The sequence below is a fragment of the uncultured Kordia sp. genome, assembly GCF_947489565.1.
Lineage (GTDB): Bacteria > Bacteroidota > Bacteroidia > Flavobacteriales > Flavobacteriaceae > Kordia.
On the sequence record NZ_CANLEA010000026.1, the window covers coordinates 1 to 57,671 of the forward strand.

At 33.9% G+C, this 57,671-nt stretch carries 63 protein-coding genes (1 of these 63 running past the window's edge); 24 read left to right on the plus strand and 39 right to left on the minus strand.

What is annotated here, in order from left to right; all coding sequences use genetic code 11:
• Positions 1-888: 888 nt before the first annotated feature.
• The 5 genes from aat to Q0845_RS24475 form a co-directional block, all read right to left on the minus strand.
• Complete coding sequence (gene aat / locus Q0845_RS24455) at positions 889-1,518, minus strand: leucyl/phenylalanyl-tRNA--protein transferase (protein ID WP_298519533.1); 630 nt, start codon at positions 1,516-1,518, stop codon at positions 889-891.
• Between the two features lie 191 nt (positions 1,519-1,709).
• Positions 1,710-3,101 (minus strand): TIGR00366 family protein, encoded by a 1,392-nt coding sequence (locus Q0845_RS24460; protein ID WP_298519536.1) that lies wholly within the window; start codon positions 3,099-3,101, stop codon positions 1,710-1,712.
• Between the two features lie 375 nt (positions 3,102-3,476).
• Positions 3,477-3,974 (minus strand): hypothetical protein, encoded by a 498-nt coding sequence (locus Q0845_RS24465; protein ID WP_298519539.1) that lies wholly within the window; start codon positions 3,972-3,974, stop codon positions 3,477-3,479.
• Positions 3,975-4,326: 352 nt separating this feature from the next.
• Positions 4,327-4,707, minus strand: coding sequence for a DUF3127 domain-containing protein (locus Q0845_RS24470; RefSeq protein ID WP_298519542.1), 381 nt, complete (start codon positions 4,705-4,707; stop codon positions 4,327-4,329).
• A gap of 5 nt (positions 4,708-4,712) precedes the next feature.
• Positions 4,713-5,573, minus strand: coding sequence for a flavin reductase family protein (locus Q0845_RS24475; protein ID WP_298519546.1), 861 nt, complete (start codon positions 5,571-5,573; stop codon positions 4,713-4,715).
• A gap of 194 nt (positions 5,574-5,767) precedes the next feature.
• Between Q0845_RS24475 and Q0845_RS24480 the strand changes: the two genes are divergently transcribed.
• Positions 5,768-6,946: a HAMP domain-containing sensor histidine kinase gene (locus Q0845_RS24480; RefSeq protein WP_298519549.1), complete on the plus strand. Its 1,179-nt coding sequence runs from the start codon at positions 5,768-5,770 to the stop codon at positions 6,944-6,946.
• A 200-nt stretch (positions 6,947-7,146) separates the two neighbouring features.
• On the opposite strand, the gene Q0845_RS24485 is transcribed toward Q0845_RS24480, so the two are convergent.
• Together Q0845_RS24485 and greA are read right to left on the minus strand one after the other, a co-directional pair.
• A complete protein-coding gene (locus Q0845_RS24485; RefSeq protein ID WP_298519552.1) occupies positions 7,147-7,536 on the minus strand; it encodes an HIT family protein in 390 nt (129 codons plus the stop codon).
• 113 nt (positions 7,537-7,649) lie between these two features.
• Entirely contained in the window at positions 7,650-8,126 is a 477-nt protein-coding gene (gene greA, locus Q0845_RS24490) for a transcription elongation factor GreA (protein ID WP_298519555.1), read from the minus strand.
• Positions 8,127-8,324: 198 nt separating this feature from the next.
• On the opposite strand from greA, the gene Q0845_RS24495 reads away from it, so the two are divergent.
• Entirely contained in the window at positions 8,325-8,768 is a 444-nt protein-coding gene (locus tag Q0845_RS24495; RefSeq protein ID WP_298519557.1) for a hypothetical protein, read from the plus strand.
• A gap of 1 nt (position 8,769) precedes the next feature.
• Complete coding sequence (locus Q0845_RS24500; protein ID WP_298519559.1) at positions 8,770-9,267, plus strand: hypothetical protein; 498 nt, start codon at positions 8,770-8,772, stop codon at positions 9,265-9,267.
• 58 nt (positions 9,268-9,325) lie between these two features.
• On the opposite strand, the gene Q0845_RS24505 is transcribed toward Q0845_RS24500, so the two are convergent.
• The 3 genes from Q0845_RS24505 to Q0845_RS24515 all read right to left on the minus strand — a co-directional run bounded on the left by Q0845_RS24505 (position 9,326) and on the right by Q0845_RS24515 (position 12,421).
• Positions 9,326-9,496 (minus strand): hypothetical protein, encoded by a 171-nt coding sequence (locus Q0845_RS24505; RefSeq protein WP_298519562.1) that lies wholly within the window; start codon positions 9,494-9,496, stop codon positions 9,326-9,328.
• 129 nt (positions 9,497-9,625) lie between these two features.
• The gene (locus tag Q0845_RS24510; RefSeq protein ID WP_298519564.1) at positions 9,626-9,856 is read right to left on the minus strand and encodes a hypothetical protein; all 231 of its coding nucleotides are present in this window, start codon (positions 9,854-9,856) and stop codon (positions 9,626-9,628) included.
• A gap of 174 nt (positions 9,857-10,030) precedes the next feature.
• Positions 10,031-12,421 (minus strand): TonB-dependent receptor, encoded by a 2,391-nt coding sequence (locus tag Q0845_RS24515; RefSeq protein WP_298519566.1) that lies wholly within the window; start codon positions 12,419-12,421, stop codon positions 10,031-10,033.
• A 396-nt stretch (positions 12,422-12,817) separates the two neighbouring features.
• Between Q0845_RS24515 and Q0845_RS24520 the strand changes: the two genes are divergently transcribed.
• Together Q0845_RS24520 and Q0845_RS24525 are read left to right on the plus strand one after the other, a co-directional pair.
• Positions 12,818-13,045: a hypothetical protein gene (locus Q0845_RS24520; protein ID WP_298519569.1), complete on the plus strand. Its 228-nt coding sequence runs from the start codon at positions 12,818-12,820 to the stop codon at positions 13,043-13,045.
• Positions 13,046-13,235: 190 nt separating this feature from the next.
• Positions 13,236-13,433, plus strand: coding sequence for a hypothetical protein (locus Q0845_RS24525; RefSeq protein WP_298519572.1), 198 nt, complete (start codon positions 13,236-13,238; stop codon positions 13,431-13,433).
• A gap of 88 nt (positions 13,434-13,521) precedes the next feature.
• Here Q0845_RS24525 and Q0845_RS24530 read toward each other — a convergent pair whose 3' ends face one another.
• From Q0845_RS24530 to Q0845_RS24555, 6 genes are all read right to left on the minus strand, one after another.
• The gene (locus Q0845_RS24530) at positions 13,522-15,069 is read right to left on the minus strand and encodes a DUF4301 family protein (protein ID WP_298519575.1); all 1,548 of its coding nucleotides are present in this window, start codon (positions 15,067-15,069) and stop codon (positions 13,522-13,524) included.
• The gene (locus tag Q0845_RS24535; RefSeq protein ID WP_298519578.1) at positions 15,066-15,623 is read right to left on the minus strand and encodes an ATP-binding protein; all 558 of its coding nucleotides are present in this window, start codon (positions 15,621-15,623) and stop codon (positions 15,066-15,068) included. Before Q0845_RS24535 ends, Q0845_RS24530 begins: the two co-directional genes overlap by 4 nt.
• A complete protein-coding gene (gene pnuC, locus Q0845_RS24540) occupies positions 15,575-16,282 on the minus strand; it encodes a nicotinamide riboside transporter PnuC (RefSeq protein WP_298519581.1) in 708 nt (235 codons plus the stop codon). The genes Q0845_RS24535 and pnuC overlap by 49 nt, the downstream gene beginning before the upstream one ends.
• The gene (locus Q0845_RS24545) at positions 16,266-16,526 is read right to left on the minus strand and encodes a hypothetical protein (RefSeq protein WP_298519583.1); all 261 of its coding nucleotides are present in this window, start codon (positions 16,524-16,526) and stop codon (positions 16,266-16,268) included. The genes pnuC and Q0845_RS24545 overlap by 17 nt, the downstream gene beginning before the upstream one ends.
• Before the next feature lie 135 nt (positions 16,527-16,661).
• Positions 16,662-17,387, minus strand: coding sequence for a geranylgeranylglyceryl/heptaprenylglyceryl phosphate synthase (locus Q0845_RS24550; RefSeq protein WP_298519586.1), 726 nt, complete (start codon positions 17,385-17,387; stop codon positions 16,662-16,664).
• Positions 17,388-17,394: 7 nt separating this feature from the next.
• The gene (locus Q0845_RS24555; RefSeq protein ID WP_298519589.1) at positions 17,395-18,033 is read right to left on the minus strand and encodes a 4'-phosphopantetheinyl transferase superfamily protein; all 639 of its coding nucleotides are present in this window, start codon (positions 18,031-18,033) and stop codon (positions 17,395-17,397) included.
• A 137-nt stretch (positions 18,034-18,170) separates the two neighbouring features.
• On the opposite strand from Q0845_RS24555, the gene ahcY reads away from it, so the two are divergent.
• From ahcY to Q0845_RS24575, 4 genes are all read left to right on the plus strand, one after another.
• Positions 18,171-19,487 carry an adenosylhomocysteinase gene (ahcY, locus tag Q0845_RS24560; protein ID WP_298519592.1) on the plus strand — a complete coding sequence of 439 codons (1,317 nt, stop codon included), beginning with the start codon at positions 18,171-18,173 and terminating at the stop codon, positions 19,485-19,487.
• Between the two features lie 138 nt (positions 19,488-19,625).
• Positions 19,626-21,311: a helix-turn-helix domain-containing protein gene (locus tag Q0845_RS24565; protein WP_298519595.1), complete on the plus strand. Its 1,686-nt coding sequence runs from the start codon at positions 19,626-19,628 to the stop codon at positions 21,309-21,311.
• 75 nt (positions 21,312-21,386) lie between these two features.
• Positions 21,387-21,614, plus strand: coding sequence for a hypothetical protein (locus Q0845_RS24570; protein WP_298519598.1), 228 nt, complete (start codon positions 21,387-21,389; stop codon positions 21,612-21,614).
• A 106-nt stretch (positions 21,615-21,720) separates the two neighbouring features.
• On the plus strand, positions 21,721-21,894 hold the full coding sequence (locus Q0845_RS24575) for a hypothetical protein (RefSeq protein WP_298519601.1): 174 nt from the start codon (positions 21,721-21,723) through the stop codon (positions 21,892-21,894).
• Positions 21,895-21,959: 65 nt separating this feature from the next.
• On the opposite strand, the gene Q0845_RS24580 is transcribed toward Q0845_RS24575, so the two are convergent.
• Positions 21,960-22,715 carry a LytTR family DNA-binding domain-containing protein gene (locus Q0845_RS24580; protein ID WP_298519604.1) on the minus strand — a complete coding sequence of 252 codons (756 nt, stop codon included), beginning with the start codon at positions 22,713-22,715 and terminating at the stop codon, positions 21,960-21,962.
• A gap of 3 nt (positions 22,716-22,718) precedes the next feature.
• Positions 22,719-23,807 (minus strand): sensor histidine kinase, encoded by a 1,089-nt coding sequence (locus Q0845_RS24585; RefSeq protein WP_298519606.1) that lies wholly within the window; start codon positions 23,805-23,807, stop codon positions 22,719-22,721.
• A gap of 248 nt (positions 23,808-24,055) precedes the next feature.
• Between Q0845_RS24585 and Q0845_RS24590 the strand changes: the two genes are divergently transcribed.
• The 4 genes from Q0845_RS24590 to Q0845_RS24605 all read left to right on the plus strand — a co-directional run bounded on the left by Q0845_RS24590 (position 24,056) and on the right by Q0845_RS24605 (position 27,672).
• Positions 24,056-26,437 (plus strand): TonB-dependent receptor, encoded by a 2,382-nt coding sequence (locus tag Q0845_RS24590; RefSeq protein WP_298519609.1) that lies wholly within the window; start codon positions 24,056-24,058, stop codon positions 26,435-26,437.
• 86 nt (positions 26,438-26,523) lie between these two features.
• Entirely contained in the window at positions 26,524-27,066 is a 543-nt protein-coding gene (locus tag Q0845_RS24595; RefSeq protein WP_298519612.1) for a DUF1569 domain-containing protein, read from the plus strand.
• Positions 27,067-27,194: 128 nt separating this feature from the next.
• Positions 27,195-27,371, plus strand: coding sequence for a hypothetical protein (locus Q0845_RS24600; protein WP_298519615.1), 177 nt, complete (start codon positions 27,195-27,197; stop codon positions 27,369-27,371).
• A gap of 115 nt (positions 27,372-27,486) precedes the next feature.
• Positions 27,487-27,672 carry a hypothetical protein gene (locus Q0845_RS24605; RefSeq protein ID WP_298519618.1) on the plus strand — a complete coding sequence of 62 codons (186 nt, stop codon included), beginning with the start codon at positions 27,487-27,489 and terminating at the stop codon, positions 27,670-27,672.
• A gap of 152 nt (positions 27,673-27,824) precedes the next feature.
• Here the strand turns inward: Q0845_RS24605 and Q0845_RS24610 are convergent, their stop codons facing one another.
• Positions 27,825-28,580, minus strand: coding sequence for a hypothetical protein (locus Q0845_RS24610; protein ID WP_298519621.1), 756 nt, complete (start codon positions 28,578-28,580; stop codon positions 27,825-27,827).
• Between the two features lie 122 nt (positions 28,581-28,702).
• Between Q0845_RS24610 and Q0845_RS24615 the strand changes: the two genes are divergently transcribed.
• A complete protein-coding gene (locus Q0845_RS24615) occupies positions 28,703-30,832 on the plus strand; it encodes a M3 family metallopeptidase (RefSeq protein WP_298519624.1) in 2,130 nt (709 codons plus the stop codon).
• An 81-nt stretch (positions 30,833-30,913) separates the two neighbouring features.
• Here Q0845_RS24615 and Q0845_RS24620 read toward each other — a convergent pair whose 3' ends face one another.
• From Q0845_RS24620 to Q0845_RS24635, 4 genes are all read right to left on the minus strand, one after another.
• On the minus strand, positions 30,914-31,120 hold the full coding sequence (locus Q0845_RS24620; protein ID WP_298519627.1) for a hypothetical protein: 207 nt from the start codon (positions 31,118-31,120) through the stop codon (positions 30,914-30,916).
• Positions 31,121-31,299: 179 nt separating this feature from the next.
• Positions 31,300-31,560 carry a 50S ribosomal protein L27 gene (gene rpmA / locus Q0845_RS24625; protein WP_298519629.1) on the minus strand — a complete coding sequence of 87 codons (261 nt, stop codon included), beginning with the start codon at positions 31,558-31,560 and terminating at the stop codon, positions 31,300-31,302.
• Positions 31,561-31,603: 43 nt separating this feature from the next.
• On the minus strand, positions 31,604-32,248 hold the full coding sequence (gene rplU / locus Q0845_RS24630; RefSeq protein WP_298519632.1) for a 50S ribosomal protein L21: 645 nt from the start codon (positions 32,246-32,248) through the stop codon (positions 31,604-31,606).
• 77 nt (positions 32,249-32,325) lie between these two features.
• Positions 32,326-32,775, minus strand: coding sequence for a DUF4199 domain-containing protein (locus Q0845_RS24635; RefSeq protein ID WP_298519635.1), 450 nt, complete (start codon positions 32,773-32,775; stop codon positions 32,326-32,328).
• 167 nt (positions 32,776-32,942) lie between these two features.
• On the opposite strand from Q0845_RS24635, the gene Q0845_RS24640 reads away from it, so the two are divergent.
• Positions 32,943-34,271 carry a pitrilysin family protein gene (locus tag Q0845_RS24640; protein WP_298519638.1) on the plus strand — a complete coding sequence of 443 codons (1,329 nt, stop codon included), beginning with the start codon at positions 32,943-32,945 and terminating at the stop codon, positions 34,269-34,271.
• 7 nt (positions 34,272-34,278) lie between these two features.
• The gene (locus tag Q0845_RS24645) at positions 34,279-36,369 is read left to right on the plus strand and encodes a pitrilysin family protein (protein WP_298519640.1); all 2,091 of its coding nucleotides are present in this window, start codon (positions 34,279-34,281) and stop codon (positions 36,367-36,369) included.
• Positions 36,370-36,434: 65 nt separating this feature from the next.
• Here the strand turns inward: Q0845_RS24645 and Q0845_RS24650 are convergent, their stop codons facing one another.
• Positions 36,435-37,322, minus strand: a complete 888-nt coding sequence (locus Q0845_RS24650) for a DMT family transporter (RefSeq protein WP_298519644.1) — start codon at positions 37,320-37,322, stop codon at positions 36,435-36,437.
• A 134-nt stretch (positions 37,323-37,456) separates the two neighbouring features.
• On the opposite strand from Q0845_RS24650, the gene Q0845_RS24655 reads away from it, so the two are divergent.
• The 3 genes from Q0845_RS24655 to Q0845_RS24665 all read left to right on the plus strand — a co-directional run bounded on the left by Q0845_RS24655 (position 37,457) and on the right by Q0845_RS24665 (position 39,813).
• A complete protein-coding gene (locus Q0845_RS24655) occupies positions 37,457-38,002 on the plus strand; it encodes a heavy metal-associated domain-containing protein (RefSeq protein WP_298519647.1) in 546 nt (181 codons plus the stop codon).
• Between the two features lie 110 nt (positions 38,003-38,112).
• On the plus strand, positions 38,113-38,487 hold the full coding sequence (locus tag Q0845_RS24660; RefSeq protein ID WP_298519650.1) for a hypothetical protein: 375 nt from the start codon (positions 38,113-38,115) through the stop codon (positions 38,485-38,487).
• 303 nt (positions 38,488-38,790) lie between these two features.
• The gene (locus Q0845_RS24665) at positions 38,791-39,813 is read left to right on the plus strand and encodes a transporter (protein WP_298519652.1); all 1,023 of its coding nucleotides are present in this window, start codon (positions 38,791-38,793) and stop codon (positions 39,811-39,813) included.
• Positions 39,814-40,156: 343 nt separating this feature from the next.
• On the opposite strand, the gene gldD is transcribed toward Q0845_RS24665, so the two are convergent.
• Genes gldD through mutY form a run of 4 tightly spaced genes read right to left on the minus strand, consistent with a single transcriptional unit; the run spans position 40,157 to position 43,616 of the window.
• Entirely contained in the window at positions 40,157-40,720 is a 564-nt protein-coding gene (gene gldD / locus Q0845_RS24670; RefSeq protein ID WP_298519655.1) for a gliding motility lipoprotein GldD, read from the minus strand.
• Complete coding sequence (locus tag Q0845_RS24675; protein ID WP_298519658.1) at positions 40,717-42,021, minus strand: gliding motility-associated protein GldE; 1,305 nt, start codon at positions 42,019-42,021, stop codon at positions 40,717-40,719. Before Q0845_RS24675 ends, gldD begins: the two co-directional genes overlap by 4 nt.
• A gap of 27 nt (positions 42,022-42,048) precedes the next feature.
• Positions 42,049-42,537: a single-stranded DNA-binding protein gene (locus tag Q0845_RS24680; RefSeq protein WP_298519661.1), complete on the minus strand. Its 489-nt coding sequence runs from the start codon at positions 42,535-42,537 to the stop codon at positions 42,049-42,051.
• Positions 42,538-42,578: 41 nt separating this feature from the next.
• Positions 42,579-43,616, minus strand: coding sequence for an A/G-specific adenine glycosylase (gene mutY / locus Q0845_RS24685; RefSeq protein ID WP_298519664.1), 1,038 nt, complete (start codon positions 43,614-43,616; stop codon positions 42,579-42,581).
• Between the two features lie 131 nt (positions 43,617-43,747).
• Between mutY and Q0845_RS24690 the strand changes: the two genes are divergently transcribed.
• Positions 43,748-44,038 (plus strand): HU family DNA-binding protein, encoded by a 291-nt coding sequence (locus tag Q0845_RS24690; protein ID WP_108115657.1) that lies wholly within the window; start codon positions 43,748-43,750, stop codon positions 44,036-44,038.
• 318 nt (positions 44,039-44,356) lie between these two features.
• Positions 44,357-45,901, plus strand: a complete 1,545-nt coding sequence (locus tag Q0845_RS24695; RefSeq protein WP_298519668.1) for a ribonuclease E/G — start codon at positions 44,357-44,359, stop codon at positions 45,899-45,901.
• Positions 45,902-46,000: 99 nt separating this feature from the next.
• Here the strand turns inward: Q0845_RS24695 and bioA are convergent, their stop codons facing one another.
• The 11 genes from bioA to atpD all read right to left on the minus strand — a co-directional run bounded on the left by bioA (position 46,001) and on the right by atpD (position 55,243).
• Positions 46,001-47,266 (minus strand): adenosylmethionine--8-amino-7-oxononanoate transaminase, encoded by a 1,266-nt coding sequence (bioA, locus tag Q0845_RS24700; RefSeq protein WP_298519669.1) that lies wholly within the window; start codon positions 47,264-47,266, stop codon positions 46,001-46,003.
• Entirely contained in the window at positions 47,266-47,877 is a 612-nt protein-coding gene (gene bioD / locus Q0845_RS24705; protein WP_298519671.1) for a dethiobiotin synthase, read from the minus strand. The genes bioA and bioD overlap by 1 nt, the downstream gene beginning before the upstream one ends.
• Positions 47,877-48,266 carry a DUF2007 domain-containing protein gene (locus Q0845_RS24710; protein WP_298519673.1) on the minus strand — a complete coding sequence of 130 codons (390 nt, stop codon included), beginning with the start codon at positions 48,264-48,266 and terminating at the stop codon, positions 47,877-47,879. The genes bioD and Q0845_RS24710 overlap by 1 nt, the downstream gene beginning before the upstream one ends.
• Positions 48,263-49,399, minus strand: a complete 1,137-nt coding sequence (locus Q0845_RS24715; protein ID WP_298519675.1) for a pyridoxal phosphate-dependent aminotransferase family protein — start codon at positions 49,397-49,399, stop codon at positions 48,263-48,265. The genes Q0845_RS24710 and Q0845_RS24715 overlap by 4 nt, the downstream gene beginning before the upstream one ends.
• Positions 49,396-49,899 carry a hypothetical protein gene (locus Q0845_RS24720; RefSeq protein ID WP_298519678.1) on the minus strand — a complete coding sequence of 168 codons (504 nt, stop codon included), beginning with the start codon at positions 49,897-49,899 and terminating at the stop codon, positions 49,396-49,398. Before Q0845_RS24720 ends, Q0845_RS24715 begins: the two co-directional genes overlap by 4 nt.
• Before the next feature lie 37 nt (positions 49,900-49,936).
• A complete protein-coding gene (locus tag Q0845_RS24725) occupies positions 49,937-50,569 on the minus strand; it encodes an ElyC/SanA/YdcF family protein (RefSeq protein ID WP_298519681.1) in 633 nt (210 codons plus the stop codon).
• Positions 50,570-50,653: 84 nt separating this feature from the next.
• Positions 50,654-51,433 (minus strand): hypothetical protein, encoded by a 780-nt coding sequence (locus Q0845_RS24730; RefSeq protein WP_298519685.1) that lies wholly within the window; start codon positions 51,431-51,433, stop codon positions 50,654-50,656.
• A gap of 172 nt (positions 51,434-51,605) precedes the next feature.
• A complete protein-coding gene (locus Q0845_RS24735; RefSeq protein WP_298519687.1) occupies positions 51,606-52,352 on the minus strand; it encodes a hypothetical protein in 747 nt (248 codons plus the stop codon).
• Between the two features lie 107 nt (positions 52,353-52,459).
• Positions 52,460-53,182: a hypothetical protein gene (locus tag Q0845_RS24740; RefSeq protein WP_298519690.1), complete on the minus strand. Its 723-nt coding sequence runs from the start codon at positions 53,180-53,182 to the stop codon at positions 52,460-52,462.
• A 191-nt stretch (positions 53,183-53,373) separates the two neighbouring features.
• Positions 53,374-53,649 carry a F0F1 ATP synthase subunit epsilon gene (locus Q0845_RS24745; protein ID WP_298519693.1) on the minus strand — a complete coding sequence of 92 codons (276 nt, stop codon included), beginning with the start codon at positions 53,647-53,649 and terminating at the stop codon, positions 53,374-53,376.
• 85 nt (positions 53,650-53,734) lie between these two features.
• A complete protein-coding gene (gene atpD, locus Q0845_RS24750) occupies positions 53,735-55,243 on the minus strand; it encodes a F0F1 ATP synthase subunit beta (protein WP_298519696.1) in 1,509 nt (502 codons plus the stop codon).
• Between the two features lie 385 nt (positions 55,244-55,628).
• Between atpD and Q0845_RS24755 the strand changes: the two genes are divergently transcribed.
• The 3 genes in view from Q0845_RS24755 to Q0845_RS24765 are tightly spaced (at most 2 nt apart) and all read left to right on the plus strand, a layout consistent with a single transcriptional unit that may run on beyond the window.
• The gene (locus Q0845_RS24755; RefSeq protein ID WP_298519699.1) at positions 55,629-56,195 is read left to right on the plus strand and encodes a sigma-70 family RNA polymerase sigma factor; all 567 of its coding nucleotides are present in this window, start codon (positions 55,629-55,631) and stop codon (positions 56,193-56,195) included.
• Positions 56,192-56,989, plus strand: a complete 798-nt coding sequence (locus Q0845_RS24760; RefSeq protein ID WP_298519702.1) for a hypothetical protein — start codon at positions 56,192-56,194, stop codon at positions 56,987-56,989. The genes Q0845_RS24755 and Q0845_RS24760 overlap by 4 nt, the downstream gene beginning before the upstream one ends.
• Before the next feature lie 2 nt (positions 56,990-56,991).
• Positions 56,992-57,671 carry the 5' portion of a CHAT domain-containing protein gene (locus Q0845_RS24765; RefSeq protein WP_298519704.1) on the plus strand. 2,419 nt of this gene lie beyond the right edge of the window, so 680 of the gene's 3,099 nt are visible here — the first part of the coding sequence; it begins with the start codon at positions 56,992-56,994; its stop codon lies off the right edge, out of view.

A 57,671-nucleotide genomic window follows, 5' to 3' on the forward strand; every position in this document is an offset into this window, starting at 1 on the left:
TGTATCGAGAAGTACTTCTAAATTAGTAGTTGCGTTGGTGATATCAGAGTAGATCTCGATACAGAATTCTTCCAGAACTCCACTCGATCTGACGCGATATGCTTCTAATTAATTTTAATTCTGATTCAGAAGACTTCAATCAAGATCTCCAGAAATTTTATTCATTCTTACTTCTGTGATATTGCAGTTGTAGTTTGTAACTTTTCTTTATTTAATCACACATATATAGTATGAAAAAAATTTATTTTCTTATTTGACTCATTATTTTTGTTGTACTAATACGTGTTTACAGAAGTACAAGCATTGAGATTGTTGTATATCTTCAAAAATTCGAAATTATACATATGAGTTATGACCGTATGTATTCTTTAGCTACTTTAATTAGTGTACTGTTATCGTTATTAACTTCACTATTCGTTTATTATCTTATTACTTCTTTTATCAAAATATTTAGCAATGAAGAAGCTGAATTTTAAACGATTCTAAGTGTATTCATTTTAAACGTCACTTCGAGTCTTTTTTTGATATTGAAACTCTAGTTTGTAACTTTTTATCATTACACAATACAGATATTATATGACACATTTCTTTCCGCTTATTTGACTAATTATTTTTTTAATTCTTGTAATTATATACACGCGTACAAGTAGCAAAACTATTGTTTATAGAGAATTCCATTTAAGAATTGACATTCATATGATGAAATGGTTCCTTATTATTCTTAGTATTTTTTTGGTTATCGTGATAATACTATTGATTGAATATTGTATCGAAAAGTTTACTACTAAAGAATCTTAATTGTCATTCCTGCGAAGGCGGGAATCCATCTAGTTTCAAATTGGATTCCGCAATAAATGCGGAATGACAATGTAATACTAAACATGAAGTTTACAAATACGACAAAAACACTTCTCTAGGGACTTCATACGCACCTAAACTTGCCAAATGGTTGGTATGCATCTGACAATCGATGATTTGACAACCATTGTCTTTTAATCGTTGCACCAAATGAATAAAACCAAATTTGCTCGCATTACTTTCAAAAGCAAACATACTTTCACCACAAAAAACATGTCCTAAATTCACGCCGTATACACCGCCAACCAACATATGATCGCGCCACACTTCTACGGAAGTGATATGTCCCATTTTATACAATTCAATATACGCTTCCTCCATTTCGGTTGTAATCCAAGTATCCTCTTGTCCAGGACGATGAATGAGTGCACAAGCACGAATTACCTGTTCAAAAGCAGTATTATACGTTACAGAGAACGTTTCTCGTCGCAACAATTGCTTCATGCTTTTAGAGATTTTTAAATCCTCTGGAAACAATACCATTCGTGGATCGGGCGACCACCAAACAATAGGTTCGTCTTCGCTGTACCAAGGGAAAATTCCGCTTTGATATGCCAATAATAATCGCGCTGGTTTCAAATCGCCACCAATGGCCAAAATACCTTCTGGTAAGGTTTCTGAAACTGGAGGAAACACGATATCTTCTGTTAAAAAGTACATTTAATTGTTGTTTTCTGAGGATTCATGCGAGAAAAGAAATAGTAATTCTTTGATTTTTAGTATTTTTTCGCCAAATTTGTATTTAGTCTAAATACGTCTAAACGTTTATTTTTCATCATTGCTTTTTGAATTAGTGTATGAAGACTAAAGCCTAAAACCACAATATTAAGTCCCGTTTTTCGGGACTTTTTTTATAGCAATAGCAAGCCTAAAACATATACTAAGATACCAACCAACATTAAAATGATGGTATACGGTAGTATTTCTTTTGCTTTTAATCGTGTAATACCTAATAATGGCAATGCCCAAAATGGCTGCAACATATTTGTGATTTGATCTCCATAGGATAAAGCCATCACTGCTTTTTGCAACGGAACACCTAATTCTATAGCAGATTGGACGACGATTGGACCTTGCATTGCCCATTGTCCACCACCACTTGGCACAAATATATTGACCAATCCTGCACTAAAAAATGTGTAAATTGGCAAGGTAGTTTCATTGGCAACTGCAACAAAACTATCTGAGATCATTCCGACCATTCCTGAACTTTTCATGATTCCCATGATTCCGAAATACAATGGAAATTGAATTAATATTCCCGAAGTTCCTTTAATGGCTTCTTCTACTGCATTGAGGAAGCTTTTGAAATTTCCATGCAATACAATTGCCAAACCTAACATGAAAAAATTAAGCATGTTTGGCGAAATTTTTATTGCGGATAGTGAACTTAAGTTTTTTGCATATTGAATAAAAAATACGATCAAAAGTAATATTCCAAAAGCAATGGCAAATACTGAAGAATGATCTAATTTATCAGCTCCTTCTATATCCTGTTTTTCTTTTTTGTTGAATTGATATTTTGGCAGATTCAATTTTGTAGGTACTGCTTTTTTAGAAAGTAGCGTTAATGTCAAAGGAATCAGCACGAGTAAAATTCCAAATAAAAGTAAATTCCACCAACTAAAAATAGTACTGCTTGACGTGATGACTTCTGGAATTTCACCAAACTGATCTACTGATAATACACCATTCATCATTTCATGCAAATGTCCTTGTTCTGCCACTTTTGAAGGTGCCGAACCACTAATTCCGCCATGCCAAATCATGAGTCCAACATATCCTGCTGCACCCACCAATGGATAATTGATCGGAATTCCATTTTCCTGTGCATGTTCGCCCACTTTTCTAGCTAGAATGGCACCAAATATCAAACCCAATCCCCAATTAAAAAATGCTACAATCATCGTAGTCACACTCACTAGCACAACCGCATTTGTTGTATTCGTGACCGATTTTGTCAGCATAACAATCAGCGAATTCATAGGTTTACTCAGCACCAATACGTGTCCGAGTACGAGAATCAGCATCATTTGATAGGCGAATACTAGCAAGCCTGAATTCCAAATTCCATCTTCCCAAAACGACAATACCTGTACTAGATGATCAAAAGTACTAGCACTTTCAGGTCTTGTAAAAAATGTTGCCAAAACAATGGTAAGTAGTGTCAATAATACCGCAATCGTAAACGGCGACGGTAAATACTTCTTAAAAATAGTTTCGATGGCTTTGGTAATGCGCATGGTTGATTTTTGTGTGAATTTACGAAAAATTTAGACCGCTTCGCTGTTAGACTTGTTCCTGCGGAGGCAGGAATCGCTTAGACGCGCTTCCACTTTTAGATTGTTAGACTTCTTTGATTCGTCATTGCGAGGAAGTATGACGAAGTAATCTGTTTGTAGTTATACTCAAATTCTTTTTTGAAACGAACAGATTGGCACAAGTTTTTTTAAAACTTTCGCGAGGACGTTTCTAAAGTTTAAAAAAGAAATTTACTATATCTTATCCAAAACATTTTTATATTCAAAAAATCATTTTCCTGAGTGGAGTTAATCGTTTTTCATCATCAACAGGATTTACACATAATCCAATTTTATAAAATGGAATTATAATTCTCGTTAAACCTTCCAATAGTTAAATGCAATGAAAGTAATTCCTAAAATGAAAGAAATAATAAATAGTAAAGGTATTACTATAGCTATATATTGATTAACATTACCTATGTTCCTTCTTTTACCTTCTAATTCTTTTTTGATAATCGGAAATACATGATTATCTCCTAGCTTATATAAAATTTTTAAGTTTATCATTAGCTTAGTATATACCCTGTAAATTGTAATACTTATTAATATTGTTATTACTAATCCTAAAATTAAAATGATTAATTTATTTTCTTTTCCTTCTATAGTTGCGAAAGCTGTAATAAATAAAGAGTAAATTACAATTAGAAAATTAAATCTATTAGCAAGTAAAGTTTCGATAAACTCTCTTTCTGTATAAAATGTCCAATCTGTATTTTTAAATTGAAATTCGTACGCATTTTTAATTTTTTCATTTGATAAATTATCTAAATCGTGTTTTGATTTTTTATCGGCATTAAGATTATTGTTTTCCATTATATTAAGATAGATATTTGTTTAAAAATGTAGTAAAAAATAACAAATTAACACTATTACATTCTTAGCGATATTTGCCAAACAATTACTAATTTACTTAAATTCATGCTACTCTTTTCTTCTAATTGATTCAAATCAATTAAAGCATACTCTTCTGTAGTTTTTAAAACCCTGTTGTTGAAATTTGGGTAGTTTCTACTGTCTTTCTTTCATGTTCATTATTAAGAGTTTTTTTGTAATAATAATCAATAACCATAAGTTATTATTACGGTAAACCGTAACCTAAATTTATTGAAACAAAAAAACCTCATAACATTCAGCTATGAGGTTTTTTATAATTATTTCTAATTCCTTAAAAAGGCAAATCGTCGTGATCTTCTTCTTTGAAATCGTTTACGGGTTCAAATGCGTCTGCTGGTGGCACTGGTGGCATTCCTGCTGGCGCTTGTCCTTGTGGTTGTTCACTTTCAATTCTCCATCCTTGGATTGAGTTGAAATATTTTGTTTCTCCTTGCGGATTTACCCATTCTCTACCACGTAAGTTGATACTGATTTTTACAGGTTGTCCTACTTGGAAATTATTTAATAAGTCCACTTTATCTTGTACAAATTCCACCATAATGTGTTGTGGATATTGCTCTTCTGTTGTTACGACAATTTCACGCTTTCTAAATCCGTTGTTTCCAAACGTTTGCGTTTGCCCGATCATTTTTACTTTTCCCTGTACTTCCATGTTATTTATTTTGCTAATAAGATTTTCCAAGCAGTTTGCACATCTCCTTTGGCAAGAAACGCTTGTGCTGCTTTGTGATTTGTTTCTAATATATCTGAAATCGTAATTTCAGTGGTTTGTTTAAATTCTTGTATTTCTGCTTCGGTTGGTAGTTTTTCTACATTTCCTAAGATTCCCAAATCATTTCCTGTCAAAACGGTACTTGTACGAATGTCTTCCGGGATTTGATCTACGCCAATACCCAACGTACTAATTGGTTTTGGAATTTCAAAGAAGCCATCGCGCGCTCTGCTGTAAAAGCTTCCTCCTGCTCTGGCAACCAAATCAATTTTGTAATGATCAATCGTTCCGCGATCATTCAACACGTCTTCATTGATATGTAATTTGACTACTTCACAAATGATTAAGTTTCCTGCGCCACCTTCATTTCCTAAAGAAACAACTTCCTTCACTTTACATTCAAATTGCGCAGGCGATTCTGCCACACGAAATGGTTTTACTTTTTCAGAAGGCAACATTGTCAATCCTGCTTTTTCAAACTCATTCACGCCAGCAGCATATTCTGTACTACTTAACGACATTTGTTGTACAATGGCATGATTTACTACATTAATCACCACTTCTTTTGTGGCTAATGCATTTTCAAGTGTGTGCTTTGTAGTGTTGTTTCGAACTCTTCGCGCAGGCGAAAAAATCATGATTGGCGGATTGGCACTAAATACATTAAAAAAGCTATATGGCGATAAGTTAGGATTTCCCTCAGCATCTATTGTACTTGCAAAAGCTATTGGTCTTGGTGCTACAGCACCTAACAAATATCCGTGAAGTTTAGCCGTTGGAATTTCTTTTGGATCTATTGATAGCATTCGAATGTTTTTAGTCTGGCAAAATTAATGCAAAAAAGCGGAGCATACAATAATAGTTATCAACGCAAAAGCCGTGTTTTTAACATCTAAATTTCTATTTGGTGAGTTTTCTATTTTGTTGAGCTTCAAAAGTTCAACACAATCACAATAAAACTCCTGCTTTTCGTTTATATTAGTGGATTCAAAGTATTTGTATGATTATAAAAAATAGACCTGTTCTTATTCGTTGGATATTGATTCTGACTTCTTTTGCCATTGTTTCAGGAATTTTATGGAATACCTATATTTTCTTTCAAGAATTTAAAAAGGATGAACGTGCTAAAATGGAGATTTGGGCTGCAGCACAGTCAGAAATAAATTTAAATATTGATTTGAACGAAGATATTGGGAATTTACCTTTAGATATTATCACTAAAGCGCAAGAGTATACAAATCCTATGATCAAGAAAACTATCAAGGATGAAATTGAAGTTTTAAATATTGAAGAATCTAAAATTCAAGATACCTTATATATAAACAGGAAAATTAGACAATTTTCCAGAGAGAATAATCCAATAGACATTACTTATTTCGATACTATTTCAAAGAAGCAAGAGAGAGTTGCTACGCTATATTATGGGAATTCAGAAGCTTTAAACAAACTCAAATATTATCCGCTTGCCCTTTTATTAATTATTGTGTTGTTTGCAGGTGTTGCTTATTTCTTTTTTAGTGCTTCTAAAGCATCCGAACAGAATAAATTATGGGCAGGAATGGCCAAAGAAACTGCGCATCAAATTGGAACGCCACTTTCGTCTTTGGTTGGTTGGACCGAAATTTTAAAGACCGAAGCTGTCGATCCTGACTACATTAAAGAGATAGAAAAAGATATTGATCGTTTACAAACCATTACAGAACGTTTTTCTAAGATTGGTTCTATTCCAAAATTAGAACGTTTAGATATTGTAAAAGAAACTAAAGATTCTTACGATTATTTGCTTTCGCGAACTTCTAAACTGGTTAACTTTACTTTTGAAGCACCCGAAACGCCTATTTTTAGTGACATTAATGCGCAATTGTATAGCTGGACGATTGAGAATATGGTAAAAAATGCTATTGATGCTATGAAGGGAAAAGGCGATTTGAAACTCGAAATTATTGCTGCAGATGCTTTTGTAAAAGTGCTCATTACCGATAACGGAAAGGGAATTCCAAAACGAAATTTTAAGAAGGTTTTCCAACCTGGATTTACAAGTAAAAAACGTGGTTGGGGATTAGGATTATCGCTTGCTAAACGTATTGTTGAGAATTATCATAGCGGAAAAATCAAAGTATTAAAATCTGAACTTGGCAAAGGAACTACGATGCAGATTTCTTTGAAAACGGTTGGGTAGATTTGTTAGACTCGTTATTACTCTTAGACTTGCGTTGCTTTTTAGATTTTTAGATGCGCGTTGCTTTTAGACTTCTTTGACTCGTCATTACGAGGAAGCATGACGAAGTAATCTGTTTATAATCATATTCAAAATAATTTTTGAAACAAACAGGTTTTTTATAAAACTTCCACAAAGACGTTTTTGAATAAAAATAATAGTTACAATTCCGCTTGAATTTTAGCTGCAACCGCTTTAAAATCTTCTGGTGTTAGTTGTTGACTGTTTCTGAAATTCATACTATCCATTCCATGCAACGGAATTAAATGTACATGTGTATGTGGCACTTCCAATCCGATCACAGTAATTCCTACACGCAAACAAGGAATTGCTTTTTCAATGGCCATTCCAACTTTTCTGGAGAATTGCATTAATCCCATATAGGTTTCTTCAGGAAGATCGAAAATTTTATCAACCTCAAGTTTTGGAATACACAATGTGTGACCAACTGCATTTGGGTTGATATCTAAAAAAGCATAGTAGTTTTCATCTTCTGCTATTTTATAAGAAGGAATTTCTCCATTCACTATTTTGGTAAAAATCGAAGCCATGTAAAGAAGTTTGTATGGTTGGTAAGATAAAAAAGTTCTTGCGTATTTATATAGAAAAATCCTTTTTTAACAAGTAAGAAAGGATTTTAATGTATCATTATTTTCTTGAAATATTAGCTACGTGTAATTTCTAAGACTTCAAATTTCATAATTCCGTTTGGTACTTGCACATCTGCAATTTCACCAACAGATTTTCCAAGCAATCCTTTTCCAATAGGAGAAGTTACTGAAATTTTCCCTGCTGCTAAATCTGCTTCACTTTCCGCTACCAATGTATAGGTCATTTCCATACCATTGACAGTATTTTTGATACGTACTGTAGATAACACTAACACTTTAGAAGTATCTAATTGACTTTCATCAATAATTCTTGCTGTAGATAAAACTGTTTCCATTTTTGAGATACGCATTTCTAACAATCCTTGTGCTTCTTTCGCTGCATCATACTCTGCATTCTCACTCAAATCTCCTTTATCTCTAGCTTCTGCAATTGCTTGAGATGCTTTTGGTCGTTCTATATTTTTTAAGTGCTCTAATTCGTCTCTTAACTTTTTTAGTCCTTCTGCTGTATAATAAGATACTTTACTCATAATTTCTTCGTTTTCTATATGTTCATAGATTTTGTTTTGCTTAACACACACAGATAACATGTATTAGTATAACGCAAAAAAATCCCATCAGAACGGGATTTGTTATACAAATATAAGAAAATATTTAAAGTGCTTGTCTATGTTCGTTTTTAAAAAAATGATTTGCGTAAATTGCAGAACTTATTAAATTTTAAATAAATGAAACGTTTTTTGATCGTATGTTGTGCTGTTGCATGTTTGTTATCATGTAAATCAGATGATGATGGAATAAATAATAATCCTTTTATACCAAATGCTTTGGTGCAATTTCAGATAAATCTGAATTTACCACAATTTGACAATTTGCGTTTTGCTGGCGGATCTACTTATATTTCGAATGGCGGTGGCGTTCGTGGATTTTTTGTGTTCAATTTATCTGGTGATCAATTTTTTGCTTGGGAAGCAAGTTGTCCAAATCATGCGCCAAGCAATTGCTCTACAATGGACATTCAAGGTGTATTGGCAACCTGTTCATGCGAAGATTATGAATATAGTTTAGCGAATGGACAATTGTTAAATCCTGTAGAAGGAATGGACAGTTATCCGATGGTTAATTACCGTGCAACAAAATCTGGTGATGTAATTACAGTTTCTAATAACTAAGATGAAACGTTATTTCCTGCTTTTTTTAATTCTTCCAATGCTGGTGTTTTCACAAAGAAAGTACGACGTTATTGATAGTATTCACTCCAAAAGAATATGTATTGATTACCCTGGATTGGCTGAAATACCTTCCATTATTGAAGAATTTCAAAAATCAAAGTATGTATTTACAGGAAAAGTAATTGAAATTATCCGCAAAGAATCTATAAAAAAAATAGACTTTCAACCTGTACAAAATTATTGGTATGTAATAGAAGTTACAGAACAATTTAAAGGAAAACCTCAAAAAAAGATTGAAGTCTATTCTAGGATGTTTAGCGGTGTTTCCCCTTTTCTTATGATAGGTAAAGAGTATTTAATTTATGCCAGATACATGCGAAAACAAACCCAAAAATTTTTTAAAAAACCTCAATACTTATTTTTTTACTGTGATGCCATTTCCAAGCACGTTAAAGATGCTTCAGAAGATATTAAGCTCTTGCGAAAGCTAAAAAAGTGACCCTCTTACAGTCACTTTTTTAATTTGTATCTACATTATAGTTCTGCATATTTTCATTTTATCCATCACAATCATCGTCCATATTATTACAACTGTCATTTGGTGTTCTCCCCGCACGTCCTGCATTACGAGCTGTTCTGTAGGTATCAGAAGCTCCGCCATTGATAAAATTCATTCTACTTACGGTCATTTTTAGGAGTGCAAACTTGCTTAAATTTGATTTTTTCATAATGATATTGTTTTGTTAATATGAAAACGAAATACGGCATTTTAGAGAAGTGAAAAAAGAGAAGTTAGTGCGTTTTTATAAAACATCAGACCTAAAAAAAGCGACTCTTTCAAGTCGCTTTCTTTTTACTTATCTTTTACAGGCAACATTCCAAGACTCACAATCTCTTGTATGGTCACAAGTATCTGTAGGGCAATCGCAAGTTCCATATACCGCAGAACAAAATAATTTACTAGCTAAAGCTATTGTACCAATTACGCATCCTGCCATCGTGTCTCCTCCTTTTACATATTCTGGATTTTGAATTTTAGAAATTTTCTTTTTATTGAGTTCCAGATTTTTAAGCGTCTTCTTTTTCATAATAATCTATGTTTTTTATGTTTAATTACTCAAAAATCAAATAAATATCACACACCTACAATGCACATTTCAAATTCGTTAGACCTCATTTCATAAGTGTATATATGAAACCAACAATACTAAAAAAAGCGACTCTCTCAAGTCGCTTTTTAATATGGTAATGGTTGATGTTTCCTAGAATTTCAAAGTCATTCCAACTAAGAAGTTTCTAGTGGCTTGCGGATAGAATCCTGCGCCTTCAATGGTTGTGGTTGTTCCAGGGTTTGTCCATGTATCATCAAACGTAAAGAAATATCCGTTTGAGACGTATTCTACCCCAAAAATATTATTCACTAATCCTGTAAAAGTGATTGATTCAAAGATTGAATTTACTTTGATTTCATAGTTCAAGTTCAAATCATTGATAAAGTAGCTATCTAATTTTGAAACTTCCGAATCAATATTCCCCATATACTGCTCTCCTACGTATTTAGACAATAAGGATACTTGAAAACTACGAGATGGTGCATAACTCATGATATTTCCTGCAATGAAATTTGGAGAAAAAGAGATGTTCGTATTTCCTAAATCTACCAAGTTTCCATCTCTTGAAGTGATGAAATCTACATTTTTGTTAGCACTAATTGCCACATTTGGACGTATTGTAAATTGATCACTTAATTTTAAAGTTGCATCAATTTCCAATCCTAAACGGTAACTTTTTCCACTGTTTGTACGCAATGGCGTTCCTGTATCATCTATTGCTCCTGTTAATACCAATTGATCGTTGTATAACATATAATACGCATTTGTATTTACAGTGAAGTTTTCTCCGTTCCAACGCCAACCTAATTCGAAATCATCTAATTGTTCTGCCTTTACATTGTTGTTGTTTTCAAAATCACTTCTATTTGGTTCTCTATTCGCTCTTGCATAAGAGAAGTATAGACTGTTGTTATCATTCACTCTATAGTTAATACCTGCTTTTGGATTAAAGAATGTGAAATCTTCATCAATATTAAAAGGTACTAAATCTGAGTTGATTCCATTCGTTTTATAGTTTACTGTACGTAATTGTAAATCTCCAAAAAGACTTACTTTATCATTTACGCGAATGGTCGCTTTGGTAAAGAAACTTAATTCATTTTTCTTTCCTGTCCCATCATAATAACGATCTCTAATTTCGCTATCACTTGCAAAACGTGCCCAAATTACTTCTCCAAAATGATCTCCTTCGTAGATTCCTAAAAAGGCACCAAAGTCCATATCTAAATTGTTCTTTCTGTAGTTTGCATTTGCATTGATCACATAAAAATCATTGTCTAACCAACGTCTGCGGATTAAATCTGTTTCATTGATGGTGGTTCCATCAATCACAATTTCTTGAAAACCATATTCAGCAAAAGGTTCGTCTTCTTTGTATTGTTCAAAAAATCCTCGTCCTTGTGTGTAGTTTAAGCCAAGATTTGTACTCCAGTTTTCTGAAATCTTTTCATTCCAGTGAAATTGATAGTGATCTTGTCGGTAGTTGTCTACTTCATTATCATGAAAACGAACATTTCCGTTTTCATCTGTAAATTGTCCTGAAGGATTGAAGGTACGATTGGTTTCTAGTGTTTGTCTGTCAATTCCGTTCCAAGCTTGATAGGTAATTTCATGTCCACCAAACGCCAAGGCTTTTATTAAAGTAGTTTCTGTTACATACGAACCTTGTAAAAAGTAGGCACTTAAGTCAGAACTCGCGCGATCAATATATCCATCTGATTTTATTTTTGACAAACGACCTGCCAATTCAAAGTTATTTGCCAATTTTCCTGTACTGAATTTTACAGTATGTTTTCTGGTGTTGAAGCTTCCAAATGAATTTGAAATTTCTCCGTTTGCTTCTTCCGAAACTGCATCTGTTAGTAAACTTAAACTTGCTCCAAAAGCTCCAGAACCATTTGTAGAAGTTCCAACTCCACGTTGCAACTGAATACTTTCTGTAGAAGAAGCTAAATCAGGCATGTTTACCCAAAAAGTTCCTTGACTTTCTGAATCATTGTATGGAATTCCATTAATCGTTACGTTTACACGTGTTGCATCGCTACCACGCACACGAATTCCTGTGTATCCAACACCAGCACCAGCGTCAGAAGTTGTTACTACAGAAGGCATGAAGTTCATTAAAATAGGTACATCTTGTCCTAAGTTACGTTCTGCAATTTCTTCTTTTTCTAAGTTTGAATGCGTAATTGGTGAATCAGCATTTACACGAACCGCTGAAATTAATACTGCATCTAAAGCTTCTTGCGAACTCGATAAAGTAAAGTTGAGCGTTGTGTTTCCGGTAATTGCCACATTTTTAGTGACCGATTTCATTCCTACAAAAGAACAAACAATTTCAACATCTCCTTGAGAAACGCTCAAAGCATATTTCCCTTCGGAATCGGTTGTTGTTCCAATAGAAGCTCCTTTTAATACTACGGTAGCTCCTAATAATGGTGTTCCTTTTTCATCAGAAACAGTTCCTGATAGTTTGAAATTTTGCGCCTGCATACTGACTGATAGTACGAAAAGGCATAAAAAAGCGAATAAATTCTTCATATTCGTAATACGTTTTGTTACGAATAAAAGGGGTAATTATTCTAGTTAAAAAATTAAATATATGATGTTGACAGACTATGACTGCCGGCATACCAAATCTTATATTTATAAGAATTTGGTCCTCCCTTGGCAGCATTACCTGCCCAGGTTCATTGGGTATAATCTCAGCGTTTTGAACATGATTCAAATTGCACCCCTTTGAGATGCGGCAAAAATACACTAGTTTTTTTAAATTCCATAAGGTTTTTTAAACAATTAGCATCTCGCTTTCACACAAAGTACTCTCTTACTTTTACAAAAGAAGTTAAACAGTTTTAGTACGAAAATTTAACATTTTTAATGTGAAAATAAACTGAAAATCAGTAACTTTAGTATCTAACCAAAAACTTTATAATCATGAAAAAACAAAATTTTAAAAAGAAGCTAAGCTTAAAAACTACGCGAATCTCAAGTTTATCAAATAGTAATACTGTTTACGGAGGAAATATTCCGGTGAGATTTACCGATAATCCTTGTATTATCTCTGATGTTGACAATTGCACAACAAAACAAACACAAGCGATTCGTTGTGGTCATACTATCGGAAATGGGCAAAACCCAGACGGAACTCCATGTACATTTTAATATATAGAGTCGTTTTTTAAAAGTATTTTTTAGTTGCATTGATAAAAGTTTTAAACCACTTATTATCAATGCAATTTCTTTTTTGAAAGGTATTGAATTCTTCCTTTAATTATCGAATCATGGCTTACTTCCTTTTTATAAGCAGTTGAAATGTAGTTGTTTTACAGTCATAACACAAAACTTGTTTATTATGAAAAAACAGAATTTAAACAGAAAATTGTCACTTAAGACTGCAAAGGTTTCAAAATTAGGAAACACTTCGGAAATTATTGGTGGAGCAACTACTTTATGTTCATCAGTATTTTTATGTGAAATTACTCAGTATCACCGTTGTGGACATACAATTGGAAACGGGCAAGATGAAAACGGAAATCCTTGTACGTACTAATTTTTAGGGCTTAGGGGAAAGTACTGCTGGGAATAATCGACTCATGACAACGATTGTTCTCGGCATGCTTTCATGTTTAAAAATCAATTTAAGTTACCTGATGTGTCGGTTTTAATAAGTCGTTTATGGTTTTTACAGGATTGAATGTTACCAAAGGAACCTCTACAAAAATGGTATTCCAAAATGCCATTCCTCCATTCCACAATCCTGGTAACTCTAAGGCTTTTATTTTTTTACCACTTTTTGATTTGGAAGCTATAAAGTATGATTTACGATCTACAAATCGCGTGAGATCGTACTTGTTTCCATGATAATCTTTGACACCACAAACAATATCTACAGGATTAAAATGCGTGGCTAGCTTTTGAATGCTTTGATGGTATTCATTCTTTTTATCTATTTGAGCAGATTCTACAATTTGCAAAGAAATAGAACCATTTTCATGCTTTACCCAAAATGGACCGCCACCAGGTTCACCTTCATTTTTTACCATGCCGCATACACGAATAGGTCTGTTTAATTTGTCAATGAGGTATTCTATTTGATATTTTTGCGAATATTTTTCAAACTCTTCACTGATTTGAATATTGAGTTCTGTGAATAGAAAGTTTAAAATGGTATTTAATTCTTCATCAGAAACGCCATTGTGCAACATTTCCATGAATTTGAATGCTTTTTGCTGCACGGAAATGAGTTTTCCTGCAAGAATTTTTTTGTAACGCGATATTTCTTCCGAATAGGTATTTACGACCACATTGTCTATGTTTTTGATGAAAATTAAATCTGCATCCATTGCATTTAAATTCTCAATCAAAGCGCCATGTCCGCCGGGTCTGAAGACCAAGTTCCCTTCGGCATCTAAAATTGGTCTGTTTTTTGGATCAACAGCCACGGTATCGGTTTCTTCTAATTGATAGGAATAGGATATTTCAAAATCGCAGCCTGTTTTCTCTTTTATGTTTGGAAGAATGTTACGTTCTGTCTCTTTAAATTTATCGTAATGATGTTTGGAAATTGTAAAGTGCAACTTTGCTTTTCCGTTTCTACATGCATAGTTTGCCGCTTCAAATAAATGTTCTTGAAATGGCGTAGAAAGGTGATTTTTATATTTGTGAAAAGGCAATAGTCCTTTTGGATAATTTCCATAATTCAATCCGGTTTCTGCTAATAAGGTATGTACAAAATCGCGGTTAAACTCGTCCGGTCTTTTAATTCGATCTAACGCTGTTTTATTCATGAGTTTTAAAACATCTTCATAGAAAGGAAATTTTTCCAATCCGATAAAGAATAACCGAACTTCTGGTTCTTTTTCTTTATTTATGTAGGAGTTGATTGAATCTTTTTGGGGATTGTAATTCTCCAAAAATTTGTACAAGAATTTAAACATTCGTGTTGCTGCTCCAGAAGCTGGCGTAAACTTGATAATTTCAAACCTTTGGTATTCGTCTTTATATGCTTTAATGTATGCTTCTTCTGTTGCTGCTGTTAGTTTTAAAATCCCTCGTTGTATACTGGCATGTTCTGTAATGTCTGTATACGGTATTTTTTTTTCAAATTTATCGAGTTGTTCTTCTACTTGAAGCAAAGTCAGTCCTTTTGCTTCTATTTGCTCTGTATGTTTTTTTGAGAAATTCAATGTATTCTTAGCAGTTTTTCTATTGTTGCAATGGCGGTTTGAAAACGTGTTTCCATATCTCCTTTTAGCAACAGGTAGGGTTGGTTATAGGTTTCTAAGGTCTGTTGAAATTCTAAAAAAGCCACTTCTCTTTTGTGAGGCAAATCGCGAATTCCATCAGCTTTCCAAGGCGTATCAATATAAGTTAAAAAATAGAAATTAGCCGTACTTTTTTCTACATATTTTTCTAGTGTTTTGCTTTTGAAGTCAGGATAATAGATTCGTGCATAGGTAAGCGTTTCTAAAATATCTGTATCGCAAATTAGCAGCGAAATTTTTTCAGATCTACACTCTAAACGCAATTGACCTTTAGCAATAGGAATTACATCTTCGGACGTTAGCGTTTCACCTTTTTGTTGCTTTTCTTCTGCATAGATACGCGCATATTCGGGCACATACGTTGCCTTATAGTGTGCCGCTAATTGTTTTGCAAGTGTCGTTTTTCCTGTAGATTCAGGACCAAACACTACGATTTTAAATCGGCTTCCGCTTTGTTCTTCAATATTTTTCTCCATGCGATATATCCAAAGATGGCTAAAATTAAGAAAACTGCAAATTGTATTGCTGTAAAACCATATCCTTTTACAAAATACAACGGAACAGATACGATATTTCCAAAAATCCAAAACATCCAATTCTCTATCTTTTTATTCGCCATCAGCCACATTCCTGAAAAGAAAATTCCTGTGGTAAATATGTCTAAGTATGGTGTAATTGTTCTTATTTCTTCGATAGATCCAAAGCTAGAAAATACCAAATCAATGGTTTCTGGAACATTTAAATGAATTTTTATATCGCCCGTTTGTATGTATACTACATAAGTAAACGCTGCCGTGAATAAAAAGATTCCTACTGTGATTAGTTTTTCTGTGAAATTAGTTCGTGAAATTTCGAGCTTTACCTCATCTCGAATTCGCGTCCACATATACCAACCATAAATACTCATGATAGAGTAATATATATTGATGGCAGTGTCACCATATAAACCTCCGTTGTAACATAAATAAATATAGATTATGGTACTTACGATTCCTGTAGGATAGACCCAAATTTTTTCTTGTTTGGCAAACCAAACACTGGCAATTCCAAAACATGCAGCGATGAATTCGAGCATAATCATAAACCATGAAACGTTTGCGTACGGTTCTGTTAAAAAATCAAAAAACTGGCTCATAGTTACTTCGGTCTGATTTTACAATTTTCATGGTTAGTAGAATGTTTTTTTCCTTTTCAAATGCTGTTTTCACTTCAGTGGTCAGTAGTTTCATGATTCCGTCATAATCACCATAAATTTGTGTGCTTAGCGGATTTTCTAAAACTGTATATTCAGAAGCTCTTAGTTTTTTGATGAAGTTGATAATGGGCGTTTCAAAATCATCTTGTAAAGGTGTTAAGGTGAGTTCTACTGATATGTTCATTTTTTAGGTGTTTGGTGTTTGGTGCTTCAAAGTACTTCTCGATACAATTTTCTATCGAAAATCATTCGAAGTGACGTTTACGGTTCTATTTTCAGGTTTTTCTTTGATTGTAATTTAAAATTCAACATTTATAATTTAACATTTCAATTCCAATAAAAATGCTTCATTTTCTTCAAAAGCAGTTCCGATAACAACCAAATCTGCACCAGCGTTATATGCTGCGTTGAGTTGACTTTTAGATCGGATTCCGCCACCAACAATCAATGGAATTTGCAGTTTGCTAGAAACTTTTTGTATGATTTCGGGTTTAACCGCTTTTTTCGCGCCACTTCCCGCTTCTAAATAAACTAATTGCTTTCCAGAAAATTGTCCTGCCAAGGCTGTATATAAAATTTCTTCGCTTTTATCTTGCGATATAGGTTTCGTTTCACTGACACGTTGTACAGCTGTTTCTACGCCACCATCAATTAAAATATATCCTGTAGGAATGATTTCTAAACTTGTATCCATCAATTTTTCTACAGATTGTACTTGTTGTTCTATTAAATACTTTGGATTTCGTCCAGAAAGCAAGGATAAAAATAAAATTCCGTCCGCAGCTTCTGTAATTTGCTCATGACTTCCGGGGAAAATCAACACGGGCAAATGTGTATGTTGTTTGATGGTTTGCACCACTATTTCCATCTTTTTTTCGGCATCTGTACTTCCTCCCACAAACACATGTGTGATGATCGCTGCATGTACTTTTTTGAAAAAATCGGGAATATGATCAATTTCAATCTTATCAGGATCAATCAATACTGCCAATAGTTTTTGATTGTCTTTTTTAGCTTGGATGATATGTTTGTACATCGTTTGCATGCTCTTCTTAACGATTTTCTTCTAGTGCATATACACAGGTAAAACCTTCAAATTCTAAAAAATCTAATGCATACGTTGCCGTATTTTTTCCGTAAAAAACGGTTCCTTTTGTATGAGAAGTTTCCATAGAAAAATCGTCAATATCAATATGTTTTAAAAAGCTGAGTCCTTTTTCGGCATACACTTTATAGATAGATTCTTTTCCGCCCCAAACAATCGTTAATTTACGCACCAATGCTTCATGATTGGCAATCGTTTTATACTCTTCTAAAGGCGTAAATTTATGTGCAATACGCAATATTTTATCACGCTGTTTTTCGATATCAATTCCTACTGGAATAGTATCGCTTACAATGATTGCTGAAAATTGAAAGGAATGTGTAATTGAAATGTGTTTTCCATCTTTTAAATGTGGCTTTCCTACTTCATCATAATACAAGTCAAAATCAGTATATCCAAACTCTGCTAAGAGATGACGTACACTTAAAAAACCACGTTGATGAATTTCAGAACGCATGCCATCTAATCGTTGTTGACAATGATTTGTGAGTTTTACAGTACTATTTAATGTTTCAAAAGACTCTTCTATCTTCCAAATCAGCACTTTAGTATGATTATTTACTGTTATAGTTTTGTAAAGAGCCATTATATTAAAAAGTTATTTAGTACCTTTGCACTCGCAAACTTTTGACATGCAAATAGTATGGTAAAGTTGTGCAGCGAATTTAAACATATTTTAGGTCACAAACCATAATTTATTCAAACTATAAAAAAAGAAAAAGTATGAGTACAAAATCAGTTCCTTACGTAGCACATAAAGTTAAAGATATTTCTTTAGCAGCATGGGGAAGAAAAGAGATCGAGTTAGCTGAAGCTGAAATGCCAGGACTTATGAGTCTTCGTGAAGAATATAAAGAAGAGCAACCATTAAAAGGTGCTAGAATTGCAGGTTGTTTACACATGACAATTCAAACTGCTGTTTTAATTGAGACTTTAAAAGCATTAGGAGCAGAAGTTACTTGGAGTTCATGTAACATCTTCTCTACACAAGATCAAGCTGCTGCCGCGATTGCTGAAGCTGGAATTCCAGTATACGCTTGGAAAGGAATGAACGAGGAAGAGTTTGACTGGTGTATTGAGCAAACATTATTCTTTGGAGAAGATCGTAAGCCTTTGAACATGATTTTAGATGATGGTGGAGATTTAACAAATATGGTTTTAGATCGTTACCCTGAATTAGTAGAAGGAATTAACGGATTGTCTGAAGAAACTACTACTGGAGTTCACAGATTATATGAAAGAGTAAAGAATGGTACTTTACCAATGCCAGCTATCAACATTAATGATTCTGTAACAAAGTCTAAATTTGACAACAAGTACGGATGTAGAGAAAGCGCAGTAGATGCTATTCGTAGAGCTACTGACGTAATGTTAGCTGGAAAAAGAGTTGTTGTTTGTGGATACGGAGATGTTGGAAAAGGAACTGCTGCTTCTTTTAAAGGTGCTGGAAGTATTGTAACAGTTACTGAAATTGATCCTATTTGTGCTTTACAAGCTGCAATGGACGGTTTTGAAGTGAAGAAATTAGAAACTGTTGTTGGAAATGCAGATGTTGTTATTACAACTACTGGAAACAAAGATATCGTTACTGGAAAGCATTTTGAAGCTATGAAAGACAAAACGATTGTTTGTAATATTGGACACTTTGACAACGAAATCGCAGTTGCTTGGTTAAATGACAACCACGGAAACACGAAAGTAGAAATTAAGCCACAAGTTGATAAGTATACGGTAAACGGAAAAGATATCATCTTATTAGCTGAAGGTCGTTTGGTAAACTTAGGATGTGCAACAGGTCACCCAAGTTTTGTAATGAGTAACTCATTTACAAACCAAACATTAGCACAAATCGAGCTTTGGAACAATATTGACAAGTACGAAAATGATGTATACATGTTACCAAAACACTTAGATGAGAAAGTAGCACGTTTACACTTAGCTAAAATTGGAGTAGAGTTAGAAGAACTTTCTACAGATCAAGCTGATTATATTGGTGTAAAGGTTGAAGGACCTTTTAAGCCAGAATACTACAGATACTAAGAATTAGTTCTAACACAATATATAAAAGCCTTTTATCGTTTGATAAAAGGCTTTCTTTTTTTCTTATCTTGAGAAACCAATAGTACAAGTTGACATTTAAGCAGCATAAGTTTTCCATCTTATTTAATCCATTACTCTATGAATTTTGGTTCCCGATTTGTTTTTATCTTTCTTTTCTGTTGCATAAAGAGTCTTACAGCTCAACAAATAGACTCCTTACGAACATTATCATATCAAGAATTAAAAAATCAACACAGAAATTTAGAATATACCAATCCTTCTGTAGCGCAAAAATATGCACAAGCACTTTTATTGAAAGCAAAACAAGAAGGAAACGATCTTGAAAAAAATATAGCATACTTACTCAATGCTTCTTCCGAGAATTATTTTGGAAACATGGAAGCTTCAATGCAGTATATTGATTCCTGTATTTCGTATGCCAAAACACAGAAAAATTCTCCCTTATACATTCGTGCCTTAAGTCAAAAAGGAAAAACGTATTACCGATTTGGAAAATATACAGAAGCCACTAAAAATTATTTAAAGTTTGATTCTATAGCAACAGCAACCGAAAATGTACGCTATTTAATTTATGCAAATCAAGGAATTGGTTCTGTTAAAAATATTATGGGCGATCATAAAGGTGCTGTAGAATTATTCCTGAAGAATAAAGAAATCATCGCTCCGATTGTAGAAGAGAAAAAATACCACACACAATATTTAAATACCTTGATAGCGCTTTCTTCTGCATATACTTATTTTGATGTAGATGCTGCCGCCAGTTATTTACCTGAACTCAAAAAGATAAGTACTGATGAAAATGATATGGACGCGTTAAGTTATTATTTTTCACTACAAGGAATTGTAAATTACAAAAGAAAGGAATATGACAAAGCATTGACGGTTTTTCAAAAAGCAGATAGCTTAGTCTCTCTATTAGGAACAAAAAGAAGTTTATATCCTATTTATCGCTTTCGCGGGAAAACATATTACGAACAACAAAAGTTTCCAGAAGCGATTGTCACTTTTGAAGCGATTAAAACTCTACAACAAGAAATTGAATTTGACGATTTTAAATACCGAGAAGTCCTTTCACTATTAGCCAATAGTTACGAACAAATTGATAGCACTAAAAAAGCATTGGAAAATTATCGTTTGGCGCATAATCTGTCTTATACAGATACCATTCAAGAAAGCATACGATATACCATTTTAAAGGAGTATGACAAAAAAACCTTGGAAGGAAAAATAGCATCTTTAGAAATTAAATCAACTCAAAAAGAACAGCAAAATACCTCCTTATGGTTTGTATCTGTCGGACTACTTTTAGCTTTGTTAATACTACTTTGGATTTACAAAAAACAACAGCACGACAATAAGAAGAAATTTGACGAGTTAGTCCAAAAATTAGCTGCAGAACCTGTTAAAACAGAAGCCACAGAATCATCTCAAAAATTTCAAATTTCGGACGAAAAGATTACCAAAATTTTAAACGGACTTCAAAAGTTCGAAAAATCGGAAGCGTTTTTACATCAAAACACAAGTTTGGTTACAGTCGCTAAAAAATTAAACACAAATACTACTTATTTGTCGCAAATCGTAAACGAACAAAAAGGAGTTACGTTTAAAAATTATATTACTGAATTACGTATTAATTATGTCCTACATAAATTGAAAAACGACAAGGTTTTAAGATCGTACAGTGTCAAAGCAATTGCCAAAGAATTAGGTTTTAAAAGTGAAGGTGCTTTTTCAAGAGCTTTCAAAAAACAAACAGGTATTTATCCTTCATTTTTTATCAAAAATCTAACATCTATTTCATAAAATGAATGCTTCTTTTTTTCGTTTGAGTCAAGCTATTATATATATTCGAAGAAAAACATTAACATTTATAACATTATGAAAAAACAAAAATTGACATTCGTTTCCCTTCAATTAAAAAAAGTAAATATTGCCAATTTAAATACGATTAAAGGAAGCGCAGACCACACAACATTGGAGCCAACTGAAAACTCAATTTGTTGTACAGATCCGTTAACTTGTCATCCAACCTTAACCACTAGACCTGATAGTTTTTTTGATTTTACAGATGGTCCAAGATGTAAAGAAACTAATCAAGCTGGATAAACTATTTGTTATACCTCTATTTTATAAAATGAATTTTACACGAGTTGTTTTCGCTAGAAATCCATTCTAATTTCATGATATTAATTAATTTTTCAAACATACTATTATGAAAAAACAAAATGTGAAAAACTTAACCTTGAGCAAGAACACAATTTCAAAATTAATGACTCTTCAACTAACAGGAGGAGCAAATCATGTATCTGGAGTTATGTGTTCTCAATCGTGTGACCTTATTGACAAGAATACTGTTTTAATTTGTGTAACAGAAGCACGAAAATAAAAAGGATAACAGTAAAAATCATTGCCAAAATGCAATCATTTTGGTAATGATTTTACACAGAAAATTTACATATCCAACCACTTTTTAAAATTGGTCGTACGTTCGCGAGAAACAATAATTTGTTCTTCTTTTGGTGAAGGATGTAATTTTAATAACAATCGACTGTTGAAGTAACTGTGAATTTCTTTGACCGCATTTACAGACACCATATATTTTCGGTTGATGCGAAAGAAATGAATCGGATCTAAAATTTCTTCCAATTGATCAATAGTATATTCAATTGGACATTTTTGTCCGTTTTTTGTATGAAGAAAAATAACACCTTCATCTGCCATAAAATAGGCAATATCTTCTACTTTATAGGTTTTAAATTGATTGCCTACTTTCACCATAAAACGACGTTTGTATTCTTTTTTGAATAAATGACGAAGCGTATCAATATCTGCTGTGTTTTGCTGTCGACTATCTACTGTTTCTGTATACTTATTGAGTGCTTTTTTAAGTTCCGCTTTATCAATAGGTTTTAGCAAATAATCCAATCCGTTGTACTTAAAACCACGAATGGCATATTCGTTATACGCGGTAGTAAATATAATTGGCGGATGTTTTTCAAGTCGATCTATAATATCAAATCCATAGCCATCATTCAATTGAATGTCTAAAAAAATTAAATCGGGCAAGTCATTTCCTTGAAACCATTTATGTCCGCTTTCTACGGAAGAAAGTTGCGCCAAAATCTCACAATCAGGCGCCAACTCTTCAATGAGATTTCGCAATCTTCTGGAAGCTATATCTTCGTCTTCTATAATTAAAGCTTTCATAAATTAGGGAGTTTCTGCTGGTACAACTTCTTTTTGTTCATTTATCAAATCGCTTGAAAGTAATGGCATGCTTACTTTAAATTGTTCTCCTGTATCTTCAATACGCACTTCTTTTTTGGTATAAAAAGTATATCTTTTTTTAATATTTGCCAGTCCTAATTGTGTAGATGCTTGCGAATCGGAACGTTTTCTGATATTATTCTGAACAATGAGCGAATCTTCTTTTGTAAAAATATCTATTGTAATTGGTTGTTCTTTTGAATAATAATTATGTTTCAACGCATTCTCTACCAACATCTGAATCGACAAGGTTGGAATAACGTGTTTATGTGGTTTAGAATCGATGTTTGTATGAATCGCAATCGCGCCATCATGACGGACTTTCATCATAAAGATAAAAGAATCTAAAAACTGTAGTTCCTTTTCTAGACTTACCAAATCACTTTCGCGATTGTCCAAAATATAGCGATAACAACTCGCCAAACGCGACACAAAATCAGAAGCCAAATCGCGATCTTCATACATAAGTGAAGTCAGAGTATTTAAGCTATTAAACAGAAAGTGCGGACTTATCTGATTTTTCAAAGAATTGTACTTCGAAGTCATCATTTCTTTCTTCAATAACTGCAACGATGTTTCTATTTCTTTCTTTTCCTGTGTGGTTCTATAAAACTGATTAAATATGGTCAAGGAAGTAGTTAGCAAAGCTGCTCGCAAAAAATCTATTCGGAAACGCAGCCACGATTTTTCAAAGTTTAAATCGCAAACGCCGTCTATATGAAAAATTCCAACATAATAAATAATAGCAGCCACAGGTAATACTATTGACAAGGTTACCAACAAAACTTTGATACTACTTGAAACCGTTACACTGGCAATAACAGTCGATTTTTTTTCACGACGTACCAACCAATCATTGATTTCCCAAGTAAGCATAAATAAAGTAAACGCAGAGAAATAATAAAAAATGGCCGTTTTGTTTATCACTGACCTCATTTCGTCATGATCAATGGTTAGTTTTACCAATAGAAATACCACCGTGATCACCACAAAACGTATGAGTAACTTCTTTAAATATGCCTTTTTTATCATTCGTTGTATCAACTTGTAATTTCAAATATAAGAAGATCTTGATCGGCACAACGGACTTCTTTGTTTGAACTGTCGAATAAAACCATGAACTGTCAAATTCAAACCTTCAATTGAAACTTCTCTTTTTTGAGTCAAAATTTACAATCAAACATTCTCAAAAACAGTTCAATAGAAAATACCACAACTCAAGATTTCTTGATTTTAAGTATGATGAAATTCTGTCAAATTTGATCAAAAACTAAGAAATCATGAATAAACTAACCATGCTATTTGTACTCTGCTGCACATTCAGTTTTGCACAAACGGGAATTATTAAAGGTCGAATTTTAGACAAACAATCCGAAACAGCATTGCCAGGCGCAACTATTGAATTACTAAATACAGAAAATCCTGTTGGCGTTACTACTGACATGAATGGATATTATACTATTGAAAATGTTCCTGTGGGACGACAAAGCGTTCGAGTAAGTTATGTTGGTTTTGAATCCATTACCATTCCAAATATCGTAGTCACTACAGGGAAAGATGCCATTGTGAATGTAAGTTTGGAAGAAGCTTTTGATCAGTTGGATGCCGTTGTATTAGATTCGCCCACAAATAAAGACCGAACCATTAATAAATTAGCTACGGTTTCTGCTCGTCAATTTAGTCTAGAAGAAGTGAACCGTTTTTCGGGAGGACGAAGCGATGTAGGTCGTTTAGCGGCTAATTTTGCCGGCGTTTCTGCTCCCGATGATAGTAGAAATGATATTGTTATTCGCGGAAATTCGCCCACAGGTTTATTATGGCGCTTGGAAGGAATTCCCATTCCGAGTCCAAACCACTACTCTACTTTAGGAACTACGGGCGGACCAGTTTCTGCACTGAATACAAACATGTTGAAAAATTCAGATTTCTTAACTTCTGCCTTTCCTGCAGAATATGGAAATGCACTTGGTGGCGTGTTCGATTTAGGTTTCCGAAAAGGAAATATTGACAATTATGAATTTACGGCGCAAGTTGGTGCTTTTACAGGTGTTGAAGCGATGGCAGAAGGTCCATTGGGCAAAAAACAAGGTTCATTCTTAGTCGCAGCACGGTATTCACTTGTCGGATTGTTAGGTGTTGGCGCAGGTGGAACTTCCGCTACACCAAATTACAGTGATATTTCTTTTAATATAGATTTTGGTACCGGGAAATTTGGAAACCTAAGCTTATTCGGAATTCTTGGAAACTCGGATATTGAATTTTTAGGTGATGATATTGATGAAGATGATTTGTTTTCTGCGGAAGATGAAAATTCCTTTGTGGAATCTGGTTTTGGTGTCGTTGGATTGAATCACCGAGTAAATATTGGCAGTAAGAGTTATTTGAAAACCATTGCTTCACTTTCTACCTCAACCAATACGTTTGAATCAGATCGTTTTATTGATAAAGATACGCCGCAAGAACGCACAATTCGCTATACGGAAGCAGACGATACACAAAGCAGATTTACCTTTTCTACACTTTTCAATAGTAAATTGAGCAATAAAATTACGCTGAGAACAGGTGTTTTATATGAAAATTTCAACATAGAATCTACTTTACGAGATCGTGAAGAACAACCAGACAACAACAATGATGGCGATCCAGATTTGTTTACTTTCCGAAATACCGATGAACGTTTTGGTTTGTGGCAACCTTATATTCAAGGACAGTTTCGATTGACTAAAAAGTTAACGTTAAATGCAGGTTTGCATGCACAATACACCAATTTAAACGATCAATTTGTTATAGAACCCAGAACAGCTTTGCGTTATAAAATTGCGCCAAAACACAGTTTAAATTTTGGTTTCGGAATTCACCATCAGCAAGCGCCTTTGCCATTATTATTCTTAAATGAAGAAATTAATGGCGAATTAGTGCAGTCTAATATTAATTTAGATTTTACACGAAGTGCACATTATGTTGTAGGTTATGACGTGAAAATTGCCAAAGGTTGGCGTGGAAAATTAGAAGTGTATTATCAAGATATTGACAATGCTGCGGTAGAACCTTTTCCATCTAGTTATTCTTCTTTAACGGAAGGAACTGATTTTGTATTTGACAACAATCGTGTTTCGTTGACCAATGATGGAACTGGATACAATCAAGGATTAGAGTTAACGCTTGAAAAATTCTTTAGTGATGGTTATTATGGATTATTGACCACTTCCCTTTTTGAAAGTAAATACAAAGGCAGCGATGGCATTGAACGCAACACACCTTTTAATAACGGATATGTATTTAATGTACTTGCTGGGCGCGAATTTGCTATTGGGCGCGAAAAGCAAAACGTATTGTTCTTTGATACGCGTGTTACGTTTGCTGGCGGACGTTATTTTACACCTGTAGATTTGCAAGCATCGCAGCAAGCAGGTTTTGAAATCTTACAAGAAGACATTGCTTTTAGTCAGCAATACAATGATTATTTCAGATGGGATGTAAAGTTCGGAATCAAAATCAATAGTAAGAAAAAGAAATTATCACATCAATTTTATGTGGATTTACAAAACGTGACCAATCAGGAAAATGTATTTGTTCGTCGTTACAATCGTTTGACCAATAATGTCGATCAAGTCAATCAGATTGGTTTCTTTCCAGATGTTGGATACAGATTACAGTTTTAATAGTTCGTTTATTGAATTCAATTCTTGGAAACGCCTTGTTCACTGTAAAGCAGGACGTTTTCTTAACCATTTTAAAAACTAACATTATGAAAAGACGCATTCTTTTAGTCCCACTGGCAATCATCATTTTTTTATTCATCCTTATAAAAGTCCAAATGAACGCATCCAATCCTGAAGTATTACTTCCTCAATTATCAGAAATAGAACGTAACATAGAATATAGAGATGTCAAAAATTCAACGGTTTCCAAAGCAGATGTGGCTTGGCATTTGGATCATATATTGAAAACCATCAACAGACTCACAGAAACACTTGAAAGTTCTGATCCGGAAGTCTATGAGAGTTCTTTCAATGTCCCACGAATTATGTCGTTAACTGCAGGATTCATTCCACGTGGAAAAGCAGAATCGCCACAAAGTGTACGTCCGCCAGAAATCATTGTCACAGATGATATCTTAAAACAATTGTTAGAAGCTCGAAAAAGCATAGACAAATTACAAAGCTTCGATGCGAATGTAAATTTTGATCATCCAGTTTTTGGGATGTTAGACAAAGCACAAACCATTCGATTTTTGGAAGTACACACCAATCATCACTTAAAAATCGTAGCAGACATCCTGGAAGAATAAAACTGTATAAAAACACACTATTTTCTATAAAAATTAGCCGCTATTTTATAAAATGAACGCAGTTCTTGTTCTATCGAAACTAAGCATTTACATATCTTACCGAAGAAAATTATTAAAAACTATCTATTATGAAAAAACAGAAAGTAACTTCACATGCTCTTACATTTAAAAAAGTATGTATCTCAAATTTGAATCGTATATGTGGTGGCACTAAAGATGAAGAGAAGGAAAAAGACACTTACGAAGATACTTGTCATACAGTAACCACAAGGCCTGACAGCCTCATAAATGATCCTGGAGAGTAATTGATTTTACTACAAAAACACTACCGCTATTTTATAAAATGAATTTTAGAATCATTGTGTTTAGATGATATGAATGCTAATTTCAGATTCCCTAATTAATTTAAAACCTAGAATCATGAAAAAAGCAAACATCAAGCTTAGTCTAAACAAAAAGAAAATTTCTAATTTAGAAGCACACACTATCGACGGAGGTGCAGCAACGAATCCTTATGCCAATGTTACGTGTTTTAGGTGTGACTACACAAAACCTAGAATGGGTTCTTGTTATTATAAGTGTAACCCTGCAAATCCTAGTGAATAAAAAACTAGCTAAGTACAACCAAAAAATTGACCGTTACTAAAATGATAGATTTTGGTAACGGTTTTTTTGTTGATTTTGAATGCGCTCTGTTACTTATAATTTGAAAGAAAAACTTCCACATAAAACGCTTCAATGCATGTATTAAGGTGTTTTTAATATCCTGTCACCAACAAACCTCTAGCGCCACGCATTCCGCATTTTTGATACTTGTGATAAGCTTTGGCAGCACGTTCACGAATGGCAGCATCTGATTCGTTTAAAATCCAGCCATCAATTGCCCATTTTAAGGTATATGCTTCGGGCGACATCAATCCGGTAGACCAAACTAAAGGATTGGCGCCTGTTTGTTGTAAATAAGGCTTAAAATAGTCTTTACTAATGCATGCTAAAATAATAGCGTCGCGTTTCTTGGTGTTTTTTGGACTGAACTTGTTAGATAAACTAAACTCCATCAAACCATCATGACCAACATATGCTACCAAATCTGAATTTCCTCCGAAGCTTAGCTTTTGATCGTTGACCGTAATTTCTGTGGGATTATCACCGCTACTCGCTTCCAAAAAGTCAATCGTAGTCTGTTTGATATATTTTCCATCATACGCATCGGCGAGCAAATACGTGTTTGACGTTTTGTGTTTGAACACGATACGTTCTAGTATTTTGGGATTATTCGATGGAATCGTCTTTACAAACTTCCAGTCTTTACTGCGTTTAAAATGTGTTTTCACACCATACAATGCGCCCCAATACAAATTTGTTCGTGGACTTTGCCCGTTTCCTAAAGCTTTCGGCACAGGGACAATTCCTTGATTTACATTATCGCACAAAGCCACAAAAACGTGAATTTTCTTTTGTCCAAAAACAGTAAAACTGATACAAAAAATCAGAATCGTAATTAGTTGTTTCATAAAGTTTGGTTTTAGTGTGAATGTACTTAATATAACGAAGAAAAGCACAAACTGGTATAGAACGTTAAAATCATTTATAAAATTCAAAAAAACAGTATCTTGTTAGTCAAATTATTTTACAAATGAAACGTATCTCAATAGCCATTACCTGTAGCATACTGTTCTTTGCTTCGTGCAAAGATGCTACACCCGAAAAAAAACCAGCATCTAAAATGACAGACAATCCTTTGTTGACCGAATGGAATACGCCACACGGAGTGCCTCCATTCGATAAAATAAAAAGTAGCGATTATCTACCTGCTTTTAAAATTGCACTGAAAGAAAATCAGGATGAAATTACCGCAATTAGCGAAAGTACGGAAGCTCCAACTTTTAAAAACACCATTGAAGCTTTAGAGTTTAGCGGAAAGTATTTGAACAGATTGCAACGTATTTTTTATGCCGTAAACGGAGCAAATACAGATGATACTTTAAAAGCTGCCGCAAAGGAAATTACACCTGCAATGGCTGCTCATGGGGATTTTGTCAACTTAAACGCTAAATTATACGAACGTGTAAAAGCAGTGTACGATCAAAAAGACAAACTCAACTTATCACCAGAAGAAACACGTTTATTGGAAGAAACTCACAAACGTTTTGTCCGTGCAGGAATCAGTTTAAAAGGAAAAGCACAAGATCGCTTGCGCGAAATCAACAAGCGATTGGCGAAATTAAGTGGTGATTTTAGTGAAAACTTACTCGATGAGACCAACGCTTTCGAATATCATACAAAAGACAAAAAAGAACTTGGAAATCTTCCTGCTAGTTTAATTTCTTTAGCAACTAACGAAGCTAAGGAAAGAGAACATAAAGATGGATATTCGTTTACATTGCAACGCCCAAGCATTAATCCGTTTTTACAATCGTCTCCAAACAGAGATGCTCGTAAAAAATTATTTGACGGATATGCAATGCGCGCCAATAATGATAATGACAGTGACAACAAAGCTATTTTAAGTGAAATGGCAACTTTGCGTTTGGAAAAAGCAAACCTATTAGGTTACGAATCGCATGCAGCGTATATTCTTTCTGATAATATGGCAGAAACGCCAGAAGCGGTATATGGTTTTATGGATAAATTATGGCCTTCTGCATTAGCGATGGCAAAATCGGAACGTGAAGCGTTGGCTAAAAAGATGAAAAGTGAAGGTGTTTCAGGAACTTTTGCAGGAAGCGACTGGAGACATTATGTAGAAAAAGTTCGTAAAGAACGTTACAATTTTGACGAAGAAGAAACACGTCCGTATTTTGAAGTGAATGCCGTAAGAGATGGTGTTTTTGCTTTGGCGAAAGAACTTTTCGGATTAACTTTTAAAGAACGTAAAGATATTCCGAAATGGCATGAAGACCAGCAAGTATTTGAAGTATTAGAAGCTGATGGAAAGCACTTAGGAATTATTTATATGGATTTCTTTGCACGTCCAAGTAAACGTGGTGGTGCATGGATGAATGCCTTACGTAGTCAGATGAATGTGGACGGAATGGTTACGCCAATTGTAACCAATAACTTTAATTATCCTGCTCCATCAGGAGATTCTCCATCATTATTATCGTTTACAGAAGCAGAAACTTTATTCCATGAATTTGGACATGCATTGCACGGATTATTCTCAAATGTAAAATACGAATCCTTATCAGGAACCAATGTGCCGAGAGATTTTGTTGAATTCCCATCGCAAGTAATGGAAAACTGGATGAGCGAACCACAAGTATTACGCATGTTTGCAAAGCATTACAAAACAGGCGAAGTTATCCCTGACGCAATGATTAAAAAGATGAAAGACGCCAATTCATTCAATGGTGGTTTTGCGACAGTTGAATATATGGCCGCAGCATATTTGGACATGGCTTGGCATTCTAAAACAAAGGATATTCCAACGGATGTTAATACTTTTGAAAAGGAAGCAATGGACAAATTAGGCTTAATTGATGAAATTATTCCGCGATACAGAAGTACTTATTTTGGACATATATTTTCAAACCCTGTAGGATATTCTTCTGGATATTACAGTTACTTATGGTCGGAAGTATTGGATGCAGATGCTTTCCAAGCGTTCAAAGAAACTGGAAATCTATTTGATCCTGCAACAGCAAAACGTTACCGTAAAATGTTAAGTATGGGCGGTTCGCAGTTGGGAATGGACTTATATAAAGGATTCCGAGGTGCGGAACCAGAAATTGAACCTTTATTAAAGAAAAAAGGATTTAAATAATACATCTTTTTTTACAATATAGTATTACATAAAAATCTCTTAGAAATAAAACTCTAAGAGATTTTTTCATATCAGATTTTCCTATCCGTCAAATACTCCTTTACAAGTTTCACCTCCACAAAGAGATCTATCACTATTACAATACTCATTACGAGTTCCTGTATTACAACAGCCAGTTCCGCCTTGGCAGGGCGCTTCACAACTAACTCCTCCAACTAAAGAATTAGAATGCAAATTACTAATCATGCAATGCTTTAATGCTAACTTTTTAAATGTTCTTTTTTTCATAATAATAGTATTTTTCATAAAATTATTGATACGATATTAAAACTTGCAGCATTTATGATTGCTTCTTGTACGTTTGTATACATTAGGACATATTCACATCTTTTTTAAGGTGAAATATTTCCATAAAAAAAGCCTGAACATAATGTTCAGGCTTTTTTAATTTCTCTTCAGAGTCTTACTTACGCTTCGAAAGGTTCGATTGATACATAAGATCTGTTATTTGCTTTCTTTGTGAATTTCACAATACCATCTACTTTAGCATGTAATGTATGGTCTTTCCCCATATATACATTCTCTCCTGGATTGTGAGTAGTTCCTCTTTGTCTAACTAGTATGTTACCAGCAATTGCTGCTTGTCCACCAAAAATCTTAACTCCTAATCGTTTCGATTCTGATTCTCTACCGTTTTTCGAACTACCAACTCCTTTTTTGTGAGCCATTTTCGTAAGGTTTTAAATTGTTATACTTAAGTGATTTTTGCAATTATGCTTTACCACCATCTAATTCATCTTGCCATTTCTTTAACTCATCCCACTTTCCATCAGCAGCTAATTGAGCTTGTGCTGGCCAAGTATCAGTAACGTGGTTTCCACGAACACCTGAAATGATTTCAGAAATTTTTGCTGGTTCAGTTTTCGCTAACTCAGCGAATGTTGAAATTCCAGCTTCTACTAAAGTAGATGCAATCTTAGGACCAATTCCTTCAATTTTCTTTAAATCATCTGCTTTAGTTGTTGCTTTTTTAGCGGCAGGTTTTGCAGCTGGTTTAGCAACTTCTTTTTTAGCTTCTTTCTTTGGTGCTGCTTTTTTAGCTCCAGAAGCTACGATGTTTTCAATTACAATTTCTGTTAAAGATTGACGGTGACCATTCTTTACACGGTAACCTTTACGTCTTTTCTTCTTGAAAACAATCACTTTATCACCTTTAAGGTGCTTTAAAACTTTAGCCTCTACTGCGGCTCCGTTTATAGCTGGGGCGCCAATTGTAACTTGTCCGTTATCATCTAACAAAAGAACATTGTCGAAAGTCACTTGCTTTCCTTCTTCTGTAGCCAAACGATGAACAAATACTTTTTGGTCTTTCGCAACTTTAAATTGCTGCCCTGCTATCTCTACAATTGCATACATAGCGTATCGTTTAATTAATTAATTTTATCCAAAAATGGACGCAAATATACATCTAATTAATTAATCTACAAATACTTCTATGGCAGTTTATTGCTAATATTCCAACTTGGCTTGAATTTTTGCATAAATAGCAGACTCAAAATAACTGTAGAAGCAAATCCTTCTATCAAAATAATGAAGAGTAAAAGTCCTGGTTCTGTAGCAACACTACCCAAACTCATTGCCATAATTTTTTCTCCAAATGCTACATCAATATGAAAGATATAAATCGCCATAAAAAAGGTAAAAACTAAGGTGGCAATAAATCCGGAGAAAATGCCAGCTTTAAATCCTTCAAAATAATTAAAACTAACGCCACTATCTTTCTTAGTATTTTTAATCACAGTGTAAATTCCATAAGCAACAATAACACCATTAAATAAACGCAGCCAAGGGTTTTCATGAAGACCGAACATTCGTACAATTAAGAAGTATAGAATGAGTCCTAAAGCTATAAATCCACCGTATTTTACTATTTTCTTTTCCATAATTTTAAGGTTTTTTCGGTTAGTAAACATCTGATTTCCTTTAATATACGAAAAAATGAGCACCTTTTAAAATAAACATAAATTTAATAGTTTACTTGTGAGATGTAACAATTTTATAGAACTTGCGTCTGATCTAAAATAACTAAAAGTCAAAAAAGTTAAATGCAATGAAAAAAAGACTATTTTCAATAGCTTCTTTAATGCTTATTGGTTTTATTGCCCAAGCACAAGAAGTTAAGTTTGAAGAATACGATTTAGACAACGGTCTACATGTAATTCTTCACCAAGACAATTCAGCTCCAGTTGTTACCACATCAGTTATGTATCATGTTGGTGCTAAAGATGAAAATCCTGAGCGTACAGGATTTGCCCATTTCTTCGAACATCTTCTATTTGAAGGAACAAAAAATATTGGGCGTGGACAATGGTTCAAAATTGTATCTTCTAATGGTGGAAGTAATAACGCAAACACAACAGACGACAGAACATATTATTATGAAGTATTCCCTTCTAACAATTTAGAATTAGGATTGTGGATGGAATCAGAACGTATGTTGCATCCTGTAATCAACCAAATTGGTGTGGACACACAAAATGAGGTTGTAAAAGAAGAAAAAAGATTGCGTGTAGACAATCAGCCTTATGGACGTATTCTTGAAGAAGTAAAGAAACACATGTTTAAAAAGCATCCATACAAAGGAACTACGATTGGAAAAATGGCACATTTAGATGCTGCTACTTTAGATGAGTTCTTAGCTTTTAACAAAAAATTCTACGTTCCTAACAATGCTACATTGGTTGTTGCTGGTGATTTTGATACTGCCAAAACTAAAAAAATGATCAAGGATTATTTTGGTGCTGTTCCAAGAGGAAAAGACATCGTTAGAAACTTCCCTAAAGAAGATCCTATCACAGAAGAATTCAGTGCAAAAGCATACGATCAAAACATTCAAATTCCTGCAATTATTGCAGCTTACAGAACTTCTTCTTTCAAAACAAGAGAAGCTAGAGTTTTAGATATGATTTCTACATATTTAAGTGGTGGAAAAAGCTCAAAATTATACAAAAGATTAGTAGAAGATAAGAAAATGGCATTGGCTGTACAAGCAGTGAATTTAAGCCAAGAAGACTACGGGACTTACGCTTTATTTGCGCTTCCATTAGGAAAAACTACGTTAGAAGACTTAGTAAAAGAAATGGACGACGAAATTAAAAAGCTTCAAACAGAATTAATTTCAGAGAGAGATTACCAAAAACTTCAGAACAAATTCGAAAACAACTTTGTAAACTCTAACTCTAGTGTAGAAGGAATCGCAAATTCATTGGCTAGATATAATGTAATGTATGGCGATACAAACTTGATTAATACAGAGATTGATATTTACAGATCTATTACTAGAGAAGAAATTAGAGAGATAGCGAATAAGTATTTAAAAACAAACCAACGTTTACTTTTAGAATATTTACCTGCTGAGAAAACACAAGAAAAAAAATAAAAAAATCATGAAAACAAAAATAGTTTCACTCCTTGTATTGTTCCTAGCTTCGCTAACAATGCAGGCCCAAATTGACCGATCAAAGCAACCAAAAGCAGGTCCAGCTCCAAAAGTTAATATTGGAAAACCTAATACGTTTACGTTAAAGAACGGATTGACAGTAATGGTGGTTGAGAATAACAAATTACCACGTGTTTCTGCAAATTTAACAATTGATAACCCATTAATTTTAGAAGGAGAAAAAGCAGGATTGACAAGCTTTGTAAGTTCTATGTTAGGAAATGGTTCTACTTCAATCTCTAAAGACGATTTTAACGAAGAAGTTGATTATTTAGGAGCTTCTTTAAATTTTGGTTCGCAGAGTGCTTTTGCAAACTCTTTATCAAAATACTTCCCAAGAATCATCGAATTAATGGCAGATGCTGGTTTAAACCCTAACTTCACACAAGAAGATTTAGACAGTGAACGTGCTAAGATTTTAGAAGGTATCAAATCTGATAAGAAGAATGTAACTGCTATTGCAGGTAGAGTACGATCAGTATTAGCGTATGGAGCAAATCATCCTTATGGAGAATATATTACAGAAGAATCTGTAAACAAAGTAACTCTTGATGATGTAAAAGCTTTCCACAAAAAATACTTCAAACCTAATAATGCATATTTAATTATTATTGGTGATGTAAAAACGAAAGACGTAAAGAAATTAGTTAAGAAATACTTTAAAAAGTGGGAAAAAGGAGCAATTACTCCTGATACGTATGACACAGCATCAAACCCAACAGCTACAGAAGTAAACTTTATCAATGCAGACAATGCTGTACAATCTGAATTAAGTATTCAGAACACGGTAAAGTTAACAATGAAAGACGAAGACTACTTCCCTGTTTTAATTGCCAACAATATCTTAGGTGGCGGTGGAGAAGCGCGTTTATTTAACAACTTACGTGAAGACAAAAAATTCACATACGGTTCATACTCAAGTATCGGAAATGATAGAAGAACTATTTCTACATTTAGAGCGACTGCTAGTGTACGTAATGCTGTAACGGATAGCGCTGTAGTTGAAATTTTAAAAGAAGTTAAAAAGATTTCTACAGAATTAGTTTCTGATGAAGAATTGAAAAATGTAAAAGCAAAATACGTTGGACGATTTGTAACTGGAATTGAGCGTCCATCAACTATTGCTAGATATGCATTAAACATTATTACAGAAGATCTTCCAAAAAATTTCTACGAAACATATCTTGAAAAAATTGAAGCAGTTACAAAAGAAGATGTATTAAGAGCTGCTAAGAAATACTTCTTAAATAACAAATTACGTATCGTAGTCACTGGAAAAGGAAGTGAAGTGGTTAGTGCTTTAGAAAACATGACGTTTGATGGGAAAAAAGTTCCTGTAAAATATTACGATCAATTTGGTGCACCAACTAAAAAGCCTGAATTCAAAAAGCCAATTCCTGCTGGTGTAACGGCACAATCTGTAGTTGATAACTATATCAAAGCTATTGGTGGGAAAGAAAAATTAATGAGCGTTACGACAATTGTACAGGAAATGGGAACTTCTTTCCAAGGAATGGACATGTCTATGATGATGAAGCAAAAAAGTCCAAACATGCTTGCAGTTGATATGAGTATTGCAGGAATGGGATCTGTATTTAAGCAAGCTTTTGATAGCGAATCTGGATACATGGAGCAACAAGGTCAAAGAATGGATATGCCGAAAGATATGTTAGATGGTTTGAAAGCTAAAAAAGGATTATTCCCTGAATTACACTATAGCGACAGCAAACTTAGATTGGTAGGTATTGAATCTGTTGAAGGAAAAGATGCGTATGTAGTGGAAGTTGAAAGTGCTGATGGAGACAAAGTAAAGAACTACTATGATGTAGCTTCTGGTCTTAAAGTGAAAAAAGCTGAAACAGCTAAAGGTCCTGGAGGACAAGAAAGCGTACAAGAAACTGGTTACGGTGATTATAAAGATGTAGACGGTGTTAAATTCCCTTATAAAATGGTCTTACCTATGATGGGACAAAAGGTAGAATTTACTACTGTAAATGCTAAAATAAACGCACCATTAACAAAGAAAGATTTTCAATAAATCTGAATAAAATACTTTACAAAAAGCCGAAAATCGCAATTGATTTTCGGCTTTTTTTATGATAATTACTTTTCTTTTTGTTTCGCTTTCTTATTCACCAAATACACACCAAGCAGAATAATAACTCCGCCTAATACTTGGTAAGGACTCAGTTTTTCTCCGTCCAAAACACCCCAAAATATAGCCACAACTGGCATTGTATATGTTACTGAAGAAGCAAATACTGGACTGGAAATTTGCACCAATCTGCTATAAATAACTTTGGCAATGGCGGTTCCAAAGAAAGATAAAATGACCACATACCCTAAAGCTTTTTGCATGGCTTCATTATGCCAAATATCATTGAAAAATCCTGTGAAAATTAAAATCAATAATGCTGGAATTACGATAATGACGAAGTTTCCAGTTACAATGGCGAGCGCATTTACATCATTCAAATACTTTTTGATCATATTTACATTCAAACCATAACCAAGAGTTGCCATTAATACAAAAATACTATACCAATAGTTTTGACTTTCGTGAAAATTGGCACCTGCAATAATTAATACCAAAGCTCCAACCAAACCAATCAACACACCAAAAATTTGTCTTTTAGAAACTGCAACTCCAAACAACAACACTCCAAAAACTACAGTATGTAACGGCGTTAATGAATTTAGCATACTAGTAACGCCACTATCTAACTGTTCTTGCGCTAAGGCGAATAAAAATACTGGAAATAACGATCCTGCCATAGCAGTCCAAAAAATCCATTTCCATTGCGATCGTTTGATGAGTTTTACTTTGTTCAATCCAACAGAAAAGAGAAAAATAGCTGTAACTGTAATACGCAACGCGCCTACTTGAACAAAATCCAATCCTTTAATAGCTTGCTCAATCAAGATAAAAGAACTTCCCCAAATTAGGGACAATAAGGCAAGGTAGATCCACTTTAATTTTGCGTTATCCATAACTGTATTTCGTAAGATCACACAAAAGTCCGACAATTATTTCTAATATTTCATTCATATTTGTGTAATTTTGCAATGACTTAATAGGTAAAAATTATATTGACTGTGTACGCAGTTATCAAATACAAATGATGATGAAAAAAATACTATTCGTATGCGCAATGGCATTGGCTATTGTAAGTTGTAAAGACAATTCGACACCAAAAACAGTCTCAGTTGATACACAAACTAAAACTGTAACGAAAGAATCTAGCAAGCAAGATCTTGCAGCCAACTATAACAAAGCAGAATTGAAAATTGAAGGCATGAGTTGTGCAATGAGTTGCGCAAAGCGTATCGAAGGGAAATTAGCTGCTATGGAAGGCGTAAAATCTGCCAAAGTAGATTTTGATCAGAAATTAGCAATGGTTGAATACAACGAAGCAAAAGTTGATTTTGACGCATTGACAAGCACCGTAACCAAAGTTGCTGGCGGTTATAAAGTAGCCGACATAAAAAATGTAGCAGCGTTTTCTAAAAAATGTGGAACCGATTGCAAGAAAGAATGTTGTGCAAAGAAAGGCGAAACTAAAAAAGCTTGTGATGCAGACTGCAAGAAAGCATGTTGTGCAAAAAAAGAAACTGAAAAAGTAGCTTGTGCGGAAGATTGCAAAAAAGAATGCTGTACTAAAAAAGCATAAATTTTACACAAAATAACAAACGTTAAAGTCGCCCATAATTGGCGACTTTTTTTATGGTTTTATTTGATTCTAAAATTTCCTAAACTACCTTTGCAGCGATTCTTCTGCACGTGAAAACTATTTGGGCACATATCTTTATTTTACTATACATAACAGCCATGTTACGTCCTGTAATGCCTTTAGCAAACTATCTGATCAATCAAGATTATATTGCTGAATTTTTATGTATTAATAAAGACAAACCTGAGCTGGAATGTAACGGAAAATGTTACTTGGCAGAACAACTAAAAAAAGCTTCTGAGGAAAAGGAAAAAAATCTACCTGCCATTGCCATGGAAGAATATCCTATCGGGATTATACTCCTGACTTCTTTTCAAACTATAGAAACTACTGAAACACCTCAAAAAGCAAACTTTCACTATACGAACAGCTATACATTTTCGTATCTGAATTCGGTTTTTCATCCGCCAAGCTTTACTTCATAACATTTATAGTACATTAGAAACCTTTGCGTCACTTCGAGTGAAATCTTATAAAGATTTTGTGTCGAGAAGTACTTTACACCTAACATTCTAGGATTTTAAAAGCTTTTCTAAATCTGTTGAATCATCTCTTTGTTTGACCAAATTTCAAATGCATTATACATGTTAACTCCTAACTAATTTTCGCTTTTAGATGGCTTCCAAAACCATCCGAAAGCATTTACTATGAAGTAAAATCAAAACAATTTTATTGCACATTGTCATACAACAATCTCGTGTGCAATACCATATCTAATAAATACACAGATGAAAAATATATTAACTGCCATCTTATGGATCGCAGCAACATTCGCATACGCACAAGAAACAGAAGATACAACTACAAAATGGACAGGAAGCAGGCCTGATGGACATGCGCCAATTTCCGTAATGGGCGATCACACGCATGGAAAAGGCGAAATTATGTTTAGTTACCGTTATATGTATATGAACATGGAAGATTTGAATCGCGGAAGTGAAAATACTTCGTTTGCAGACGCATTATCTAACTATATGGTGACTCCGACAAAAATGCCAATGCAAATGCACATGTTGGGTGCAATGTACGCTCCTAGCGACGATATAACCTTAATGGTGATGGCAAATTATTTGACAAGCGAAATGGATCATATAACTCGCATGGGCGGAACGTTTACGACAGAAGCTTCAGGTTTTGGAGATACAAAAGTAGCTGCGTTGTACAGAATCTTTAATAAAGACAAACAACAGTTACATGCACAAATTGGAGTTTCATTACCAACTGGAAGCATTGATGCACAAGATGTAACGCCAGCTTCTGCTCCTAACGAAATTATTTTACCATATCCAATGCAGATTGGAAGCGGAACATTTGATGGAGAATTGGCGTTGACTTATTTAAAACAATGGAATAAATTTTCATTTGGAACGCAAGCACGAACTACACTGCGTTTTGGAAAAAACGACAATGACTATCGTTTAGGAAATCGTTACAGTGTGAACAATTGGGCAGCATTTACAGCTACAGAATGGTTGAGCTTTTCGGGAAGAGTTGAACTTGGCGCTATTGACAAAATTGAAGGTGCGAATCCAATACTAAATCCTATGATGGTAATTACAGCAGATACACAAAATTCAGGAATGACGTATGCAAATGCGGGACTTGGTTTCAACATATATGCGTTTAAAGGTTCGCTGAAAAATGTACGTTTCGGATTTGAAGCTTCCTTGCCAATCTTCCAAAATATGAACGGAATTCAATTGCGCAACAAAGAAACCCTTACGTTTGGATTGCAATATGCATTCAAATAGTATTCTCTAAGTTTCTATTTAAAAATCCTCAATTAGTTATGATTGGGGATTTTTTCTTAAGACACAGATTACTTCCTTGTAATGACGAATCGAAGTACTTCTCGATACACAAAATCATAGATTTTGCACTCGAAGTGACGTTTGGAAATTTTAAATTATGAATGTTGAATTTTAAATGTAAAAGTATATTGAGAAACAACCTAATAGCGAAGCGTCTAAAAATCTAAGAGGCAAAGCCAAGTCTAACAATCTAATAGCGAAGCGATCTTGATTCTAACAGCGAAAGCGGTCTAAGAGATTCTCGCCTACGCGGGAACAAGTCTAATAGCAAAGCGCGTCTAACTCAATTCTTCCATTCCAAAGATTCTATCAACTTACGAATGTCTTTTTTAATATAATTCACTGCTGGAAAAATAGAATCGTAATTTGGTTTTGCATTAAAGTATAACGAACCTGTTAAGAAATGTTTGGTACTATCAGTTACATAAAATTGTGCTTGTGATGCGGCGTTTCCAGAAACCTCATACACCATTCCATACACATTTTGTTCCTTATTGTCATACACAGTCGGATCAATAGCATCGGCTTTTACAGCATGCTCATAAGTAAGTTTTTGTACGTCTTCTAACAATTGATCTAAATTTCCATTGACTGGTACATACGATAAATGTAGCGTTCCGTTTAGCGCTGGATACTCTAGATTGATCCAACAATTGTTCTGCGGATCAATAAGTGCAAGTTCGTTTTTATCAAAAGCATATGGACAATCCGATTGCACTTTGCCATATTTTGGCGCTGGATATTCCAAACTTAAAAAACCCTTTGGTTTCGGCAATACTTCGCCTTCACAGGAAACAAAAAGAATGCTCAATAATAAAAAGATGCTTATGTATGGTGTTATTTTCATTCTTTCAGGGTTACTTTTACTTGTTTCAATCGTTTGTTGTCAATTACTTCCACAGTAAACGTATAATTACTAAAGTTTATTTTATCTCTCACTTTTGGAAAGCCTCTAAAAATCTCTAACACAAAACCTGCAATCGTTTCCGATTCACCTTTATGCGATTCAAACTCCGAATTATCTTCCAATCCAATAATTTTGTAGAAATCTTTTAAATTCGTTTTCCCTTCAAAGACATAGTTTTTATCATCGATTTTGGAGTAATTGACATCTTCATCATCAAATTCATCACTAATATCTCCCACAATTTCTTCAATCACATCTTCCAAAGAAACCAAACCAGATGTTCCTCCATATTCATCAACCACAATAGCCAAGTGAATTTTCTTTTCTTGGAATTCACGTAATAAATCGTCTAACTTTTTATTTTCTGGAACAAAATACGCATCACGTAATAACTTTTCCCATTGAAAGTTTTTCGTATCAATATGTGGAATCAAATCTTTTACATATAAAATTCCCGAAATATCATCCAAACTCTCTTTATATACGGGAATACGCGAATATCCTTTTTTGGTAATTTCACTCAAAACCGCATCAAAGTCCATACCTTCTTTCAATGCAAAAACATCCATCCGTGGTTGCATTACTTGCTTGGTATCTGTATTTCCAAACGAGACTATTCCTTGTAAAATTTTCTGTTCTTCTTTGGTTGTTTCGTCTTCCGAAGTCAATTCTAACGCTTGCGATAATTGATCTACCGAAAGGTTGGATCGGCGTTTTCCAAGTTTATTCTGAATTAATCCAGACACATAACTCATCGGCATACTAATAGGCGCAAAAATTTTATCCAAAATATTCAATGGATACGCCATCATTGCTGAAAACTTATGTTTATTTCGACTTGCATATACTTTTGGAAGAATTTCACCAAAAAGTAAAATTAAAAACGTAACAACACCAATTTTAATCACCAAACGAAACCATTCTGGAGTAATTCCATCAAAAAACTTATCACTAATAGAAGCAAACAATAATACCGTTGCAATATTGATAAAGTTATTGGCAACTAAAATAGTTCCTAATAATTTTCGAGGTTTCCGAAGTAATTTTGCAGCGAGTCGTAACCGTGCAGATTTAGATTCCTCAGCTTCGTTAATTTCCGTTTGAGATAATGAAAACAGCGCTACTTCTGCGCCAGAAATTAAGGCAGAGCAAAATAATAAGATACCAAAAAACACCATCTTAAAAATATCGAGTCCTTCAAGAGACGCTATAAAGATTAGTAAACTGGGTTCTGGATCCAAAATCAAACTTGATTAATTAAACTTCGATTAAAATGGTAGATCATCGTCTTCTTCCACATGCGTTGCTTGCGGCGCTTGCTGTTGTGGTTGTTGTACTGGCTGTGCTGGTTGCACAGCTTGATGATTCGTAGTTGTATGTGCAGTAGTGTTTCCGGCCGCTGCATTGGATTGCGATTCTTGTTTGGTAGACAAAAATGTAAAGTCAGTCACTTGAATTTCCGTCGTATAACGCATTTGTCCATCTTCACCTTGCCATTGTCTATTTTTCAAACGACCTTCTACATATATTTTATCTCCCTTACTTAGATATTTTTCACAAATTTCGGCAGCTTTATTTCGTACTACAATATTGTGCCAATCTGTATTTACGACACGCTCGCCAGTTTGTTTATTTGTATATGAATCGTTGGTTGCTATCGGAAAACGACCAATACAACCGCCACCTTCAAAGTAGTGCATTTTTACCTCATCGCCCAAGTGTCCTATCAACATTACTTTATTTAGTGTTCCGCTCATGTTTTAAATTTATGTGTATTATCAAATGTACTAAAAAACCATTAAAAATTGAATTCTTCAATGAAGTTTCCAATTAGAATTGGCACTGGATATTTTCGAATTTCCTGCAAAAGTATTCCATTTTTTAAATTATCGGCTGTTTCTACAATCCAAAATGTAGTATGCAAGTGCTGATGTGATAGTTTATGGATTTTTTCTTTGAGATTAAATTGTGTGATTGAGAAGTTTTTTATTTGCACTAATTCTTCTATTTGCGATTGAAATGACGTAATATCTTCAACGGCTTTTTCTGTTTCTAGTAATGGAAATTGAAACAATCCTTGCCAAATTCCTTTTCCTTTTCGTTCTTCTAGAAGTGTCTCTGTTTGATTTGAAACGACTACAAGATAATTGAACCAACGATGTTTTACCTTTGTCTTCTTCAACTTTACAGGCAACATCGTTACACGCTGTTGTTTTAAACCTTCACAACTTTCATTTACAGGGCAAATAATACAATACGGACTTTGCGGTTTGCATTGCACAGCGCCAAACTCCATAATTGCTTGATTAAAATTGGCAGGATCATTTGCATCAATCACTTCAAAAGCCAGTTCTTTAAACTTTTTAATGCCTTCTGTACTATTAATTGGTGTATCAATATTAAAGTAACGTGCTAAAACTCGGTATACATTTCCATCTACTACGGGCGCAACTTCATTAAAACAGATGGAAGCAATAGCACTTGCCGTATAATCACCAACACCTTTTAGCTTTAAAAGTTCTTTATAAGTACCTGGAAACTGTCCATTATAATTATTTACAATATCTTTTGCAGTGTAATGTAAATTTCGCGCACGTGAATAGTAGCCCAATCCTTGCCATAACTTTAAGACGTATGATTCTTCGGCTTTCGCCAGATCGTACACAGTGGGAAATGCTTCCGTAAACTTCTCATAATAAGGCAATCCCTGTGCTACACGCGTTTGTTGCAGCATAATTTCTGACAGCCAAATTCGGTATGGATCTTTCGTTTTTCGCCATGGTAAATCGCGTTTATTTTGCCAATACCACTGTATAATTTCTTTAGAAAAGTTCATCAAATCAAAATAATACGCAAAAATAAATGTTTATATCGTTAAATTTTAATCAATTAGAACATAAATATTATCTAATTAATTATATATTTGCATCCCTTAATTTTATAACGAAAAACAAAATATATATTAAAATGACGAAAGCGGACATCGTAGCAAAGATTTCAGAAAAACTAGGAATGGAAAAGAGTGAAGTACAGGCAACTGTAGAAACTTTCATGGAAGAAGTGAAGAACTCATTAGAAGGAGGAGACAATGTTTACTTAAGAGGTTTTGGTAGCTTTATCATCAAAACAAGAGCTGAAAAAACAGGAAGAAACATCTCTAAGAACACAACTATTAAAATTCCAGCACACAACATTCCTGCATTCAAGCCTGCAAAAATCTTTGTAGAAGGAGTGAAAGACAACGTTAAGGTAAAGTAATTAAACGAATACAATTTATTAATTAAAACATAGAGCATTATGCCAAGTGGTAAGAAAAGAAAAAGACACAAGGTGGCTACGCACAAGCGTAAAAAAAGAAGAAGAGCCAACCGTCACAAGAAGAAGTAGTTTGCAATAAACTACTTCTTTGTTTTATAATTAAAACAACAACGTTCTTTGAAAAAAATTACATATTGAGGTAAGCACTTCTGTCTTGTGCTTACAATCTCAGTATGTACATTTATTAGGTAAAAACAATACCTGTGAAAATTGTTTAATCCATCTGTACATTTATGTATGGATAAAAATTAAATCAGAGTGAATAAAGAATTAATAATTAGATCCAATTCCTCTGAAGTTGATTTTGCCTTGCTAAAGGATGGAAAACTTATTGAATTACATAAGGAAGCAGACAATAATGATTTTGCAGTTGGAGACGTATTTCTTGCTAAAATAAGAAAACCCGTTTCAGGACTCAATGCAGCTTTTGTAAATGTTGGCTATGAAAAAGATGCCTTTTTACATTATCATGACTTAGGTCCACAACTTCTTTCCTTATTAAAATTTATAAAACGTGTAAGCACAGGTAAATTAAAAGATTATACATTAAAAAACTTTCCGTTTGAATCTAATATTGACAAAAATGGTAGCATCATGGATGCCGTAAAAGCCAATCAATCAATATTAGTACAAATTGTGAAAGAGCCAATTTCGACCAAAGGTCCCAGAATTAGTTCTGAGCTTTCTATAGCAGGACGATATATTGTACTTGTTCCCTTTTCGGAACGCGTTTCTATATCGCAAAAAATAGAAAGTAAAGACGAGAAAGACCGATTAAAACGTTTGGTACTCAGTATCAAACCTAAAGGTTTTGGCATTATTGTACGTACAGTAGCTGAAGGCAAAAAAGTAGCTGAATTGGACAAAGACTTACAAAATTTGTTGACAAAATGGTCGACAATGTGTAAAAAATTGTATAAAGCAGAGCATCCGTCGAAAGTACTAAGTGAAATGAACAAAGCCTCTTCTATTTTGAGAGACATTTTTAATGAATCATTCACAGGAATTCAAGTCGATGATGAAGATCTTTATTACGAGATTAAAGAATATGTGCAGAAAATTGCACCTAAAAAAGAGTCTATCGTAAAATTGTACCAATCTAAAGTTCCTCTATTTGAAAAATATGGAGTTGAACGACAAATTAAAACCTCTTTTGGAAAAACAGTTTCCATGAGTAAAGGCGCTTATTTAGTAATAGAACACACGGAAGCGTTGCATGTTATTGATGTAAACAGTGGAAACCGTTCTAACAAAGCCAAAACACAAGAGGACACTGCATTAGAAGTCAACCTAATTGCCGCAAAAGAAATTGCTAGGCAACTCCGATTACGCGATATGGGAGGAATTATCGTGATCGACTTTATCGATATGACCAATGCAGAACACCGAAGAACTCTATTTGATCATTTGAAGACAGAAATGAAAGATGACAGAGCGAAACATAAAATATTACCTCCAAGTAAATTTGGTTTGGTACAAATTACGCGACAAAGAGTACGACCAGAAGTAAATATTAAGACACGAGAAGTAAATCCGAATGGAACTGGTAGCGAAGTGGAAGCACCTATTGTTCTCGTTGATAAAATTACAACTGATCTAGAAAGAATTTTAGCCAAAGATGGCTTCAACGGAGTTACGTTAAACACGCATCCTTTTATTGCGGCGTATCTCACAAAAGGATTTCCATCCATCCGTTTTAAATGGTTTATGAATCATAAAAAATGGGTAAAAATATTACCAAGAGACGCTTACACGTATCTAGAATATCGTTTTAAAGATAAAAACGATGAAGTTTATAACTAATAAAAAGCGAACCTTTTCAGGTTCGCTTTTTTTATGAAAATAGAGCTTGTTCAAATTTGTATTATTTTTTGAATAAAACCCTGGTTTAAAAGCTTCTAATTACAACGTATCAAGAGTTTCACGAATAGCCTGATATATTTGCTCCAATTGTGCATCTGAAGTGACGTATGGCGCTAAAATATAGATGGTATTTCCTAATGGACGCAAACAAACACCTTTACTCATAAACGAATTGAATAATTGATCGCGTAAGTTTCCATAACGTTCCATCTCAATATTAAGATCAAGTGCAAAAATTTGTCCTTGCTGTCGCGTAGCAGCAACTTTTGGATGTTTCTTTATTTCCTGATCAAACTTTTTATGCGATACTTCTATTCGTTGCAAACTGGCTTGAATTTCTTCTGAACACAACAATTCAATTCCCGCAATAGCAGCACTACACGCTACAGGATTTCCCGAATATGTATGTCCGTGAAAGAATCCTTTTTTTATTTCGTCTGCATAAAAAGCATTGTATATTTTTTGACTACAACTCGTAATGGCCATCGGCACCATTCCCGCAGATAACGCTTTGGATAAGCAGATAATATCTGGTTTGGTTTCTATAAATTCTGATGCAAAGTTCTTTCCCGTTTTTCCAAAACCAGTCATAATTTCATCGGCAATGGTAACGACATTGTGTTTTTCTGCAATTTTTAAGATTTCATTGATATGCTCAGCTTTGTGTATTTGCATTGCCGCTGCACCTTGCACTAAAGGTTCATAAACGAAAGCTGCAACTTTATGTTCGGTAATTAGCTTTGTAAATAGTTCTTTTACTTCTTCTAAATTTTCAGCATTTGGCACAGGAATTCTGGCTACATCAATAAAAAAATCTTCAAATGGTCCGTTGTAGACAGATAATCCTGAAACAGACATCGCTCCAAAAGTATCACCGTGAAAACCATTTTCTAAAGCAATGATTTTTCCTCGATGCTCTCCATTGTTAAAATGAAATTGTAGCGCCATTTTTATAGCAACATCAATAGCTGTAGAACCATTGTCTGAGAAGAATAGTTTTTCTTGATTTTCAGGCAGTATTTCAATCAATTTTTCAGAGAGTTCTACTGCTGGTTTATGCGTAAATCCTGTGAAAACTACATGATCCAAACGCTGCATTTGCGCATATACTTTGTCAATAATATATGGATTGCTATGTCCGTACACGCAGGTATACCAAGAGGCAATTCCATCAATATATTCATTACCATTTTCATCATACAAAACAGCTCCTTTTGCGCTGGTAATTGCAATATGATTTGGATGCGATTTGTGCTGCGTTAATGGATGCCAAAGGTGTTTTTTATCTCTTTCTTGTAAGCTCATTATAATTTTTCTTTGAATGTTTCCGCGTATTCGCGAATTACATTTTGATCAAAATACGGTTCTTCATCAATACGTCCAATCACTGGAATATTCGTCATTTTTTTGATGATTGCTTCTGTTGTTGAATGTGCTGCGCCACTGAAAATTAACGATACATTGAATCCTTTTTCTTTCAATAAATTTACCGTCAATAATGTATGATTGATACTTCCTAAGTAATGACGCGAAACCACAATGACATGATATTCAGCTTTAATCACATCTAAAATAGTATGTTCATCATTTAACGGCACTAAAATTCCGCCTGCGCCTTCTATAACCAAATGATTGTCCGTTGCAGGTTCTTGAATGTCTTCTAATTTGATAGTAAGTTTATCAATTGCAGCAGCAGCATGCGGACTCATTGGTGTTTGAAGCGCATAACTATTTGGGTGAATTTTAGTCTTTTTGTTAGAAATATATCTTTCTATTTTATGACTGTCAGAATTGTGTAAATCTCCTGCTTGTACAGGTTTCCAGTAATCCGCCTGTAAAGCTTCTGTTATGATTGCTGAAGCCACTGTTTTCCCTACTTCTGTAGAGATTCCTGTGACAAATATTTTTTTTTGCATTAGTCTTTATTTGGTTTGAATATTTCTCCACACATATTGCACAGGTATCTTTTTGGCTCAATGAATGGAAATAATAAGTATAGAAAACTTTTCTTTGGTGGCGCAATGAGCACTTTGTCTTCATTACAACTAGGACAGATGATTCTATTTCTTTTTCGATCTACTTCATATTCGCGGAATTCGTTGTATAAGGCAATCGCAGCTTCTTTGTCTTGCAGATGCACTTGTAATTTTACACCTCCGATAGCATTACTTATAAACGGATCTACATCTACGGTATATTGGTCTTTTAAGAATACTTCAATGCCTTGCGACATGAATTTCCCTTGCATTACTCGAGCTTCAGCTGTATATTCATAAGAGGCTACTGTATAGAAATCGTTTTTCATGATTGTAGTGTTTGTAATGTGTTTATAACTGCTTTTATTTCTGTTTCCGTATTGTACGAATGTAAGCAGAAACGCAAGCGTTCTTTTCCTTTTGGAACTGTTGGTGACAGAATTGGCTTTACTTGAAATCCTTTTCCTTGAAGTATGTTTGCTACGTTTTTTACATTGTCATTTCCCGAAAGGACACAACAATGAATGGCTGCGTTTCCATCGATAAAATTTAAATTCTTTGTAGCTTTTTGAAAGCTATTTATATTATTGCGTAAACGTTGTATTTCTTTTGTTTGTAAAAGTTCTTCGTACGCTATTTTGATCGTAGCAACCGAATGTGGCGACAATCCTGTAGTGTATATCAAACTTCTAGAAAAGTTGACCAAATAGCTTGTAAGCGTTTCACTTCCCACAATTACAGCGCCATGACAACCTAATGCTTTTCCAAACGTGTAGATTCTGGCAAATACTTCCTTTTCCAAGTTCAGTTCATGTAATAATCCTTGTCCATATTCACCAAAAACACCTAAAGCATGTGCTTCATCTACCACAAGATAACTTTGTGCTGCTTTACAAAGTTGCACCAATGCTTTTAAGTCAGGCGAATCACCATCCATAGAAAATACAGATTCTGTGACTATATAGATTGCTTGATCTATTGTGTTGGATTGTTGTAATTTTTGAATTTTCTCTTGTAAATCAACAAGATCATTATGCTTGAATTTGTATGATTTTGCATGACTCATGCCAATTCCGTCACGAATGGAAGCGTGAATAAATTCATCATATAATATGACATCTCCACGTTGTGGCACTGACGAAAAGAAACCAATATTGGCATCATATCCAGAATTGAACAGTAATGCAGATTCACCATTATGAAATGTACATAGCTGCGTTTCTACTTCTTGATATAACTCATGGTTTCCGGAAAGCAATCGCGAACCTGTAGCGCCATTTTGCTTTAGATTTCGATCTAATAATAGCTGATGTGTTTTGTTGAAAATGCTTTCAGAAATAGCAAATCCGAGGTAATCATTCGAAGAAAAATCAATCTTATTTGTGGAAACAGGAAGTGTTCGCAAGCTATTATTTTGCGTGCGATCTTTTAATTTTGCTTGTATTTTTTTGGGTGTTTTCATACATCAATCCACTTAGAATCATTTGCCACAGTTGCATCTAATAAATCTAATTGTAATCGTTTTGCAAATTGTTTTCCAACTTTTAGTGCTTCTTGCTCATTGGATAAACGATAAATTTTAAAATGCTTGTTTCCAGCACACCATAAATTTACTTCATACAAGTGCATTTCTCTTTTAAATACAGAAATATATTCTAAAGCAGGTAATGGCTTCCATTTTCCCTTTTTGAAGATTAAAAAAGTATATTCATGTTTATATAGACTATTTTTAAAATCGAAATGATAGGACTGTAAGATTGAATAATACAATGCTGGTCCTATAGCGTATATAGCAATTTCTATGTACGTAGCTCCTATTTTAAAATATCCTTTTTCGTAAGTATTGGTATAGTTATAAAATAAAAGAAAGATTGCCGTGAGTGAAGCAGCATAGCAAATAGCAGCAATTAGGTTCTGCCATAATGGTCTATTTCCTTGAGAAATTACAATTCCTTCTTTCATAGCGCAAAAATACAGATTATTCTATGGAGATATAGGGTTATTTGATGGCAATTTTGTCTCCAAGAAATTTTGGTTGTTTTCCAATGACCAAGTCAATACACATAGCTACACGCGCAAAAGTTTCTCGCACTTTTACTTTAAAACCATTGCTTCCTCCTACATCTTTTGCATTGAATCCAACGGCATTGATTCCTTTGGCATTTGCGATGGCAATAGCACGTTCATTATGAAATTGTTGCGAGATGATCGTTACACTTTCTTGTTGGAATATTTCTTTACAACGCACTACAGAATCCAGGGTTCGAAAGCCTGCATAGTCTAAAAATATTTTTTGCTCAGGAATTCCTGCTGCTACTAAATCTTCTTTAAAAGTTGTAGGTTCATCATAATATTTACTACCATTATCGCCACTTACCAATATATATTCTATTTTTCCAGATTTGTACAATTGCACTGCTGCATTGATTCTGTATAAATAAAATAAATTGACTCTTCCGTTTCGGAGATATTTTGCTGTTCCAAGCAATAGTCCTACTTTATTTACGGGCATTTCAGAAACTTTATTGAATGTTTTTCCACTCGAACTAGCTTCTACATACACATTACAACTTATGATACCAATTACTAGTAATAACAGCATCCAAGCTCCTCGTTTTAACCATTTTTTCATTTGAAAATATCTCTAATTTTCTGTTTATATATTAAAAAACCCTTTCAAATTGAAAGGGTTTTCAGTTTGTTTAGTTAGCTATTTTTAAATAGTATTTATATACTGAATTAATTTTTTCAGGCTCTTTTCTTTATTGAGTTTGATGCGATTCTCTTTGATGAATGCATTGATTTCATCTGCTTTGTCAGGAAATAATGCTAAGAGCGCTTTTTTCCTTTTTGGAAGCTTAATAGCATGTCCATTGTGTGCTTTTTCAATAAAGAATTCGCAACGCATGTCTTTGAATTCTGTTGTAATAGAAGAAGCTGAATTTCCATAACTAGCTTTGTTACGCTTCACCATTTTTTTACATTCTTTCTTGTATAACGAAATGTTGTCACTGTCTTCTAGACTAATATAGTACCCTAAATCGTTTTCTTTATCGCTATCAATATTTTCTAAAACTCGGTACGTAATATTATTTGCATGTTGATTGATTACGTAGTTTTTCTTTTTAGAAATTATTAGAATGTCTTCTTTTTCTGCGCCTTTAACTTCCATTTCGTCCATTAGCGCGTTATAACGAACTAAGTATACTTTATTTACCGGAGCAATATTAGCAGTTGTAAATGACTCTTGCATATAAGGCGTTCCAAGAGTATTAGGTCCATAGACAACTCCTTGATTTCTAACAACCACTGAATTTAGGTCATTATCAAAATCCATAGAAGCTCTTAAAGCGAGATCAATACCATCTGCAGGTGGTTTTTCTCCGTAGCTTCCGCCTTTACAATGTTGTGAAAATCCTTCAAAGCTTAGTAGTAAACAAAATACCATAAGGTATGTTAGCTTTTTGAATGTGGTTTTGGTGTGAATTGTTTTCATAAATAATCTTTTTTTGGTTTAATGTTTATTTAAAGTTACAAAAAAATATGAGTGAGCGAAATTATTGAAGTATTTTTCACAAATAAGTATTTGATTTTGTTTTATTTACATAAAAAAAGCATCAAACTTTAACGCTTGATGCTTTTATTATTTTGTATATGTAAGTATCTAATTACAATAAATTAACGTATGTAATTATTGCTTTCAAATCTTGATCTTTTGTCACTCTCAACTTATTTTCTTTCATAAATGCCTTTACAACATCTCTTTTATCTCCAAAAAGTTTTGCAACGCCTCTTCGTGTTCTAGGAAGTTTCTGAACATTTCCGCTACCATTAAATTCTACATAATATACAGTTTTCATTGGCTGAAATTCTGTAACAATTTCTGGTGCTGGCGTCATGTACGGAGTACTTTCCAAGCCAACTGCTAGCGTTTTAGCATTCTTTTTGTAAAGAGAAACATAATCACTTTCCAATAAAACTTCATAATATCCTAAGAGGCTTTTGTCTTCTCTATCGTCTCCATCTAAAATTTTATAAATGGCCCCATTTTCAGTAAAGACAATTTTATCCCTAAGGCGACTCTTATTTATCCAACCTTGTTTTTCTTCACTTTGCACTTCCATTTCATCAAGAAACGCATTGTAACGTGCTTTAACTTCTGTTTCAGTTGAGTCTACACCTATTACCGGACTAAACTCTTCATCAAAATACTGCGAACCTTCTGCAACTTCAATTAAGCTTTTATTCGGGTTTACATATCCGAGTCCAAATAATGGATTAAAGTGTGGTACAAGAAAAAATGTGAGTGTTGGTGTATTGTTTCGTTTTAACGTTATCGTTTGTTGCGAATACATGTTAGACACGAATAACAACATTGCTACACTAAGGCAACTGGTTTTAAAAAATGATCTCATAGCTTTTGGTTTTAATTGTTAATATGTAAAAATATCTTACTTAAATACCACAAAAACCTTACCAAATTTCATTTTTTAAAAAGCTTTTTTTAATTCAAAAGACTCTTTTACAATGAGTTGACATATCTAATCAATTTTACTAGATCTTTTTCTTTAGTAAGTTTGATTTTGTTTTCTTTGATAAAGGCTTTTACCTCTTTTTCTTTGCTAGCAAATAACTTGATTACAGATTTTTTCTTTCTTGGAAGTTTTACTGCAGTTCCATTATCACCATATTCTATATAGAACTCACTTTTTTGCTCTTTGTATTTTGCAGAAGTTCCTCCTAGATTCCCGTTATAAGCAGCCTGTTTTACTTCTACAAACTTTTTTCTATCCTTTCTATATAGTTTTACATTTTTTCCTTTAGTTAACTGTATATAGTATCCTAGCTTTTCATCTTTTTTACTTTCAACATGCTCTAGAATTTTATAGGTAATATTCCCTTTATTCTGATTGATGATGTAGTTTTTGTTCGTCTTATTCATGATCAATGTATCATTCTTCTGAATAACTTCCATTACATCCAAAGCTACATTGTAACGCACCATAAACACTTTATCTATTGGCGAAATACTTGCTGAGTTGAAGGTTTCATCATAATAAGGTGTTCCTTCTATATTTGCAGCCAATACTCTTGCCATGTTTTTTTGAAGTATTGCTTGCGACGATAGATCATTATGGAACATTGACGCTTGCACTGCTTGTCTAGCTGTTTGAGAGAATCCTATAGTAGTTACTAAAATTAGACCACAAAGGGCTACTAATTTTTTCTTGATGGGTAATTTCATAACATTTTTCTTTTTATACGTGAGTGAATTTACGAATAGAATCGTGTTGATTCCAAATTATTTATTCTTTTTTTAACAAGCATCAAATATCAGTCCATTTTTTAAATAGCATGATTTTTAGCTGTCTAGCATAAAAAAAGCATCAAACTATATGTTTGATGCTTTTTGTATTTTGATGTGATTAGCAAAAGTTAGTCTGCCAATACAATGACTTTATTGTCTTTCATTTCAATAGTACCAGAACTGATCGTTAAGATCGTTTCTTTACCATCTTGTGTAAACTTATCAGCGATATCTTCATCGAGTGTAATATCTCCTTGAATTTTCACATTTCCTGCACCTAGCAATGATACGATTGGTGCGTGATTGTTTAACATTTGAAACTCTCCATTGATTCCTGGAACCGCTACCGAAGTAACTTCTCCACTAAATAACATCGCTTCTGGTGTAACAATTTCTAAATACATATTTTTCTAGTATTGAGTTATGAGTATTGAGTCATGAGTTTTAGCAGTTATTTCACCACTAATATCTCATTACTCACTACTTATATTAAGCTTCTGCAAGCATTTTTTCTCCAGCTTCAATAGCTTCTTCAATCGTTCCTTTTAAGTTAAAAGCAGCTTCTGGCAAGTGATCTAATTCTCCATCCATAATCATGTTGAATCCTTTGATCGTTTCCTTAATATCTACTAATACTCCTGGAATTCCTGTAAATTGCTCTGCTACGTGGAAAGGCTGAGACAAGAAACGTTGTACACGACGTGCACGGTTTACTGCCATTTTATCTTCTTCAGATAATTCTTCCATACCTAAGATAGCAATAATATCTTGTAATTCTTTGTAACGTTGTAATAACTCTTTTACATTAGTAGCACAGTCATAATGCTCATCACCTAAAATATCTGCTGATAAAATTCTTGATGTAGAATCTAACGGATCTACCGCTGGATAAATACCAAGCTCGGCAATTTTACGAGACAATACTGTTGTTGCATCTAAGTGGGCAAATGTTGTTGCTGGTGCTGGATCCGTTAAATCATCCGCAGGTACGTAAACCGCCTGTACAGATGTAATAGATCCTTTCTTAGTAGAAGTAATACGCTCCTGCATTGTACCCATTTCTGTTGCTAATGTAGGTTGGTATCCTACCGCTGATGGCATACGTCCTAAAAGTGCTGATACCTCAGAACCTGCTTGTGTAAAACGGAAAATGTTATCTACGAAGAAAAGTACGTCTTTCCCTTGTCCATCTCCTGCTCCATCACGGAAGTATTCTGCAATTGTTAATCCTGATAAGGCAACTCGTGCACGTGCTCCAGGAGGCTCATTCATCTGACCGAAAACGAATGTTGCTTTCGATTCTTTCATGGCTTTTTTATCTACTTTAGATAAATCCCATCCACCTTCTTCCATAGAGTGCATAAAATCATCACCATATTTGATAATTCCAGATTCTAACATCTCACGTAAAAGGTCATTTCCTTCACGTGTTCTTTCTCCTACTCCTGCGAATACTGAAAGTCCACCGTGACCTTTTGCAATATTGTTAATCAACTCCTGAATTAATACTGTTTTACCTACTCCGGCACCACCAAATAATCCAATTTTTCCACCTTTTGCATAAGGCTCAATCAAATCAATTACTTTAATACCTGTAAATAATACTTCTGTAGAAGTTGATAAATCTTCAAACTTTGGCGCTTCTCTGTGGATAGATAATCCGTTTGAACCATCTTTTGGCAATTCTCCCAATCCATCGATAGCATCTCCGATAACGTTAAATAATCGACCGTATACATCGTCGCCAATAGGCATTTTAATAGAGTCACCCGTAGTCAGTACGTCTGTACCTCTACTTAGACCATCTGTTGAATCCATAGAAATGGTACGCACTGTGTTTTCTCCAACATGTGACTGTACTTCTAATACTAATTTTGTACCATCTGCTTTTGCTATTTCTAAAGAATCGTAAATTCTTGGAAGTTCGTTCCCAGCGCTGAATTCTACATCAACAACAGGACCTATAATTTGTGCAACTTTACCTGTAACTTTTGACATTACTTAAGTGTTTAATGTTTAGGTTATTAAATATCGAAAAATGAATTTCATATTTTATGCTAAAACATGACCTTTTTTCGCGGTGCAAAGATATATTTTATTAATTAAAATAAGTAGTGTTTTGTAATGATTTTTAAGAATTCTCAAAAAAACTTCATGAAGTCTTTGTTTTCTTGTGATTTTATTATTGCACAAAAAGAAAAACTATTGTTTTTGATGTTTTCGTCATCATACCTTTCTATTTTTTTTATATATTTCCTCTCAGCCTGAGCGGTTTTTACTCTTAACGCTGAGACAATAATTATAGAGTTCCCCCTTAAAATACTTTATTACTTATTAAAACAATCCTATTTACAAAATAACATAATATAGCGTTATTGATTGTATGACATCTAAACAAAGTAATTTTTTAAGTATTCTTTCTAAGGGAAAAGAAGAAGATATTCTTGTTCTTTATGAGGAAGTATTTCCGAAGGTATTGCACTTTATCACAACCAATAATGGACATATTAGTGATGCTGAAGATGTTTTTCAGAAAGCATTGCTTCAGATTATTGTTAGATATAGAAAAGAACCATTTACAATTAAAGCTTCTTTTGAGAATTATTTTTTTACAGTCTGTCGTAATTTGTGGAGACGCGAATTGAATAGCTCCAAATTAAAAACACACCATCTTGAGACGATTGAAAATATAAGCAATCATGATGATTCAGCCTTTGCTATGGTAGAACAAGAACGCTACGAGTTGTTTCATGAAAAACTAGCGTTGCTTTCCGAGAATTGTAAAAATATTCTAGAACTGTTTTTCAAAAAAATACCGTATTCCACCATCATGCAAAAATTCCAATACAATTCTGAAAATGTAGTGCGACAACGTATTTTTAAATGTAAAAAACGACTTGTTGAACTTATAAAAAAAGATGCTAGATATAATGATTTAAAAGATATATGATGGAAGATGATATACTCATAGAACGATATTTGAAAGGTACACTTTCCGAACAGGAAGAAATAGATTTTTTGAGCCGACTCAATACAGACACTTCTTTTAAAGAGCAAGTACAACTTGAACAACAAATGTTTACAGTTCTTGGCGATACGTATTGGAGTTTTGCCAGCAATCATACACATGAAAAAGTTGAAGCGTATAAAAAAATGCTTGAAAGTGAAGAAACAAGCACATTGAAATCTACCATTTCAAACGCGAATGAAACTTATAAAAAGACACCTCAAAATCAATCTAATCAACCTGAAAGCAAACGTTCCATATTACATACTAAACTGATATTGCGCATTGCTGCTGTATTGATCATTTTCATTTCTATTCTTTGGTTTTACAGCAATGATAAAGTAGACTACAAAGCTATTGCTACAAAAGCATGGAATAAGAATATTGGTTTAGATTTTACTGTAAGAAATGGCACTTCAAATAGTACCAAAGTTAGTTTAGCCAACGCTTTACAGTTTTATAACAATAAGAAATATGAGCAAGTGATAGCATCACTCAAAAAGTATACAACGACTTCTTCTCATTATAAAGACATTTTAGTCATACGTGCTGTAACACATTATAAACTAGGTAAAACCTCAATAGCACTTAAAACCCTGGACAGCTTGAAAACCTATGCTCCAGATATTGCGAAATGGTATAAAGGATTGATTCATTTAGAAAATAACGAACTAGATAAAGCTTCTCAGTATATACAAATTCCCACAAAATCTAACCAAGACATTAAACTTAAATAAACATGAAAAAAGGTAGTTATTTTGTGTATGTTTTCCTTTTATTAGGATTGCCAATAATGTTATTCGCTCAAAAGGACTCAACAGCGCAAATACAATTAAATAAAGGACATGAATTGTTGTTTAATAGCAATTACACAGAAGCTTCTAAAGTGTTTGAAGAAGCATTGACTATAGCTACAAACACTGACGATACTTCAAAAATTGCTGCTGCTTATAATGGCTTATCAATGACAAGCAAGCGCAAATCAGATTTAAGATCCGCTTTCGAATATGCGCAAAAAGCACTGGAATATAGTAGAAAAGGAAAAGAACAAAATACTAGAGAAGAAGCAAGTGCTTTGGAAAACCTCTCCATTGTTCAAAGTTTTATAGGAGACGTAGAGACTTCCCTTAAAAATAGTACGGCAGCTTTAGAAATTCGCTTGACATATTTTAAAGACGAGAAACTTGCTCTTGCACGCTCTTATTTCTACAATAGTATATCCTTACATGGAATTAGAAAGATTCCAGAAGCTCTTAAAAAACTAGATATTGCGCTGCAAATACAGACACCAGAAACTCCACAAAGCATCATTTTACATGCAGATATCTATCAAACGAAAGGACATATATTTTATGATTTAGGAAAAAACAATCAAGCACTTACTCTTTTTGAAAAAACACTCCAATTGGCGCAAAAAGC

Bases quoted from the DNA above. Each gene is read 5' to 3' on its own strand.
- aat (WP_298519533.1), bottom strand. From the start codon at position 1,518: ATGTACTTTTTAACAGAAGATATCGTGTTTCCTCCAGTTTCAGAAACC.
- Q0845_RS24460 (WP_298519536.1), bottom strand. From the start codon at position 3,101: ATGCGCATTACCAAAGCCATCGAAACTATTTTTAAGAAGTATTTACCG.
- Q0845_RS24465 (WP_298519539.1), bottom strand. From the start codon at position 3,974: ATGGAAAACAATAATCTTAATGCCGATAAAAAATCAAAACACGATTTA.
- Q0845_RS24470 (WP_298519542.1), bottom strand. From the start codon at position 4,707: ATGGAAGTACAGGGAAAAGTAAAAATGATCGGGCAAACGCAAACGTTT.
- Q0845_RS24475 (WP_298519546.1), bottom strand. From the start codon at position 5,573: ATGCTATCAATAGATCCAAAAGAAATTCCAACGGCTAAACTTCACGGA.
- Q0845_RS24480 (WP_298519549.1), top strand. From the start codon at position 5,768: ATGATTATAAAAAATAGACCTGTTCTTATTCGTTGGATATTGATTCTG.
- Q0845_RS24485 (WP_298519552.1), bottom strand. From the start codon at position 7,536: ATGGCTTCGATTTTTACCAAAATAGTGAATGGAGAAATTCCTTCTTAT.
- greA (WP_298519555.1), bottom strand. From the start codon at position 8,126: ATGAGTAAAGTATCTTATTATACAGCAGAAGGACTAAAAAAGTTAAGA.
- Q0845_RS24495 (WP_298519557.1), top strand. From the start codon at position 8,325: ATGAAACGTTTTTTGATCGTATGTTGTGCTGTTGCATGTTTGTTATCA.
- Q0845_RS24500 (WP_298519559.1), top strand. From the start codon at position 8,770: ATGAAACGTTATTTCCTGCTTTTTTTAATTCTTCCAATGCTGGTGTTT.
- Q0845_RS24505 (WP_298519562.1), bottom strand. From the start codon at position 9,496: ATGAAAAAATCAAATTTAAGCAAGTTTGCACTCCTAAAAATGACCGTA.
- Q0845_RS24510 (WP_298519564.1), bottom strand. From the start codon at position 9,856: ATGAAAAAGAAGACGCTTAAAAATCTGGAACTCAATAAAAAGAAAATT.
- Q0845_RS24515 (WP_298519566.1), bottom strand. From the start codon at position 12,421: ATGAAGAATTTATTCGCTTTTTTATGCCTTTTCGTACTATCAGTCAGT.
- Q0845_RS24520 (WP_298519569.1), top strand. From the start codon at position 12,818: ATGAAAAAACAAAATTTTAAAAAGAAGCTAAGCTTAAAAACTACGCGA.
- Q0845_RS24525 (WP_298519572.1), top strand. From the start codon at position 13,236: ATGAAAAAACAGAATTTAAACAGAAAATTGTCACTTAAGACTGCAAAG.
- Q0845_RS24535 (WP_298519578.1), bottom strand. From the start codon at position 15,623: ATGGAGAAAAATATTGAAGAACAAAGCGGAAGCCGATTTAAAATCGTA.
- pnuC (WP_298519581.1), bottom strand. From the start codon at position 16,282: ATGAGCCAGTTTTTTGATTTTTTAACAGAACCGTACGCAAACGTTTCA.
- Q0845_RS24545 (WP_298519583.1), bottom strand. From the start codon at position 16,526: ATGAACATATCAGTAGAACTCACCTTAACACCTTTACAAGATGATTTT.
- Q0845_RS24550 (WP_298519586.1), bottom strand. From the start codon at position 17,387: ATGCAAACGATGTACAAACATATCATCCAAGCTAAAAAAGACAATCAA.
- Q0845_RS24555 (WP_298519589.1), bottom strand. From the start codon at position 18,033: ATGGCTCTTTACAAAACTATAACAGTAAATAATCATACTAAAGTGCTG.
- ahcY (WP_298519592.1), top strand. From the start codon at position 18,171: ATGAGTACAAAATCAGTTCCTTACGTAGCACATAAAGTTAAAGATATT.
- Q0845_RS24565 (WP_298519595.1), top strand. From the start codon at position 19,626: ATGAATTTTGGTTCCCGATTTGTTTTTATCTTTCTTTTCTGTTGCATA.
- Q0845_RS24570 (WP_298519598.1), top strand. From the start codon at position 21,387: ATGAAAAAACAAAAATTGACATTCGTTTCCCTTCAATTAAAAAAAGTA.
- Q0845_RS24575 (WP_298519601.1), top strand. From the start codon at position 21,721: ATGAAAAAACAAAATGTGAAAAACTTAACCTTGAGCAAGAACACAATT.
- Q0845_RS24580 (WP_298519604.1), bottom strand. From the start codon at position 22,715: ATGAAAGCTTTAATTATAGAAGACGAAGATATAGCTTCCAGAAGATTG.
- Q0845_RS24585 (WP_298519606.1), bottom strand. From the start codon at position 23,807: ATGATAAAAAAGGCATATTTAAAGAAGTTACTCATACGTTTTGTGGTG.
- Q0845_RS24590 (WP_298519609.1), top strand. From the start codon at position 24,056: ATGAATAAACTAACCATGCTATTTGTACTCTGCTGCACATTCAGTTTT.
- Q0845_RS24595 (WP_298519612.1), top strand. From the start codon at position 26,524: ATGAAAAGACGCATTCTTTTAGTCCCACTGGCAATCATCATTTTTTTA.
- Q0845_RS24600 (WP_298519615.1), top strand. From the start codon at position 27,195: ATGAAAAAACAGAAAGTAACTTCACATGCTCTTACATTTAAAAAAGTA.
- Q0845_RS24605 (WP_298519618.1), top strand. From the start codon at position 27,487: ATGAAAAAAGCAAACATCAAGCTTAGTCTAAACAAAAAGAAAATTTCT.
- Q0845_RS24610 (WP_298519621.1), bottom strand. From the start codon at position 28,580: ATGAAACAACTAATTACGATTCTGATTTTTTGTATCAGTTTTACTGTT.
- Q0845_RS24615 (WP_298519624.1), top strand. From the start codon at position 28,703: ATGAAACGTATCTCAATAGCCATTACCTGTAGCATACTGTTCTTTGCT.
- Q0845_RS24620 (WP_298519627.1), bottom strand. From the start codon at position 31,120: ATGAAAAAAAGAACATTTAAAAAGTTAGCATTAAAGCATTGCATGATT.
- rpmA (WP_298519629.1), bottom strand. From the start codon at position 31,560: ATGGCTCACAAAAAAGGAGTTGGTAGTTCGAAAAACGGTAGAGAATCA.
- rplU (WP_298519632.1), bottom strand. From the start codon at position 32,248: ATGTATGCAATTGTAGAGATAGCAGGGCAGCAATTTAAAGTTGCGAAA.
- Q0845_RS24635 (WP_298519635.1), bottom strand. From the start codon at position 32,775: ATGGAAAAGAAAATAGTAAAATACGGTGGATTTATAGCTTTAGGACTC.
- Q0845_RS24640 (WP_298519638.1), top strand. From the start codon at position 32,943: ATGAAAAAAAGACTATTTTCAATAGCTTCTTTAATGCTTATTGGTTTT.
- Q0845_RS24645 (WP_298519640.1), top strand. From the start codon at position 34,279: ATGAAAACAAAAATAGTTTCACTCCTTGTATTGTTCCTAGCTTCGCTA.
- Q0845_RS24650 (WP_298519644.1), bottom strand. From the start codon at position 37,322: ATGGATAACGCAAAATTAAAGTGGATCTACCTTGCCTTATTGTCCCTA.
- Q0845_RS24655 (WP_298519647.1), top strand. From the start codon at position 37,457: ATGAAAAAAATACTATTCGTATGCGCAATGGCATTGGCTATTGTAAGT.
- Q0845_RS24665 (WP_298519652.1), top strand. From the start codon at position 38,791: ATGAAAAATATATTAACTGCCATCTTATGGATCGCAGCAACATTCGCA.
- gldD (WP_298519655.1), bottom strand. From the start codon at position 40,720: ATGAAAATAACACCATACATAAGCATCTTTTTATTATTGAGCATTCTT.
- Q0845_RS24680 (WP_298519661.1), bottom strand. From the start codon at position 42,537: ATGAGCGGAACACTAAATAAAGTAATGTTGATAGGACACTTGGGCGAT.
- mutY (WP_298519664.1), bottom strand. From the start codon at position 43,616: ATGAACTTTTCTAAAGAAATTATACAGTGGTATTGGCAAAATAAACGC.
- Q0845_RS24690 (WP_108115657.1), top strand. From the start codon at position 43,748: ATGACGAAAGCGGACATCGTAGCAAAGATTTCAGAAAAACTAGGAATG.
- bioA (WP_298519669.1), bottom strand. From the start codon at position 47,266: ATGAGCTTACAAGAAAGAGATAAAAAACACCTTTGGCATCCATTAACG.
- bioD (WP_298519671.1), bottom strand. From the start codon at position 47,877: ATGCAAAAAAAAATATTTGTCACAGGAATCTCTACAGAAGTAGGGAAA.
- Q0845_RS24710 (WP_298519673.1), bottom strand. From the start codon at position 48,266: ATGAAAAACGATTTCTATACAGTAGCCTCTTATGAATATACAGCTGAA.
- Q0845_RS24715 (WP_298519675.1), bottom strand. From the start codon at position 49,399: ATGAAAACACCCAAAAAAATACAAGCAAAATTAAAAGATCGCACGCAA.
- Q0845_RS24720 (WP_298519678.1), bottom strand. From the start codon at position 49,899: ATGAAAGAAGGAATTGTAATTTCTCAAGGAAATAGACCATTATGGCAG.
- Q0845_RS24725 (WP_298519681.1), bottom strand. From the start codon at position 50,569: ATGAAAAAATGGTTAAAACGAGGAGCTTGGATGCTGTTATTACTAGTA.
- Q0845_RS24730 (WP_298519685.1), bottom strand. From the start codon at position 51,433: ATGAAAACAATTCACACCAAAACCACATTCAAAAAGCTAACATACCTT.
- Q0845_RS24735 (WP_298519687.1), bottom strand. From the start codon at position 52,352: ATGAGATCATTTTTTAAAACCAGTTGCCTTAGTGTAGCAATGTTGTTA.
- Q0845_RS24740 (WP_298519690.1), bottom strand. From the start codon at position 53,182: ATGAAATTACCCATCAAGAAAAAATTAGTAGCCCTTTGTGGTCTAATT.
- Q0845_RS24745 (WP_298519693.1), bottom strand. From the start codon at position 53,649: ATGTATTTAGAAATTGTTACACCAGAAGCGATGTTATTTAGTGGAGAA.
- atpD (WP_298519696.1), bottom strand. From the start codon at position 55,243: ATGTCAAAAGTTACAGGTAAAGTTGCACAAATTATAGGTCCTGTTGTT.
- Q0845_RS24755 (WP_298519699.1), top strand. From the start codon at position 55,629: ATGACATCTAAACAAAGTAATTTTTTAAGTATTCTTTCTAAGGGAAAA.
- Q0845_RS24760 (WP_298519702.1), top strand. From the start codon at position 56,192: ATGATGGAAGATGATATACTCATAGAACGATATTTGAAAGGTACACTT.